Raw genomic sequence first — 54,810 nt, 5'->3', positions numbered from 1 at the left:
CTGATCCCGACCGCAAGCGGCTGGCAGTTCAGCCTCAACGCCGGCTCAGGCAGCGCCGCCACCTACGACACTGTCACCGGCGGCACCGTCCACCTCGGCGCATGGACGCACCTGACCGCCACCTACGACAAAACCGTCAAGGTCATGAACCTCTATGCGGACGACGTGTTCGTCGCCACCGGCAGCCACACCGCCCCGAGCGCCGGCGCCACCGGCCCCTTCATCGTCGGCGCCAACAAGAACGGGGGCTCGTCCCCGACCAGCTTCTACACCGGCCACCTCTCCGACGTAGAAACCTGGGCCGGCGCCGCGATTCCCCCCACCCAGCCGTTCTCACCTGCCTCCTACCACCAGGCCATCACGCCCACCCGCATTCTGGACACCCGCTCCACCAGCGGTCTGGCCAACACCAGCGGGATCACCGCAGGCACCGCCACCGTTGCCGCCGACTCCGTCACCACTCTGAAGATCGCTGGTGACAGCGTCACGTCGACCGCCGGTACCACCATCCCCGTCCCGTCCTCGGTCACCGCCGTCGCCATCGACACCACCGCCGTCAATCAGACCGTCAGCGGCTACGTCACCGCCTATGCCGACAGCCTTCAGCGCCCCGTCACCTCCTCCACCAACTTCACCGCAAACAGCGCCACCACCGGCTACCAGATCGTCCCGGTCGGCACCGACGGCAGGATCGACCTCTTCACCCATGGCAGCACCGTCGCCCTGGTCGTCGACATGACCGGATACTTCACCAGCGACTCAGCCCGCCCCGGCAACCAGACCTACACCCCGCTGGCCACCGCAACCCGCGCCCTGGACACCCGCTCCAGCCGTGCCAACACCAACCTCGCCTCAACCGGCACCGTCCCTGCCAACACCCCCTTCACACTGACGATCAACGGTGTCGCCGGTGTCCCCGCCAACGCAACGGCCATCGCGATCAACCTCACCACCGCGGACGCCACAGGCAACGGCTACCTGCAGGCTTACGCCACCGGGGCCGCCCCTGCGGCGGCCACAAGCCTCACGTACGACACATCCAGCGCGCTGGCCTCCATGGCAGCCGATACCCCCATCGGCACAGGCGGCACCATCACCATCTACAACCACGGCAATGCCACTGCCGTCCTCGTCGACATCGTCGGCTATTACACCAACGCAACCACAGGCCAGACCTACCACCCCGTCAGCCCCACCCGACTGGTCGACACCCGAAACGGCACCGGTGGAAACGCCAACCCCATCGGAGCCTCGGGCATCTATACCCTCACCCAGGCGAACGTCCAGCAGATCACCACCGCCACAACCCCCACGCTGGCCACGATGCTCACCGAAGCCACCGCAACCGGCACCGGTTTCGCCGTCGCCTACCCCACCGACGCGGCAGTCCCCCCCACCTCCAACCTCGACTGGGTCACCGGAGCGATCAACGCCAACCTCGCGCTGACTCCCACCAACGCCGCCAGCGAAATCGACATCAAGAACCACAGCGACGGCGACCTCGACCTCGTCATCGACTGCAGCGGCTACTTCTCCCAATAACCACAAGGCATCGAAGTCAGTCCGTGCACACTGCTAGACGTGGACGCACACCCCACACCCCACACCGAAGCTGGCCGGCCCGAGACACCGGGCCGGCCGGTTCTAGCAGGTCCGGCTCCGCTGGGCCTACCACGGAAGTCGCGTTGTCGTATCATGATCTTGAGTGATACGTCGCGAGATCCCCACCGCTGAAGCCGGTCCCGAGTACAACCGGATGGAGTGTGGTGTACCGGGTTTGGTCTCGTCGTCGCAGCCTTCGCCGTGGTCATCCCGTCGTTGCCCGGCGGGGATAGCGTTACCGGAGCAAACTACTGCGGCAACGTTCGATTGTCAGATGCCGCCAGATGAGGAAGACCGGAGGAGAGTCGTCTCGTGAAGCGTCGGCCCAGCTCACCGGGGACCACATGGGAACCACACGTGGTGCGCGTTGGTGAGCGATCGCCGTGTAACTACACGTAACGCTCGGCGGATTGGTCCCTAATGGCGGGGATATCCCCTTGGTCTTCGTGACTGGGGGTCAAGGGGCCGCAGGTTCAAATCCTGTCGTCCCGACGGTGCTCAGAAGCCCTCTGGGAGTATCCCAGAGGGCTTCCTACATCAACGGCTGACATCAACGCGGCCGTCAGACGACCGCTGGCACCCCTGCCGTCCCGTCGTCGCCCTCCTCTCCGTCGTCCAGCGACAGCGCGTCGTCCATGCGGGTCGCGGCGGCTTTGAGCGTTGAGTCCATCACGTGCGCGTAGGTGTCAAGGGCGCGGCAGCATCGACCTCCTGGAAGTAAGCGAGGTCCGGCCACCGGCCGAGGTAGCAACCGCTTTGAACCTCGGCGAAACTGGCATGGCGGTTCTCCGCCGACAACTGCTCTCCTACGACGGGGAGCCGGCGGAACTGGTCAAGTCCTACTACCCTGCGGAGATCGCTCGCGGAACAGCTTTGGCCGAGCCGCGGAAGATTCGCGGTGGCACCCCCGCGCTGCTGGCGAAGATGGGCTTCCCGCCGGTCCAGGCGGTAGATCGTGTCTCCGCCCGAGTTCCTACCCAGGAGCAGTATGAGGCCCTGGACCTCCCGAGTGATCTACCAATCCTGCGGACCCTCAGGGTGGTCTACAGCATCGGTGAGCGCGCGATCGAGGCGACGGCGATGGCGAAGGCAGGGCACCTGTACGAACTGCAATACGAGTTCGTTTAGGTACGTCCAGTCAGCCATTAGCGCAGCTTGGGACCGGCCTGCATGTCCGCCAGTTGACTGACGTGGAGGTGTTCGCATCGAAGGTCCAGCCTGGTTTTTGCTTAAGGCCGTTGACCAGCGAGAAGGGTGTAATCCGGAGCATGCGCTATTCGAATCCGCTCTCGCAGCGGCCCGCCTGGCAGAGCCGTATATAGAGCTGCTCGCCGCAAGTTCACATCTGCTGGCCGCGGGCAGGACCTCAGATGCTCCGGACAACAACCCTGGGTAATTAGATAAAAATGCTACCGCTGTCTAATCGGCCTCGTTGCCTTCTACTTGCCGTGTTAGCTCTCGCAACCTTTCATCTATGACAGAAGCTGTCATCTCGACGGATTGCAACGCTTCCTGGGCTGCGAGGTATTCCTCGTGTGCGCTTGGATCACCCTCCTTGGCGCGCTGGTAGGCTTCGACAAGCGAGGACTGTAGCCGCTCTCTTTCTTGCTGGGAAAGTATTTGGGTTCTGAAAAGAGTCTCAATTTCTGCTTGAACTGCAGAACTTCTTACCTTCATGCCTGATAGATCTGCGTTGTCCGATCCTGAGTGACGGAAGGGGCCATGATGACGATCGCGACGACGTACTATTAAGAGGGCAGAGCGTGCTTCTTCCAGACTGGCGCTATCTGGAAATTCGATTAGATAATCAATTTTCGTCTCACCTACAATATTATCTCGCATGCAAGTCAGTGAATTAGAAAGCAATTCGCGGCGAATGAATTCCTTGCCCAGGAGCACTCGCAAGTCGTGCCTGTCGCGCGGAGTAGTTTCCTTGGGTGAGAGGAATTTCTCGACCCTAGCGAGCTCCGCGGTGCATGCGTCGATCCGCTCGGTGAGCTCCTCGATGAGTTGAGGATATAGATATTTTGTAACCTTGAGACGGCGAGCAGTATGGGGGGCCTTAGTTCGAAGACTCTCCGCCTGAGCTACGGTGGATGGGCTCACTGAAGCCCCGAGTTCAGCCTTCGCGCTCTTCAGGAACAAACCTAGTTGGGTGATCAACAGGTCAGTACCAGCCCTTCTCTTCATCTCCAGTACCAACTCGGGGCGAGCGCCAACGATGAGTCCAGCTTCTCTGCGGACCCAGTCCTCTTTTGCGTCGTTAGTGACCATGAGTACTGGTATGTTTCTACTTTTGGACTCGCGAACCATCTGTTCCCATATGAAGAAATCGCCGTGTGCGTTCTCCTTTTTTCCCGCGTCGCGATAGCCCGGCGGTGTCTTGGATTCTACGCGGCTTTCGAACTCTCTTAGTAGCGACTCTATTTACTCTGCGCTGAATGGATCACCTGTTTTTCCATCAAGCAATTGGGCGAGGGCGGACAGAATAGGGTCAGCATTGACAACCTTCTCCAGGGTAAGATCAAATTTTTCCTCATGTGTCTTTATCTTCTCTGGGACATCTTTTATGGACGCTTCGACGGGGCTAATGAGCTGATCTTTTTCGGAGCTCGATAGTGAACATCGATTGGCAAAATTTCGGATCTCTGTGATTATCTTTGCCTTGTGGTCGGATATCGCCTTGGGGACTTCATTGTAAAGGCTGATGTGCTCCTTTATTGCGTCGATTCTCCGCTGGTAGTACTCGCCAACTACTTGATTTGGGACCCAAAGGCGTCCTTGGATTTCCGATAGAAAATTAAATAGTTCAGCGCGTGCGACTGGAGTGAATCGGTAAAGCCCTAGTAGGATGTTGGTGTCGAGGACAATAAGTGAATTCTTTATTGCCTCTCGGTAGTCGCTGGCCGGTCGCCGCCAATGCCCGGGGAAAGATGATAAGAAAGTTGAGGTCATTTGATATTCCTGTTTTGTTGGACCTAAGGGAACAGCATGGTATCCACCCAGTGTGTGATCTGGGTGCAATCGCGAAGATTGGTGACGACAGGACACTGTTGATGCTGGTGGGTAAGCAACGTTGCTCCCGTCTTGGTGCGAAGTTAGTCGGCGTCTACGGCGACCGCATGCGTGGGCCGGGCTAGGGAAGGCAACAGGCACAATCGCCGGGGCACTCCCGGGCCGTGCGATGGTGCGCTGGCCTCCACTGGCGTCGGCCACCGGCGACCGCCGCAAGTCACGCCGGAGTCAGTGGAGAGCCGGGTGGGTGGGGGAGCCGGCGGCCAACGTCTGCGCGACAAGTCGCGGCTCGACATCAGTGGTCGACATCAACAGTGGCGTACACAGGTCGACGGACATGGACCGCTGCCGGGCTGTGAGCCGTTGCGCAGTACGGCTAGCGGGTTTCCGATGGTCAGCGCCCGCGCCTGGGGGTCAAGGGGTCGCAGGTTCAAATCCTGTCGTCCCGACGGTGCAAAAGAGCCCGCTGGACTGGCATAAAGCCAGGTCAGCGGGCTCTTCAGTCTTTCCGGGGGATGATGTTCGTCTGATGTCGTGTCAGTACCCAGGGGTCACGCAGGGACGATAACTCAAGAAAACCCGCAGGTCAGAGTGCATTTTTCCAGGGACCAAGATCACGGCTTCTGCCCATGGTTTGTGGCATCTCTACAATCTGCGCAGAGTTGCCGACAACGCAGCCGACGGCACCGGAGGCAGGCGCACGCCGGTCAGGTGGGTGCTGAGGGATTGGCCGGCGCGGACGACGGAGTGCAGGTCGGGGTGGAGGTAGCGCTGGTGGTGTGCAGGGAGCCGTGTCCGGCGATCAACCGCAGGACGTGCAGGGGGACCCCGGTGTCGGCCATCCAGGTCAGGCCGGTGTGGCGCAGGTCGTGGCGACGCAGGTGCTCGTAGCCGAGTGACTTCACGACGTCGTCCCAGTGGGTGGCGTCGCGCAGGACGGCGGTGGTGATCCTGTGCCGCTCGAAAATACGATTCAGTCTTGTGAGCTGCGGTGATGCTGGGTGGTCAGGCAGCGTGGTGGTACTGGTTGAGTAGACCGTTGCAGACGGGTTGTCGCCGGATCCGCTGTGCTTTGAGGTTGGTGACGTTGGCCGGGGTGGGTGGTTCGGTGCTGTCTGGCGGTAGTTGGTGCCGGGATTGGTGGGGGCGGTGCTGGCTGTAGTGCTTGAGGTAGGCGGTGAGCACTGCGTGGGCGTGGGCTTCGTTGTAGATGAGGGTCCGGTCGAGGGTCTCGCGGCGTAGTGTGCCGATGACTCGTTCGCAGATCGCGTTTGCTTTCGGTGCCCGGGGTGGGCTGAGGAGGATCTTTACGCCGTCTGCCGTGAAGACGACGTCGAAGGACCGGGTGTACTTCGAGTCTCGGTCGCGGAGCAGGAAGCGTAGTGAGGTCATCCGGCGCCCCAGCGTCATGGTGAGGTTCCTGGCCTGTTGCGTGGTCCATTCGGCGGTGGGGTGGGTGGTGACGCCGGCGAGGTGGAGGTGCCGGGTGCTGTGCTCGATGAAGACCAGGGCGTACAGGCGTTTGAGGGTGACGGTGTCGAGATGCAGGAAGTCGGCAGCGATGATGCCGTGGGCCTGGGTGGTGAGGAATTGGCGCCAGGTCGGATCGGATCGCTGTGGGGCGGGGTCGATGCCGGCGGCGTGCAGGATCTCCCAGACTGTGGAGGGGGCGATCGGGAAGCCGAGGCGGGCGAGTTCGCCCTGTATGCGGCGGTGACCCCAGCTGCTGTTCTCGCGGGCCAAGCGCAGGATGAGCTGCTTGACCGTCGGCGCGGTGGAGGGGCGACCGGGGCGACGATGGTGCTGGGCGAATGTCCATTTCCGTTTGACGAGATCCCGGTGCCAGCGCAGCAGGGTGGTCGGCGTGACCGCGAAGACCTCCCGCCATCGCCCGCGGGGACCAATCGCGAGAGCGCGGCCAGCCAGATCCGGTCGGCTGGCTCGTAGCGGACCCGCGCGATCTGACGGCGCAGCACCGCGTTCTCGTGCCGGAGCGCCAGCACCTCCGCGTCCTTGGCCACGCGGCTGCGCAGCACGGCAACGGGCATCATGACCAGGTTCCTGGCCAGCGCGGTGACGATCGACAGGACCATCGAGGCATCGTCCCAGATCCTGTACGGACTCTGCCTGGCAGGAAGAGCTTGCAGGTCACGCCCAGAATCGTTTTTCCGAGCGGGACAGGTTTCTGCACCTACCAGCCCGTTGTCCGCGGCGACCGCTGTCCGTGGAACCTGGACTGCCACAACTGCGACAAGTTCGTCATGTCCGGAGCCGATCTCCTCTACTGGCGACGCAAAGCCGAGCAGTGGGCCTCTCTTGCCGAACACGCTCCCGATGACCGAACGGCGGACTACCTGCACTCCGTCTTCGAACCCACAGCGCGTGCCATCAAGGGTCTGGAGAGTGCGCTGGCCGGCCTCGGCCTGCTCGGCGCCGCGCTCGCCATGGACCTCCGTCGCCCCCAGGACTACTACGACCGCCAGTGGACGCTTGCCTTCCGCGCTCGCGACCTTGCCGAACTCGACAGCGAGGCAACCGACGTCCTCGAGGAATCCGCGTGACAACCTCAGCACAACGCACCGCCCAGGCCCTCGACGCCCGTCGGCAGAAGGCCGCCGCCAGCCTGGTTCGGATCCAGACCACGGTCGACGAACTCGCTGCCCGTGGCGGCCCGATCACCATGGCCGCTGTCGCACGCCAGGCCGCCGTGTCCCGCACATTCCCTCTACGAGCACTCCGAAGCCCGCCAGCCGGTCGCACGTGCTGCAGCGCGTGCTCGCGGACTTCGGGCTGACGCCGACGAAGCCCAGCGCCAAGCGATCGAGGCTTCGTGGCGGGAACGCGCGCTCAACACCGAGGAAGCCCTCAAGGCAGCCCACGCGGAGATCATCAACCAACGAGATCGCATTGCTGAACTCTTGGGTCAGATCGCCGAGCTGCAACAGGATTGGACGGATGCCGATGTCGTGCGCATCACGACCGCCAACGTTGCCCTCAGCCGCGAAGTCACCGCGCTGACCAGCATCAACGAACGTCTCAACAAACGCCTTACGGCTGCCCGAGACAACGCCCGCTTCGCCGATCGGCGCATCGCCGCGCTGGAAGCCGGCATCGCCGAGGAACTCGTCGCGCCACCAACTGACAACTGACAACTGACAACTGACAACTGACAACGGTTGAGCAGACACTCGGACCTTCACGCTGCTGCGGCGCATGAGCATTGTAGGGATCGCGATTTCGCGGACACGGCCCTCTCGGAGCTCGCGCTGTCCGCGCGAAATGAGCACTGCTACGGCCTCGTGATCATGGGCAGATGCCTGCCGCCTGGGGAGAAGGTGGTCGCTTTCGGCAGATGAATCGGCCAGCTGGCGATGGGGGGTGGGGGGATCGTGTCGTGCTCCGAAGTCGGGTGCGGGGGTACACCAATGATCGCGACGATCGCCGGTTTCCCTAACCGGCGATCGTCGCTTATGTTGCGCCGCGCTCCTTGGGGCGATGGCCCTGATTGCGCCTGGTGAGCACGGGTCAGAGGCTGGCGCGGCCGTGACTGAAGTAACCGCGGAACGCTATGTCGGACTTCGCCACGCTGCGTTCGCCGACCAGGTGGCGGCGGATCCCGGTGGCCAGCGAGGTTTCACCGGCGGTGAAGGTGTAGAAGTGTCCTTCGGGAAGGCGGGCCGTCTTCACCGCGTCCAGGGCGAGGGCGCCGGGTTTTGCGCTGGCGTCGGTGCGGGGCAGCCAGTGGACGATGCTGCCCGCTGGCGCCGTGATGTCGCTGCGGATGTCGTCGGATGAGGGGACTTCCAGGAAGACCTCGGCGGGCAGGTTCGCCGCGGACTGTTCCAGGATGGCGAGGATCGCAGGCAGGGCGCTTTCGTCACCGACCAGGAGTTGCCAGGCGGCGCCGGGGGCGGGCGTGTAGCTGTGTCCCTCGTCGAGGAACGCGACCCTGGTGCCTGGCTCAGCGGTGCGCGCCCATCGGGTGCCCGGGCCGACCGAGCCGGGGCTGTCGTCTGCGTGGAGTGAGATCTCGATGTCGAACGCCGATGCCTCGGGCCGAAAGCGCCGGATCGAGTAGGTCCGCACCCGCGGGCGCTGCTTGCCGGCCTGGAGCGTGAGCTGGAGAATCCACCGCTCGCTGCTGGGCAGGAACACCTCCGTGGCGTCGTCGTTGGGGTCGGCGAAGAACAGACGTCCGGCCTGGTCAAAGCCCGCCCACTCCAGGTGCTGGACGTCCTCGCCGCCGAGCGTGACGGTCATGAAGTGCGGACTGGGCTGCTCGCTTTCCTGCACGGTCAACGACAGCATCCGCCGCTTGCGAGGGCGCTGGATCCGGGAGGCCACCGCTACCTCCACCGGGGACGGGACTTGAGCGTCATCGTGGTCATGCGACCACTGTCGGCGCGGCGCTCTGCGCGAGACCACCGGTAAACTGACGCCTGATGCCGACAGCCCGCCACACTTCACCGCTGCCCGCCGATGCGGACGAGGAGATCCTGCAAGGCGGTGCCTGGCTGCCGCACGGCTTCCAGCTCGATCCCCACAGCCACGTCCAGGGTCAGCTGGTCTACGCCGCCGCCGGCGCCTTAGCCACGGCGACGGAGCGCGGCACCTGGGTCGCCCCGGCGGACCGGATCACCTGGACGCCTCCGCGCTTTGCTCATTCGCACCGCTTCTACGGGCAGACCGACGTGCGGCTGGTGTCCGTCCCGCTGGACCTGTGCGCCGATCTCATCGATCACCCCAGTGTCTTCGCGGTGAGCCCGCTGCTGCGCGAGGCCCTCTTGGCGCTCACCGACGAGCCGGAACGGCGCCCCGGCGCCCACCGGCGCCTGCTCGCTGTGATCGTGGACGAGTTGGCCGACGCCGCCGAGACCTCCCTCCACCTTCCCGAAGCGAGCGACGACCGGCTGCGCGCCGCCACCGACCTGCTGCGCGCGGACCCCGCCCGGCCGTCCACCTTGGCCGAGCTGGGCCGGGCGGTGGGAGCCAGTGAGCGCACGCTCAGCCGCCTGTTCCACGCTGAGCTGAGCATGAGCTTCCACCGCTGGCGGACCACCTTGCGCATCCACCACGCCTTGGCGCACCTGACCGACGGGATGACGGTGACGCAGACCGCGGTCGCGTGCGGATGGTCCAATCCGTCCACCTTCATCGACGCCTTCACCGAGGTCGTCGGCCAGACCCCCGGCCGCTACCAGGCGGGCCTGCGCTTCCACGCGCGCTAGCCCCCACCCGGGCGTTTTGTGCTGGTCAGGTGCACAGTGCGTGATGTCAGAGCCATCTTGGCGGGTTTCCGGTATCGAGCGTCGACTTACCAGTGGTTCACAGTCCGCCGGGTCTTCCACAGTGGACAGCGAGCGAGTGCCGGCCCTTTGACCTCACGGTCGGCGCCGCGACGTGCGCGCTTGGCGCGTACCGGCCACTGCACGGATCATGAAGGGCTCTTACGTATGACTGAGACACACGACGACACGGCCGTCGTCATCATCGGGGCCGGCGTCGCTGGTCTGACTCTCGGCAACTTCCTGCTGCGCAACGGCGTCGACTGCGTCGTGCTGGAGAAGCACCCTCGCGCCTACGTCGAGAAGCGCCAGCGCGCCGGAACGATCGACACCTTCGGGGTGCGCCTCTTCCGTGAATGGGGCCTGGAGGAGGTCCTCGCAGGCGACCCCATCCCGCACAGCGAGGGCGGCTTCTACATCGACGGCCACGCGATGCCGATCGACGTGGACGAGGACAACAACGAGAGCCTGTACTGCCCGCAGCAGGTCCTGGTGCGCAACCTCACCGAGGTCTTCCTCCGCGAGGGCGGCGACCTGCGCTACGAAACCGCAGACGTCACCCTGGAGAACCTCACCCAGGGCCGCCCCGTGGTGCGCTACCGGGACGCCGACGGTGCGGCGCGAACCATCGACTGCGACTTCATCGCCGGCTGCGACGGCTTCCACGGCGTCTCCCGCCGCTCCATCCCCGCCTCCGCGCTGACCGAGTACTCCCACGAGTACGGCTACTCCTGGCTAAGCGTCCTGGCCGCCACCGAGACCAAGCCCTCGGGCATGGCGATCCACGAACGGGGCCTGGCCGGGATGATTCCCCGCGGCCCCAAAGCCAGCCGGATCTACTTGCAGTGCGCGGTCGACGACACCTCCGAGCAGTGGCCGGACGAGCGGGTCTGGAGCGAGCTGGAGGCCCGCTTCGGCACGCCGCCCTCGCGCGGGCAGATCCTGTCCAAGCAGATCGTTCCGCTGCGCAGCGTGGTGTTCGACCCGATGAGCTACGGCAACCTTTACCTCCTGGGTGACGCCGCGCACATCGTGCCGCCGATGAGCGCCAAGGGCATCCACCTCGCTCTGCACGACACCGAGGTCTTCGCCCGCGCAGTGATCCGCCACACCAAGGAGGGCGACTCCGGCCTCCTCGACAGCTACTCGCAGACCTGCCTGCCGCACATCTGGAACTACCAGGCGTTCGCGACGTGGATCACCGACACCATGCACAACGCCGGATTCACCGGATTCGAGGGCGAGTTCAAGAAGCAGATCGCCCGCGCCGAGCTCCAGCGCCAGTTCGCCTCCGAGTCGGCGAACAAACTGTTCAGCGAGCTGACCGCCGGCACCAACTAGGCTCCCGTCGGACGCGGCGGTCTCCGCCCGAGCTCGGCCCCCCCGGCGGGACCGGGCTCGGGCTTACGGGTGGTGCCGGTCGAGCCAGTGCTCGAACATCTCCAGCGGGCTCAGCTTCAGCCCGTCACCTCGGCGATGCACAACCCCGCGGTCGGTCCCGATGGCGGCCAGGCCGGTCCCGATCGCGACGTTGCGCGAGGACTGGGCTGGCTCCGGGCTAGGGCGTGTCTGACAATGATCATGTTGCGGCGGTTCTCTGTGGAGTGGGCTGGCTGCCTGTGGCAGGATCCAGCATGTGATCAGGCAGGATGGCGTCCGGGTCCGCGAGTTCGTACTCGTGGACGGGGTTCGCCCTGCGGACGTTGCGCGCGTTCATCGCGAAGCGCTTCAGGTGCTGCGTTCGAGTATCGACGCATCCCACATCGACGCCTACAGCGGTGACCTCTGGCCGGTCGAAGTCCTGCATTCGTATGAGCGCGCGCTATCGCTGGCTCGGCAGGAGGTCGTGAGCGGTACCCGGTCCAGGCGCTCCGATCCTGGGATGGGGATCGACCTTGATGTCCGAGACGACGGGCACTTCGAGGTGCTGTCGGACTTGGCTCCCTACACAATCCACGCCGAAGGCTGGCGGGACGGCCGTCTGGTCTTCAGCGCCAGCGACTCGGGAACGGCCCTGTGGATTGAGGTCACCCAGGAACAGGAAGCAGCGCTCCTGTCCCGATTGGGTCGGTTGGGGATCCCATCGGGTGTGCTCACCGTGCCGCCACCCGCGCGCTAAGCGCGTGCCGACGCGGGCTCGCGGAGCCAGAGGATCAGCGAGGCGAGGCGGAGTCCGGCCTGGTAGCGGTCCGCGAGCTTGTCGAAGCGGGTCGCCACCGCGCGAAACTGCTTGAGCCGGTTGAAGCACCTCTCGACGACGTTGCGGTGCTTGTACGCGTCCGCGTCGAAGACGGGAGGCCGGCCGCCTCGGGAGGCGCGACGGAGCCGGTTGGCGACCTGGTCAGAGCGTTCAGGGATCGTGACGGCGATGTCGTGGCGCCTGCACCAGGCCCGGATCGCCCTGGAGGAGTACGCCTTGTCGGCCAGGACCCGGTCCGGGCGGGTGCGGGGGCGTCCCCGCCCGGCGCGCGGAATCCGGACGGCATCCAGCACTGCTTCGAACACGGTCGAGTCGTTGACGTTGCCGGCAGTGAGCACGAGCGACAGCGGCAGGCCCCGGCCATCGACCGCGAGATGGACCTTGGTGGTCAGCCCGCCCCGGGACCGGCCGAGGGCCTGCCGTGCCGCCGAGCGTTGCGGATCTTCCAGTTTGTCCGTGCCGGCCTCCCCTTTTACGGGCGCCGGCAGCGTGATGATGGGCGCGGTTGACCGTGGAGTCCACCGAAACGGTCCACTGCACCGCGCCCACCGCGTCGTCCCGCACCTGGACGTGCTCCAGCAGCTTCGCCCACGTCCCGTCCGACTCCCAACGGGCGAACCGCTCGTAGACCGTCTGCCACGGCCCGTACCGCTCGGGCAGATCACGCCACGGCGCACCCGTCCGCAACCGCCACAACACCCCGTTGACCACCTGCCGATGATCCCGCCACGGGCGCCCACACCCGTCCGCACCCGGCAGCAGCGGCTCTATCCGCACCCACGCCGCATCCGTCAACTCACCTCGACCTGTCACAAGATCAATTATCAGACACGACCTAGCGCCGACCCAGTACGGCGGCTACCTTGAATTCGAAGCAGGCGCCTCTGCTCTGCGTGCCTACGAACTGGCCTTGGTCCCCGGGCTGGTACAGACCGAAGAATACGCGGCTGCGGTCATCAGGGATATGCGTCCTGAGTGGTGGACGTAGCACTCTCGGAGAGGGGCGCCTACCCGGGCTGCGACTGCCGATGTGCGAGTACTCCTGCGAGCGGGAGCGTCACCTTCTCCGACCGACGAATCGGGTATCGGAGGGCGTGAGGAAACTCGCCCCGGGCCCGGCCCGCGACATCATCACCGATGAGGTGAGTGACCTCCAGGGCCACGCCGGCCTGGGTTCGATCCTCGCGGTGGTCGGCATCGCGGCGGCGGTGTGGTCGGCCTCGGGATACGTGTCCGCGTTACCGCGGATGCCGCCGAGCCTCGGTCGACCTCAGGGCCGCTCGGGCTGATCCGCGTCGGTCACCGGGAACAGGTCGATGGCACCGACCACGCCCAAAAGGCGACGGACGCTGCTGCTGGGGGCCGCCATGACGATGGTCCCGCCCTGTCCCAGCGCTTCCTGCCGGGCCTGCAGCAGCACTGTGAGGAAGGTGGAGTCGGCGAACGTCACCCCGGCCAGGTCGAGGACCACATCGGGGATGGTGAGCCAGTGCCCGGTCGGTGGCCTCTCGGAGCAGGCCGGCGGTGTCCAGGTCTGCTCCCCCGCACACGGTGACCACACTGGGGGACCCCAGCACACAGGAAACCGACGGCGCTGGCCCGCCCTGCGGAGCGGCATCAGCAAAACGGTCCGCGGGCGCTCCCCAGTTCGAACTGTTGTCGGTCGAGCCTGACACAGTCCTGGCAGGCCGCGCGACGGCGGGGCGGGGATTTAGCCCGATCGGGGGGAGTGGGCAGCTGTGCCGCCGGAAGGAATCGCTTCGAGCCGATACCCGTAACCGCCTGCCCGGTGCGAGACCACACTCGTGCCCGAGTTACCGAGCAGAAGCGGGTACAGGCCCTTGACGGCATTCTCCGGGCGCCCGGTATCGAGGCGGTCGAGCTAGTCGCCCGCGTTCCCCCCACCACCGTCGAGGCTGCTGGACCGCGCTGAACCCAGGGCACCCGGCGGGAGGGGCGGGGGAGGGCTCGACATGTCGGCCTGCCCCCGCCGCTCCCACCACTCGCAACCTTCGAACATCAGCAGGCCGAAGACGAATGTGCCAGCTCCCGCGATCACCAGGCCTCGCGCGTGATAGCCGCTCTGCCAGACGTTCAGAGCATCGATCCACGCGGCCATGACCAGAGCCCTGCCCGCATTGGCAAGACGCATCGTGCCACCCCCCTCGACTCATCATCGGATCGCGCCATGCAGCGGGACCCCCGAGCGATGTTCAATCCGCCGCTCCTGCTCATCGGAAGACAGGCAGGAGAACCCTAGGATGCCCCATGAGACGGCCCGGACGGGCCGAAAGGGCAGCGGCATGTGCCGTAGCCCGGTCCCGGCGTGCCGCGCCGTGCCGGTGGGCCGCCGACCGTAGCCTGGTCCCGGCGCCGGTGGGCCGATACGCGGACGCGACCCCGGGCAGGCCCTCACGACAGGACGTCCCATGGCACCCCGTACGCACTGGCTGTTAGGCGATCAGTTCGGACGGCACCTCCTCGACCCACAGCACGCGGGCCCCGACCGGGACGCGCCGGTGGTGATGATCGAGGCGCGTCCGGTTCTGTGCCGGTGGCGCTCTCACCCGGCGAAGGCGCATCTGGTGCTGTCCGCGATGCGGCACCGCTCGGCCGCGCTGGGTGATCGGGTGCGGTACGTGCGTGCCGAGACCTATACGGAGGGGGTGGGCGAGGCGCTGGGTCGCGGCAAGGATCGACTGCTGGTCTCCCGCCCGACATCTCGGGCCGCGCTGGGCCCGGTCGCCTTCCTGGAGCGGGTCGACGTGCCGCCTCCGAAGGGCTTCCTGGTGTCGCACGCCGAATCCGAACGGTGGGTCGACGGGCGCGGTGGCGGGCTGCCAGGCGCCGCGAGCCTGCCGGGGGCACGCATCGGCCGGGAGCGGATCGGTCCGCGCGCGGGCTGTTTCGCCCTCCGCACGGGTCGGGGACCGCTCGATCGCTCCCCAGAGCCCCTATGACGCCCCGCCCCGATGAACCGCCGCAGCCGGACGCGCCCTTCGGCCCTGACGACCTCGCCCCCGCGCCGCCGCCCACCGCCTGCGGCCGTCCCGCCCACCCGCAGCCTGCTGGACATCCGCGAGATCTACGCGGAGCCGCAAGCCGAGGCCTCGGCACGGGGCGCGGAGATCCTGACCCGCTTCCCGCAGTCACGGGTCATCGAGGTCGCCTCGCACTAGCGGATCCCGCCCTGCACGGCAACGAGGGCAACATCGGCCGCTGGGTCAGGGTCAAGACCGAGGTCCTGGTCCTGGGCATGCGCAAATCGTTCACGGTCCGCCCCAATGGCCGCTCCGCCGACTGCATCGCCCCCGGCCTGTCCAACGGCTGCACGATGGCCTGCGCCTACTGCTACGTACCAAGGCGCATGGGATATGCGAACCCGATCACCGTCTTCACCAGCCCCGGCGACGTCATCGCCCACCTCGGCCGCCACATCGCCCGCCAGGGCCGCAAGCAGGAGCCGAACCAGTGCGACCCGCACGCGTGGGTCTACGACATCGGCGAGAACGGCGACTGCTCCGCCGACGCGCTCATCAGCGACAACACCTTCGACCTCATCGCCGCCTTCCGCCACTGGCCCGCCGCCAAGGCGTCCTTCGCGACCCGGCCCTGCTCGCGTACGACCCGCGGGGCCGGACCCGGGTGCGGCTGTCGGTGATGCCGCCGGAGGACTCCCGCCTGCTGGACATCCGCACCAGTGCGATGGCCGACAGGATCGCGGCGGCCGGCGCCCTGCTCGAAGCGGGCTACGAGGTGCACTTCAACCTCTCTCCTGCCGTTCTGCGCCCCGGCTGGGAGTCCGCCTGGGCGGACTTGCTCCGGCAGATAGACGATGTGCTGCCCAGGGCCGTCAAGGCCCAGGCGGCGGCCGAGGTGATCATGCTGACGCACAACGAGGACTTGCACGAGGTCACCTTGGGATGGTACCGGCGAGCCGAGGATGTCCTGTGGCAGCCGTCCGATCAGGAGACCAAACGCTCGCAGAACGGCGCCACCAACCTGCGTTACCGCGCCCCGGTCAAGCGCGCCGCTGTGGCCCGGCTCTACGAACTGATCACCGCACACGCCCCCTGGCTCCGCGTCCGCTACGCCTTCTAGCGTGCGGTGCCGGCGAGCGCCTCGCGGCGATTCCGGTGCCTGAGGCGGCGGCCGCCGGCGGCGTACCACTGGTGGGCCAGGGCGGCGGCGAGTGCGATCTCCACCAGGTCGCCCCCGTAGTACATGAGTTCCGCGGCACGTGCCAGGTCATGGTTGGAGAAGGCTGTTCCCGGCGGTGCGGTGCCGTAGAGGAGCTTGGCCAGTACCGAGTGGGCGGTACCGGCGCCCACCAGGACGGCGGCGCGCAGCGGGAGGCCGTACCAACTGCGGACGGGGTCGAGTTGGCACAGGGCGAGGGTGAACAGCACTCCTGCGGCGAGCAGGTGGACGTGGATGAGGGCGTGCAGCCAGGGCCGGTGCCGGCTTTCAGCGAAGAGGGGCGTGCGGTACAGCAGCCACAGGCCGCCGATGTCGACCACCGCGGCGACCGGCGGGCAGAGCAGCCAGCCGACCGCACGGGAGCGGGACACGGACAGGAGGCGCCGCCGAAGGGTCCCCGCGGGCAGGGCGCGCAGGGCGAGAGTCACGGGGCGGGCCGTGACGAGCAGGACCGGGGCCACCATGGCGACCAGCAGGTGCTCGCCCATGTGGGCGGTGAAGCCGCCGCCCGGCAGGGGCAGAAGCGCCGCCGCGACCAAGGCGGCGCCGGCGGTGAATCCCGCGTCGCGGACCGGGGGCCACCGGTCTCCGCGTCGGCGCAGCCGCCGCGCGGCCATCAGGTAGACGACCGCGACGCCCAAGGACAGGACGGCCGTCGACCAGGCGAAGGCGTCCGGCGCCATGGCGCCGGACATGGGCACGGGCATGGATGTCATCGGCCCGGCGCCCGCCCGGCTGCGGACTCATCTGCCCCGGAGACGTGCAGGCGCCGCGCGGCGACACGGACGAGCAGTGCGCCGATGACGAGGAACACCACCGCCAGGACGTTCCAGGTCCAGTCGTAGGCGACCAGGTCGACCTGGTAGCAAATCTGGTGGAGCCGGAGGATCTTGTGCTGCACCGTCCCGTCGTACAGCTGGAAGAAGCCGGCGCCCAGGAGGATGCCGCCGAGCAGCCCGCGGCCGGTCAGGGCTTGCTGTCGGCGCAGGTCCGCGACCCAGACGAGGGCGTCCTCGACCGATACGCGAAGGGTGTCGAGGCCGGCGTCTGCGGCGTCGGGGACGACCATGCCGCTTTGCACCCCGCTACGCAGGTAGTCCACCACGGCCTGGTTCAGTCGCTCGCCGGGGAGGGCCGCGGGGATCCCCGGCGGGTACGGGGTGAGCATCTCGGCGCAGATCCGGCCGACTGCCTTGTCGGCGGGCACCTGCTCCACCTTGCCGAAGAAGGCGTCGCGGGGGAGATCCGCCTGGTCCAGGCGTAGGTGGCGCGGTTCGGGGATGTCGACGGGCGGCGCGGGCCGAAGTTGACCGGCGTGGGTGACGAGGTCACGCAGGCCGGTCAGGAGGCGTGCGGTGGTGGTCTCGTCGTCGGCGTGGGTGAGCTGGGCGCTGATCCGGCGGTGGTCGGACAGGTGGAAGTTGATGTGGTGGTGCTCGCGTATCCAGTCTGCTGCGTCGTAGCCGTTGACCCTGATCTCGTTCAGGTCGATGAACACCTGGAGGGGGTCCATGTCGAAGGCTCGCCCGGTGGCGCAGAAGTCGTCGCAGTCGTTGACGTGCAGGCCGTCGATACCCTTGGCGGCCGTCCTGAGGTCGCGGGCGAGGGCAGGAGTCTGCTCGTAGAGGTCGTGCCCGTGCTCGACCATCTGGCGGCGCCAGCCGTCGAGGCCGGCATAGATCAGGACGGACGGGCTGGTGGTGCCCAGAACGTCGGCGCGTGAGGCGAGGGTCGCTTTGGTGATCAGGTCGCCCTGGAGGTGGAAGCCCGAGCCCTGTTCCAGGCCGGAGCCCATCTTGTGGACCGAGGTCACGCAGACGTCGGCGCCAACGTCCATGGCCCATGCGGGCAGGTCGGGGTGGAAGGGGAGGTGGGCGCCCCATGCCTCGTTCACGATCAGCGGCAGACCCCGATTATGGCAGGTACCGGCGATGGCAGCGATGTCGGCACAGGTCGGCCTGTTCCAGGACGCCGTGAGAGGAGGTGCGATCGTCCATGCCGGCCACTGCGAGCATGTCGGCATGGAAGAGGGCGTCACCGAGCACGGCGCGCACCCGCGGATCGGCGCCGCGCCCCTGCTTGTGCCCCGGCGGGGTGAAGGGCAGTTGGTGCTGTTCCTGGTAGGCCGACACGGCGTCCAGGACGGGAGCCTTCGAGTGGTCCATGATGGTGCGCTTTTCCTTTCGCGAACATGGCGTGGCGCGGCACTGCTGATCAGCGGCCGGGCGGGACAGCGGGATGGATGCCTTCGGCCCTGTGGCTCTGCTCCGTTCCGTAGGCGCACCTGGACCCGCCTATCGGTGACCCGGGTGTCGAAGACGGGCTGGGCGGCCGTTTGCCGGGCAGGTCACGTTCCACCCGTCCGCCAGGCGGAAACGAGATGGCCGCCCAAGGCGCCGCTGACGGAGACGGTGGTGAGACCAGCGACGGCCAGGGACCGCCCCCGCTAATGTGCCGGCCGGTCAGCCGCCGCGCCGGCGATCCGGCACAGCAGGAGACGGCCACTGTGTTGAGCGCGGCGAGGGCCAGGCCACCTTCGCTGTCCGCCGACTCTCTCGCGGCACGGCGGCGCATCGCAGCGTGCGGTCAGGGCGTGAAGAACACCTTGACCGCTCCGTCCTGCTTCTTCTGGAACATCTCGTACGCCTGAGGGGCCTCGTTCAGCGGCAGCCGGTGGGTGGCGAAGTCGTCGACGCCCAGGGGGTCGGCGTCGGTCAGGAGGGGGAGGAGGTCGTCCACCCATCGCCAGACGTTGGCCTGGCCCATGTGCAGCTGGATCTGCTTGTCGAACATGGTCAGCAGGGGGAGGGGATCGGCGATGCCGCCGTAGACGCCCGACAGGGAGATGGTGCCGCCCCGCCGGACCAGTTCGATGGCGAGGTGAAGGGCGGTCAGGCGGTCGACGCCGGCCCGCTGCATCATTCGCGAGGCCAGCGCGTCCGGCAGCAGGGTGGTCATCTGCTGCATGCCTTCGGCGAGGGGTGCGCCGTGGGCTTCCATGCCGACGGCGTCGATGACCGAGCCGGGGCCGCGGCCGCCGGTGGTCTCGCGTACGGCATCGGTGATCTTGTCGCCGTACTCGGTGAGGTCGAATGTGTGCACCCCGCGCGCCTGAGCGCGGCGCAGGCGCTCCGGGACGATGTCGATGCCGATGACCTTGCCGGCGCCGCGGTGGGCGGCGATGCGGGCGGCCATGTCCCCGATCGGGCCGAGGCCGAGCACGGCCACCGTGCCCTCCGGAGGCACGGCAGCCGCTGCCGTGCCCATGGACCTGTATCGTCTCGCACTGGGAGTGCAGGCCCCGCTCGCACATGAAGCAGGTGCCGCAGGAGACGTTGAACGGGACGACCACCCGGTCGCCCGCCCGTAGCGCCGTGACGTCGAGTCCGACGTCCTCCACGATGCCCATCGGTTCGTGGCCCAGGATGTCACCGGCGTCGAGGAAGGGGCCGAAGACCTCGTACAGGTGCAGGTCGGAGCCGCACAGGCCGGTTGTCGTCACTTTGACGACGATGTCCGTGCGGTCCTGGAGCACCGGGTCCGGGACGGTGTCGACGCGTACGTCGCGCTTGCCGTGCCAGGTCAGTGCCTTCACGATGGCGCCTTCCTTGGAGCGATCGGTCCGGTGGGACGGGGCGCCGCTCCCTTGTGAGCCGCGTGGAGCACTCCAGTGCCGTTCCCCTTCGGGCGCCGGGTGAGCGAGCCCGATGCGTGATGTCCCCCGTGCGGCCCTCAACGAGCGGCGTGCGGGACCCGCCGTCGCTGTGGGGGCCTCACTGATCGGCGCTGGGCACCTTCAGGGGATCGCGGGGCGCGGTCGGCTTAGCGGCGGCGAGCTGCTCTCCCAGGTCGGTCAGGCGGTTGCGCCCCAAGGCAGCCCGGACCTGCGGGAACCACTCCTGTTCCTCCTCCTCGACGTGATGGCGCACGTTCTCGATCAGTACCGTCATCTTGGCGTCGAAGCGCTCGTCGGCCGGATCCATGCCGGCCAGCTCGGACAGCATCCACAGCACCACGTGGTGCTCCTCCACGCTTTCCAGCACGTGGTCTTTCGTCTGGGGGACGGCTTCCCGGGCGGCGGGGTAGAAGACCCGCTCCTCGATCCACGCGTGCACGGTCAGTTCCTCAATGACCTTGTCAGCGATCTTCCGCTTGGTCTTGTAGGCCTTCTCGCCGGCCTGCTCGAACTCCTTGAACAGCTTCTCGACGACCTTGTGGTCGTCCTTCAGCAGCACGATCGCATCCATGGGCGAGGCGCCTTCCTTTCGAGTACGGCAGCCGTTCCCTCCGAGCGAGAGAACGTGCGCGTCACAGGCCGCCGTTGGCATGCCTGCGTTGGCCGCCTTCCCGGGCGCGTACGCGGAACACTTTGCGGGGGACAGGGACATGGACGGCCCCTGCTCCCGAGCGCCGATACACCCTGGGCCGCATATGCGCCAGGGCCGGCGAAGCCGAATCCGTCAGATGTGCCGCGGCGGCTGTTTCTACCCGTTGCCGAGGAACGGCCCGGCTTCCGCGAGCTGGAAGAGCCGGGCCACCGGGGCGCGTGCTTCCACCACCGTGAAGGGGATCGCTTCCAGGTGAGCGCGTGCCCGAGCTCCGAGCAGGACGTTCAGCCCAGAGCAGTCGCAGAACGTCACCGAGCCCAGGTCGATCTCTACGCCGCGGGGACAGTCGGCCAGGGCTTCATCTGCCGCTTTTTGCAGCTGCGGACTGGTCGCAAGGTCGAGCTCCCCCGACACGGTTATCGTTGTCCGGTTCTCCCTCACCGCGGTGAGGGTCCGGAACTGCCCGGCACCGGTCCTTGGTCCCCAAGCCAGGGCGGCACGCCCGTGTCCGCCGCCCTGCGGCAGAGAGCTGGGTCCCTCGTCTACGCGCGCTATGGCAACGGAACCCTAGGATGCACCGAGTACGGGGTGGGGCAACGTATCCCCGGACAGGGGCTGGCGGTGCGGTGTGTGGAGCCAGCTGCGGTATCCGAGCTGTGCGGCTCGCCGGTACGCGTTCCTGTGCTCTGCCATGTATGGCCGGGGGATGTGGCCGAGACTGTCGGCCCGGAGGGGGCTATGGCCGATGGTGACCAGGAGATCACTGACGCCGAGCGCCTGCTCGTGGCAGTCCTCGACGCGCGGCAGATCGCGTCCAAACCGGTCCTGGCCGAGGTGCTCGGCGTGAGCCTGAACACCGTACGCAATGCCCTCGCGACGCGCAGCCGGTCCTTGAGGAGGCGGGCATCGCTCTCCAACCCGCCCCACGACGCTTCAGCTCGGCCGCCGAAATACTCGCCCGCATCGCGAACCTGCCGGACGATCAAGGACAGGCCGGCGACACGCCGATAGCTTGATTCTTTACGGCTGCACCTCATGCGGGCGTCGTTCCGCTACGCGGCCCGCCAGGACTGGGACAAGATCTCGAAGGTACTCAAGCCGATCTACACAGCCCCGACCGCCGATGCCGCCGAAGAGCGGTTCCCGGAATTCAGGGCTGGGCCTCAGCGCAGGATGCTCACCGCGCGGGCGACCACCAGAAGTGAGGTCAGCAGCGCGGCGACGCTCTCCACGCTCATGAGGAGTTTCGCCCGGCTCGACAGCGGCATGGTGTCGGTAGGGCTGAAGGCCGTCGAGTTCGTCACCGAGATGTAGAGGTAGTCCGGCAGGGTCGGCACCCAGTCGCTGGTGGTGCTCGCCCCGTCCGATACCTCTTGGACGGTGTCGCCGTTCTCGTCCTGGGAGAACCGGAAGTCCGCCAGCGGCAGGTCCTCCCGCGGTGCCTGAGTACGGGCGACAGGGCCGCCACGGTCGAGTTCCCAGTAGGCCAGGCCGAAGACGATGATGTTGGTCAGCCATACCTGCAAGGCCGCCAGCAGGAGGGACCGGCCGTCTTTTACCTGGGCGTGGACGAGTTGGTCGAGGAGGAGCCCCAGCGCGGTGAGGTTGCTGACCGCGATGGTCAGGACTAGGGCGAGCGACAGGAAGCGGAAGGCACGGGTCTGCCGGGTCAGCCGTTTGGGGTTGATCGCGATCAAGGGGACGAGCAGCAGGAGTTCCAGCGCGGGCAGGACATACCGGGGGGCGACGAGGAGTGTGTGCGGCAGGGCCACGTAGAGCGCGATCGCGGTGAGCGTCGCTGCGACGGCGGGCATCCGGGCCTCACCGCGCCGCTGGTGGCGGGGGTGACGTATGCGGGCGTCCGCGCGGCTCTTGGCCATGGTCGGGTTTCCTCTCGGTGCTGGCAGCCCGCTGAGGGGCACCGAAGTCTATCTGCGGTGCGAAGGCCCACTCGGCCTTCCGTTCCCCGTGGTCGGGATCCACGGTCCGCAAGAGCCGCGCAGGGACCAGGGCCGGCTGAGGCCCTGACGCGTCGATGCCGCGGCTCGGGCGGTTTGCCCGCGTCTGCCTGGCGTGGAAGCTGCCGCACACCACAGCTGGCCTCCTCACGCCGCTTCCGAGGGGGCGAGCGCACCTACCTGACGACGAAGCGGTGCCAGCGGTTCGGGACATGGGCGGAGGCGCACAATGTCGAGATCGCTTACACCCCGACCAACAGCTCCTGGCTGAACCGGATCGAGGCCCAGTTCACCGCCCTGCGCTACTTCGCTCTCGACGGCACTGACCATGCCAGCCACAAGGAGCACGGGAGCATGATCCGCCGGTACATCATCTGGCGGAACAAGCACGTCGCCGACGAGCGCCTACGCGGAATCGTCACCAGGGCGAGTGCCGCTCGACGCAGCGCCAACTCCGCATCGTGCGCCGCCACCTGTCAGCTACTGAGCACTCCGGTCGTCGAGCCCGGCGATGACTCTGACGTCCGCTTCGGACATGTCCAAGATCCCGGCGATCAGGCGGGCCCGCAGCAAGCTCGGATTGTGTCCGCGGCGGAGCCTGTGGATGGTGGACATCGACAGTCCGGCGGCCCTGGCCGTGTCCCTGACCAAAATCCTGCGCTGGTCCATGAGCAATGCTCAAGACCTGTGGATCGGGCTCGGGAGGGGTGCCTCGCGGAACACGGAGGGCGTACCTTCCCGAGTGATCGATTTCTGGTCATCGAGTAGGCCCGCGTTGCAGCGCGGGTCGGGAAGGCCCGCCCGTGCTGAGCGTAGTCAACGAGGACGGCACCACCCAGACAGGCTCCTTGATGGGCGACATCGTCCGTGAGGGTGCCCGTCGGATGCTCGCCGCGGCTCTGGAAGCCGAGGTCAACCAGTACATAGCTGAGTTGGCGGGCGAACGGGACGAGGCCGGTCGTCGTCTGGCGGTCCGCAACGGCCACCACTGCGAGCGGACGGTGACCACCGCCGCCGGGCCGATTGCGGTGAAGGCGCCGCGGGTGAACGACAAGCGGGTCGACGGCGAGACGGGCGAGCGCAAGCGGTTCTCGTCCAAGATCCTCGCCCCCTGGTGCCGGAAGTCCCCGAAGATCAGCGAGGTCCTGCCCCTGCTCTACCTGCACGGTCTGTCCTCTGGCGACTTCGTGCCCGCGACGGAGCAGTTCCTCGGCTCGGCCGCTGGGCTCTCACCGGCCACGGTGACCCGGCTGACCAAGCAGTGGAGCGACGACCACGCCGCCTTCCAGGACCGGGACCTGTCCGGATCCGACTACGTGTACGTGTGGGCCGACGGCGCCCACCCCAAGATCCGTCTCGGCCAGGCCCGCTCCTGCGTCCTGGTCCTCATGGGCGTGCGCACCGACGGCAGCAAGGAGCTGATCGCGCTCGCCGAGGGCCTGCGCGAGTCGACCGAGCCCTGGGCCGACCTCCTGCGTGACTGCCGCCGGCGTGGCATGCGCGATCCCCAGCTCGTCGTCGGCGACGGAGCCATGTGACTGTTGCGGGCCCTGGCCGAGGTGTTTCCGCAGGCCAGACATCAAAGGTGCTGGGTTCACAAAATCCGGAACGTGGTCAACGCTCTGCCGAAATCGGCCCAGCCCGGCGCGAAGAAGGCCCTGCAGGAGATTTACAACGCCGAGGACCGCGATCACGCCGAGAAGGCGGTGAAGGACTTCTCGTTCTACGACTTCCCGGCCGAGCACTGGGTCCACCTGCGCACGACGAGTCCGATCGAGTCGACCTTCAGCACGGTAAAGCTGCGGACCAAGGTCACCCGCGGCGTCGGCAGCCCGGCCGCGGCCCTGGCGATGGTGTTCAAGCTCGCCGAGTCCGCCCAGGCCCGCTGGCGCGCGATCACCGCACCCCACCTCGTCGCTCTCGTCCGCAACGGCGCCCGGTTCGAACGCGGCGCCGTGGTCGAGCGCGATCGGGAGGCTGCAGCATGAGTGAGCGCAAGCAACGCCCGCTGCTGTTCCTGGACGTCGACAGGCCTCTCCTGCCGTTTGGCGACGGCCCGCAGCGCGAACCGTCGGGCACCGCGGCAGACGCGCACCTGACCCGGCTCGACCCGCACCTCGGGCCTCTCCTCGTGGCACTGCCGTGCGAGCTGGTCTGGGCCACCACCTGGGAAGAAGCGGCGAACATCGACATCGCGCCGCGGCTTGGCCTGCCACCCTTGCCGGTCGTGCACTGGCCGGAAACCTGCGACGCGCATGCACGCGAGGACCAGTGGTTCGGGCTCCACTGGAAGACCCGAACCCTGGCGGCATGGGCGGACGGGCGCCCGTTCGTCTGGGTCGACGACGAGATCACCGAGGCCGATCAGGACTGGGTGTCCACCCACCACCCCACGCCGGCCCTCCTCCACCGCATCGCATCCTCCTGCGGCCTCACCGACGAAGACTTCGCCATCCTCGATCAGTGGCTACGGGCCACTTGAGGCTCCCGCGGTGATCCACAGGAATTGACAATTGCTCCAGGCTGCCACGGCCCGTGCCGTGGCGCTGACCTGCCTCGCGGTCGACGCCGGCGGCACGCTGATCGTCACCTCTCCCGCCGAAGGGGGTCCGGACGAAGCGCGAGCACTGGCCACCGCGGTGGCCGGCCACCTGCCCGCCGCCGCCCCGGGCGCTGTCGGCATCGCACTGCCCACCGGGGTCGTTGTCATCGCGGTGAACCAGGAGGCGCAACGCGGGTTGAGCGCCTGTGGTCTAGGGCGTGTTTTAGAAGTTTCTGCTGTGCTTGGTGGGTCGTGCGGGGAAGTCGCGGGCGGCCATCCAGATGGTCAGGTCGCGAGCGATCTGGTCGATGCTGGTCTTGGTGGCGACGTCGTGTTCGCGGCGGGGGTGTCGCGTCGGACGACCTCGTAGCCGCCTTCGTCCAGGACCGCGACCGACGTGAACCAGGCCGGGTCGTCCTCGTCGGGCTGGATGACGACGAACGTATTGTCCGAGTTGTTGAGGTCGTCGATCAGCATGAACAGCGCGTCCTCGGACGGGTCCTCGATGTGGTCGCCGCTCTCGCTCTCGGCCCGGTAGTACACAGCCCCCATCAGCCCTGTCTCCCCTCAACCCACTGACCTGATCGCGGCCAGAATGACATGCGCGGGTGACACTCCCGGCAGGTCACAGCCATTCGTTGATCGCAGCGATGAGGACGGTTGCTTCGAACCGGACCGCAAGCTTGTCGAACCGGGTGGCCACCGCCCGGTTCCGTTTCAGCCGGTTGATGCCGCACTCGACTGCGTGCCGGGCCTTGTAGTCCTCACGGTCGAAGGCCGGAGGCCGCTCGCCGACCGCGCCCCGGCGCTTGCGGTGACCTGCCTGATCAGCAGGTTCCGGAATCGTGCATCGGATTCCTCGCCGACGCAGATACGCACGGTTCGCGCGCGATGAATACGCCTTGTCGCCACGGACCCGCAACGGACGAACCCGTGGCCGGCCCAGGCCGAGGCGAGGGACCCGGACGGCTTCCAACACGGCTGTGAACTGCGGGCTGTCTCCCCACTGCCCGGCTGTGACCAGCAGCGATAACGGCTTCTGCCCTTGCTCGCAGGCCAGGTGAATCTTCGTGGTCCAGCCTCCGCGTGAGCGGCCCAGGCCGTGATCGTCAGGTTCGGCCCGATGACCGCCCGGCGGTTCCTTCTGGGTCCTACCGTCGCGCCGGGCACCGGCCGCGTGCTGATGGGCGCGGCAGATCGTGGAGTCGACGTTCACCTCCCAGGTGATCAGCCCGGCCGCATCCGCCCGGACCTGCAACCCGGTCAACACCGCAGCCCAGACACCATCGCGCTGCCAGCGACGGAAAAGCCCATAGCCCGTCTGCCACGGACCGTACTCGGGTGGCAGATCCCGCCACGGTGCCCCGGTCCGCACCCGCCATCGGATCCCGTCGATCAACCGCCGCCGGCCCACCGACGGCCTGCCCAGCACCGCGACCGGCAACAACGGCTCCAGCACCGCCCACTGGTCATCTGAAAGATCCCCTCGCCCCACACCGGGATCATCACGGCACGAGGCGAGACACGGACCCCGGTTCTAAAACACGGCCTAGTCAAGCAGCTCCTGAACGGCCGCGGTGGCGGCTCTGCGCAGCTCGCGCATGGAGGCGGTGTGCCCGGCGCCCAGGTGGCTGACACCCTCGCGGAACTCACACGCCTCGAGGGCGGGCGCTGACCAGCGGTTCGGCAGGCACAATCGCGTGGAGCGGGGTGGCGCTGGCGGTCAGGGGGGTCTGATCCGGCTCGCCACCCAGGGGATGCTGCGGCCGGTGGCCGCTGCCAGCTCCCGGAGGGCAGCACCGCTTGCGGCCTGGTCGCACAGCCAGGCGCCGATGTCGTGGGCGCCGACGCGTTCGGCGGCTTTCCGGTCGTTGAGCTGGATGCGGGCGTAGCGGCCGGCGGTGGTGTTCTGGCCGGTGGGCCGGATGCGGATGCCGTGCTCGGCCAGCAGTTGCCGCAGGCGGTTCCGGCCCACGCCCAGGATGCGGGCGGTGTCCTCAATGCTGTTCTGCTGCTCGGTGCAGACGGTGCGCAGCGCGTGCCCGAGGTCGGTGAAGCCGCCTGTTCGCAGGGTGGCGGCCAGCCGGTCCTCGGCGGCCCGGGCCCGTGTACGCCGGCCCGCGGTGAGAGCGTCCTGCCGGACGCGGCGCAACTGCTCCGCGTCGGCTTTGTCCTGTTCGCCGTCCCATCTTCTGCGGACGAGTTCGCCGGAGCGGGCCATCGCCTGGCCTGCAGCGAAGTGGGCCCGGGTTAGGGGCGAAGCGGCGTAGATCGCGATGTGGGCCAGGGACTGCTCCTGCGACAGGGACCGGGCGCTGAGCGGCGCGGTGCGCAGCAAGCCGAACTCCTGGGTTTACTGGGCGGCGCTCATCCAGTGCACGCGTACGTGGGCGCCGAGCGCGCGGAAGGCGCGTCCGCACAGGTGGCAGACGACGGTGTCGGGGGCCTCGTCGCGGATCAGCCGGCCATAGTCCGGGTGACGGGTGCCGCGCGGCGCTTCCTGGCGTCCGTGGGTGGAGGTCATCGCTGCTTCCGGGTCGGGGCGCGGGACGGCGGAGCCGGGCGGTACCGGTGGTGTGGTCAGTGGGGGCAGTGCATCAGCAGGCGGACGGCTCCGGTCCGGCCGGGGGCGGGCAGGTTGCGGGTGGTCTGCCAGCCGCGGGAGCGGTACAGGGCCAGAGCCGGTGCGCCATAGGGGTGGGTGATCAGCCACCGGGGTCCGGGCGGGGTCGCGGCGGTGAGGGCGTCGTGCAGGGCCGCGCCGACGCCGCGCCCGCTGAGGTGGGGGGCGACGGCGAGTTCGCGCAGCTCGAACGGCGGGCGCTCCGATATCGGTGGGTGGCCGGCCAGGGCGGCCAGATGCCGACCGGGCCGCCTCGCCCGATCGAGCGATATGCCCGGTTGGGGCCTCGTGCATGAGTGGTCTCATGACCTCTTCGGAGCAGCGTGAGCCGTATTTGAGTGATCTTTCCGATGCCCGCTGTGCGTTGATGGAACCTACGTTGACGGCCTGGCGGGCCGAGCGGCAGAAGACCTCGCTCAACCTCGGCGGGAAGGTCACCGACCTGCGAGAAGTCATGAACGCGATCCTCTTCCTCAATCGGACCGGGGTCCCCTGGCGCTACCTGCCGAACGCCTTCCCGCTCCACACCACCGTGTTCGGCTACTTCAGCTCCTGGACCGCCGACGGCACCATCGAGAAACTCGGCCTCCGCCTGCACCGGATGGTCCGCGAGCAGGCAGGACGCACCGCCGAACCCACCGCCTGTGTCATCGACGCCCAGAGCGTCAAGACCGCCACCAGCGTGCCCACCGACACCCAGGGCACCGACGCCGGCAAGAAGATCGTCGGCCGAAAAGGTTCTGTCGCTGATCTTGTGATGCGGACGGCGAAGCGCCGGGCCGTCGTGGTTCGCGATCATGCACCGCGTGTTCTCGTGATTTGTTGCAGCAGTTGTTTCCGCACCTGTCCGCGCTTGCCATCGACGAGGTCGAACGCGGTTCTGCCGTGGTGTTGAGGGCTCGGGTGGCTGTGGAGGGCGGCTGGTGCCGGTGCGGACAGTGGTCTGGTCGGGTCCACGGCCGCTATGTCCGTAGCCTTCGAGACGTTGCGGTAGGCGGTGTCGGCGTGATCGTTGAGCTGCAGGTTCGCCGGTTCCGATGCCAGAACCCGGCTTGTCCGGCGGTCATGTTCGCCGAGCAGATCCAGGGCCTGACCAGGCCGCACAGCCGCTTCACCCCGTTGCTGCTCGGACTGCTGGCGCGGATTGGGCTCGCCCTCGCCGGTCGTGCTGGAGCACGGTTGACGGCGGTCTTGGGCGTTGCGACCGGCAGGGACCGGTGGCGGCATTCACGAGCTTGCGGACCGTCGCCTGGTGCAGGCCGAGCTCGCGGCCGATCACCGCCTTGGACAGCCCCTGAGCCCACAACTCGTGGGCTGCCGCGTGCTGGTCTTCGAACCTGGCCACAATCTTCAGCCCAGGGCGGGGCTTGATGATGCCTGGTCGATCCCTACACCGGCGCTGGAACGAGGGCATCCGCAACGCAGCCCAGCTCTTCCGGGAGATCCGGCAGCTCGGCTACCCCGGCGGCGAACTGGCGGTCCAACGGCACCTGCGACGCTACCGGACCAGTCGCGGACACATGCCGGCACCAGGTCCCAAGCCACCGTCGGTCCGCGAGGTCACCGCCTGGATCACCACCCACCCCGACCACCCCGACGGCACAGACGCGGACAAACTCGCCGTCCTACGGTCCCGCAACAAGGATCTCGACAGGCTCACCGGGCACGTCCGGGCCTTCGCGGTGATGCTGACCCACCGCGAAGGCCACCGCCTCGACGAGTGGATCCACACCGCCGAAACCGACGAACTCACCCCGGTCGCGTCGTTCGCCCACAACCTCCGCCGCGACATCGACGCCGTCCGCAACGGGATGACCCTGCCCTACAGTTCCGGCGCAGTCGAAGGCAACATCAACCGCCTCAAGATGCTCAAACGGCAAATGTTCGGACGCGCCAGCCTCGACCTCCTGCGCAAACGCGTCCTCCTGACCCGATGAACCTGTCGCGCGTCAGACTATGTGGCAGGGCTCGTTTCTTGCGGGTCCTGCTGTGTGAAGGAGTCTGATCGTTCATGGTGAGGCCACCGGCGTTGCCGTCGGAGGAGAAGGCCCGGATCGTGCTGTCGATCCTGGCCGGTGAGATAACCGTCGCGGAGGCCGCGCGGCGGGCGAAGGTGTCCGAGCAGTCGATCGGGACCTGGAAGCGCCAGTTCCTGGAGTCCGGCCGGGCCGGGCTGGCGGGCAAGTCTGGCCCCAGCACCCGTGAACAGAAACTCGAAGCGCAGGTGGCTGACTTGACGCAGGCGCTGGGCGAGGCCGCAGTCGAGCTGCGGGTGTGGAAGAAGTCCGCGGAGGGCCGGCTGGGCCCTTCGAGGACCTCGAGTGTGATCCGCGTCGAGGCGGGCATGCCGACCGAGAGGTTGTGCAGGCTGGTCGGCGTGCCCGAGCGTACCTGGCGCCGTCACCAGGCCCGCGCCCGCCACGGCGCCCGGGCCCGGGGACCGTGGCCGCGTCCGGCCCGCGAACGGGTGCGCGAAGCCGCCCGCCGCCACGCGCTCGCGCACCCCGCGTGGGGCCACCGCAAAGTGTGGGCGATGTGCCGCTGGGACGGCCACCGGGTCTCGCAGGCCATGCGGCTGCTTCGCGACGAGCGCCTGCTGTTGGAAGCGAACTGCCAGCGCGAACGCCGACAGGTCGCCGCCCGCCGCAAGGCTGCGTCCGCGACCGAGCCCACGGGGCCGAACCAGGTCTGGCAGCTGGACTTCTCCGAGTTCGAGACCACCGGTGGCGGCACCTGCGGCTGGCCGGCTGCCGGGACTACTGGTCGAAGTACGAGTTGGGCTGGCACATCTCGCCCACCGCGAACCAGCACGATGCGATCGCCGCCATCGAGCTCGCCCTGGCCGAGGCCGAACGGCTGGCCGGGGGGCCCCGCTGGTCGACCTGGCTCCCCGCGATCCGGATGGCACGGTGCAGCCGCTGGCCACGATCGTGACCGACAACGGCGGCCCGTTCCGCTCGTTCCGGTTCGAGGCGTTCATCGCCGCCCACCCAGAACTGCGGCACGTCCGCACCCGGGTCCGAACCCCGGGCCAGAACGGCTCACGCGAACGCGGCTTCGGTTCCCTGAAGTACGAGAAGCTGTTCCCCGAGGAGATCCCCGACGCTCTGGACCTGGTCCGCCACGCCGAGGACTATCGGACCGAGTACAACACCGTCCGCCCTCACGAAGCCCTGACCTGGAACCGGCCCCACGACGTCCACACCGGAGCCGCCGACCCCCTCGTCCCCAACTTTCCCAGCACCAAAATCATGTCAACAACTTGACGCGGGACACGTGCTCCTGGACGGCACACTCCTGCCGATCGACCGCATCGCCGCGGACCGGCCCTTCTACTCCGGAAAACACAAGGAGCACGGCATGAACGTGCAGGTCCTCACCGATCCGTCCGGCCGGCTGCTGTGGGTCTCACCGGCCCTGCCCGGAGCCGTCCACGACATCCGAGCGGCCCGCGAACACGGCATCATCGACGCCCTTGCCCAGGCAGGCATCCCGTGCCGGGCAGACAAGGGCTACCGCGGCGCCGGCGGCACAGTCCGCATCCCGTACTGGGAACGATGGGACACGCTCTCCCCAGGGCAGAAGACAATCAACCGCTCCCACGCAAAGATTCGCGCACTCGTCGAGCAGGCCATGGCGACCCTCAAGAACTGGCGGATCCTGCGCAAAAGGTGCTTCACCACGCGAATCACCGCCCTCGTCCAGGCCGCCCTCACCCTGCATCTGGCCAGCTCAAACCGATGAGCGAAAAGACTCAGCAGCGGGGGACCGCTTGGAGACCATGGCTCTAGAAAAGCCGCAGGTCAGAGGCTATTTTTCTGGGGACCAAGATTAGGTGATTCGGGTGCGGATTGTGCGGTTCCTACACGCGGCGGAGGGTTGCTGAGCGCCCTGGAGCGGGCGCCGGTGGTCCGGGTGTCTTGGTCAGGTGGGGCAGTTCAAGCTCGGCGATCGGGAGATTGGTGGTGTTGGTGGCGAAGCACGTCAGCCGCAGGCCGTCCGCATCGGTGATCCGCAACCGGGCACCGGGGTGCGGTCGTTCCTCGCGGACGATCAGCCGCATCCCCTTCGGCCAGCCGGTCAGGACGTCGCCGGTGAGTCCGGCAGCCCAGGCGCCGTCGCGGATCCCGCCGCCGGTCTCGACCGCCGACGTCCAGGCGGATGCCGGAACCTTCAGCACATGGTTGTAGATCTGCTCGGTGACGGTCATGCCGACGGAGGAGGGCAGCCACCGTCCCCGCTGGGCGAGCCAGGCGACGAAGGTATGGGTGCCGCCGGCGGAGTCGGTGCGGATCAGGGTCCGGCGCCCGCGCCGGTACTCCTTCGGCGGCTGAGCCAGGGCCAGTTGGGTGGCGGTGACGTGGTCGTCCGCCGTGTTCGAGCCCGCGTTACCCGGTCTGAGCAGAGCCGCGACCAGCTCACCGGTACCGCCCGGCCCGTGGTCGACGAACCCCATCAGCGGGTGGTGGCCGCAGGTTCGCTTCCAGGTGGGTGCGGCGTCCTCCTTGTCCGAGTGTGCGATCACCAGCACCCCCGTCGAGGTCCACGGTCACCGCCCCGTCCGCATCCGGCGCCCGCTCGCCGGCCAACTTCCAGACGCGGGCGCGCGCTTTGGCCCGGGCAGCACGGACCGCCGCCAGAGCCTCCTCCTCGGAGGCGGCGAGGGTGTCGATGAGGCGGGAGACCGTCGGGTCGGAGGCCACCGGCCCTGACACAGCCGGCTCCGCCCGCAGCATGCCGGCATCCGCGAGGCAGTCACCGCCCAAGGCGACCGTCAGGGCCACGTCCAGGAGGACCCTGCCCGGATCGTGGACGGCCCTCGGCTGCCGCCACGGCATCAGCGCCGCCGAGATCGCGGTGGCCGAGCCGACCTTGCGTACGGTCTCGACCAGCAGCACGCCCCCCGGCCTGCGAGACCACCGTCCGACCGCCGCTCTCGATGCGGACACGCGGGTACGACCCGATACGCTTCTCCACCACGAGTACCTCATTCCGTGCAGCCAACAAGGCCCTAGAAGGGCCAATCGTTGCAGTTCGGGGGTGCTCTCTGCTTTATTTGATCAAGCCTCGCTGCTCCAACCCGTGAGAGCGCGAGGCTCAACGTGTGCGCCCCGTCGTTCCAGGGCTCCGCACCGCACTGACCGCCTCAGGTGACACGGAAGACCGGCCAGCCGATCTCGGTGCGCCACGCAGCGGGATCGCTCGTGTCTCGGGGGCCGACAACGTAGACCTCCCGCACCGGCCCGGCCACCGACATCGCGTTCTCCACCACCCAGGTCCCGAGTTCGCCGTACGTGACCTCGATGCCGTCGTGCTCGCCGACATGGGTGGTGACCGCAAGTTCCGCGGCCGGCAGACTCACCGGGTGCACGCGTCCGGTGCGAGGTGGCGCAGCGGACGGCAGGTAGACGAGCGCGTGCCCGCGCTCCTGCTCGAAAAGGGCGTTGTCGTAGCTGCCGCCCGGCGGTCCGGTCACGTCGCCCGCGACGGCCGCCTCCAATTCGGCCATCGCGCCTGCGTACCAGGTCTCGATGTCGCGATGCCCGACTACGGCCTCCACCGCCGCAACCGTCCGTGCGGGCTCCGCACGCAGTTCGACGTCGATGGGCGCGGGGTCGGGCCGCAGCAGGCGGCGCAGCGACACGACCGCGGCCCGGGTGCGGTCGAGCGCATCCTCGAGGTGTTGCAGGTGGTCTGCGACCAGCGCCGCCCGGACACCGGGGTCGCGGGTCCGCAGGATCTGCTGCACATCGCTCAGGGGGACGTCGAGCTCGCGGAGCCGGTGGATGACCTGTGCGGTCGGGATTTGATCGACGCTGTAGTAGCGGTAACCGGTGGTCTCGTCCACCACGGCAGGTTCCAGCAGGGCCGCCTCGTGATACCGGCGCAGGGTCCGCACGCTCAAGTGGGTCAGCCGCGAGAACTCGCCAATGGTCAGCATCCCCTCATTCTGAACGTTCCCCCAGGGGGAGAGTCCACGGCTTGACCCTCCCGCGCCGCGAGGTCACACGGTGGGCTCATGACACAGCACACCGATCTTCCGTCCGATCTGCTCCCGACCACCGTGCGCCAGTTCTTCGCGGCGCACATCGCCCGCGACGCCGACACCGCCTCCTCGTTCCTCGCCGAGGATGCGGTGATCGTCGACCAGGGCGAGACCTTCCGCGGCCGGGAGGAGACCCACGCGTTCCTGCAGGACGCCGGGTCCGAGTTCGAATACACGACCGAGCAGATCGGCGCTCACTGCGTCGATGACACCCACTGGGTGCTCACCGTGCGGCTCGAAGGCAGCTTCCCGGGAGGCGTCGCCGAGCTCGACTACCGGTTCGCTCTGAGGGACGACCTCATCGCCGAACTCGTCATCGCCAACCACCCGGCCTGACCGAACCTACGCCACCTCGATCTTCGGGAGATCAAAATGTCTAGTTCAGATCGCGACCGTCTCAACGGTCGCCGGGCGCTGGTCACGGGCGGTTCGAAGGGCTCGGGCAAGGCCGTCGTAGAGAGACTGCGAGAGCTGGGTGCCGACGTGTGGACCACGGCACGCACTATGCCCGACGGCTACGAGCGCCCCGACCGGTTCATCGAGGCGGACACTTCCACGGTGGGCGGTGTAGAGGCTGTGGCGTCCAAGATCTCTGAGGGAGGTGCGCTGGACATCCTGGTGCACGTTGTCGGAGGGTCCTCGACCCCGCCTGGCGGATTCGCTGCAGCGGCCGAGGAGCACTGGCTGGCGGAGCTCAATCTGAACCTCTTGGGGGCTGTCCGACTGGATCGAGCGCTGCTGCCGGCGATGGTGGCGGCGGGATCAGGAGTAGTTGTCCACGTCACGTCGATTCAGCGTCAGATGCCCTTGCACGACGCGACGTTGCCGTACGCGTCAGCGAAGGGTGCCCTGCGTACGTACAGCAAGGGTCTCGCGAACCAACTGGCCCCACGAGGCGTGCGAGTTAACGCCGTCAGCCCCGGGGGGATTCAGACCGGCGCGTATGCAGGCTTCATCGACCAGCTCGCCAAGGGCAACGGACTGACCCGCGAAGAGGCGGAGCAGAGCCTGATGGCTTCCCTCGGAGGGATTCCCCTCGGAAGGTTCGCAACGACGGAAGAGGTCGCGGACCTGGTCGGCTTCCTCGTGTCGGACCGAGCCTCATCCATTGTGGGCGCGGAGTACGTCATCGACGGCGGTACTGTTCGAACCGTCTGAGCCAGGCACCGGTTCCGAGTAGCCACTCGCGAACAGCTCGATCCGGTGGCGGAACCCCCTCCCTCACAAGGACCGCGTGGGTACGATCAGATAGCCTTCTTCACCCGGAGAGCGCCCCTTTCCGTGCAGCCAACAGGACCCTAGAAAAGTCCAATCGCTGCATTTCAGGGGTGCTCTCTGCTTATGTGATCAAGCCTCGGCGCCCCCACTCGTGAAAGCGCGAGGCTCGCCGGGGTCACCCGCGATCAGGCCGTCCTGGCCGCGGGCGGCATCGAGTCGTTCCTCATCGTCGGTGACGTCGCGTTACCGGGCGGAGTGTTCAGCCAGTCGGCGTCCAAGTGCGAGAACCACAGTTTTGAGGGCTTCCGGCTGTTGGATGATGAAGGGCCGGTCCAGCATGGCGAGTGTCCCGGCGACCCACTCGAGGCGTTCAGCCCGCAAAAAAACGTGCAGCCAGTCATGTCCGTCTGCAGCATCGGGAGGAGACGCCGGCGCAACTGACCCGAGGGTTTCCGGAATCCAGCGCCGCACATGGGCCGGATCAGCGCGGATGAGCACGGAGACGTCGTATCGCGAAGGCGCCGCCGACAGTGGTCCCAACACCTGCGCCACGGGGTCGATGTTCGCGGGCGCTTCAAAGGTGCCTGGCAGAAGCCGCAGATCGGCCATCCTGTCCAGGCGGTAGGTACGCTGCGCCTGGCGGTCGGCGTCGAAGCCGGTGAGGTAGAGCAGGCTTTGGTACGCCACGATGCCGTGCGGCTGTACGTGCCGCGTAGCCGAATGCCCCTGACGCGTCCGGTACGCGAACGCCACCAGGTGCTGGTCCCGTGCTGCCTCAGCCAGACCGAGCAGCGTCTGAGCGCCTTCGTCAGTACCAGGACGAGCTTCGGCGTCGTCGTGGTCTTCCGCGCCCGGGCGTGGCTCACCGGTGAAGTCCACCGTCCGGAGTACCGCGTCGATGCGACGGCCTAGCGCGGCAGGCAGTACTCGGCGCACCTTCGCCGTGGCCGTCTCCATCACCAGCGGGGTTACCGGGCCACTGTGCGCATGCCGGGTGACCAGCAACGCCCACACCACGGCAAGGCCTTCCTCGTCGTTCAGCATCAGCGGCGGCATGCGGTAGTGACGGGCCAGACGGTAGCCGCCGTACCGACCGCGAACCCCGTCCACAGGAATGTCTATGTCGCGTAGCTGCTCCACATAGCGACGCACGGTGCGCTGATCGACTCCGAGGTGCTCGGCGAGGTCGGCAACAGTGCGGGTTCCTCCCGTCTGCAACAACTCCAGCAGGGCGAGGACGCGTGCGGTTGGTCGGGGCATAGCTGCGATGATGCGGTATTTCCGGGCGGAGAATGACCTGTATTCCTTCTACGGTGACCACATGACCACCACAGCCGCAGTGCACCTCGCCTCCGTCCGTCTCGTCACCGATGACATTCCGCGGCTCGTCCGCTTCTACAAGGCCCTCACCGGTGCGACCCCGCAGTACCTCACCGAGGATTTCGTCGAACTGGTGACCCCATCGGCCACGGTCGCTGTCAGCGGCTCCGCCCGCGTTGCTTTCATCACCACCAACACGCCCCGTGGGGGTGCGAACAACAGTGCGATCATCGAGTTCCTCGTCGACGACACCAACGCCGTGTACGAGAGGCTGGCGACCGACTTCGGCGAGGATCTTGACGTCGTTCAGCCTCCGACCATGATGCCGTGGGGTAATCTGTCGGCTCTTGTCCGCGACCCCGACGGATCCCTTGTCAACCTCTACACGCCAGTCACACCCGAGGCATGGCAGCTTCAGCGCAACCGGACACCGAAGCCACCGCACGCAGGCCTGTAAAGCGAGCGGTGCAACCGATGCCGGCGGCACGGCGGACCTGACAGGGGCGGGCCGGGCGAGCGTTGCCTGCTGATCGGGTCCGGGTTCTGCGGGTTGCCGCGCGTACCACAGCCGGGATTTCGCCCCAGGGACAGCGCTCGCTCGCACCAGGCAACCGAGCGGCGGTGCACCGAAGGGAGTCGGACGTGTTCGCCAAGGACTCCAGCCTCATTGATCATGCAGAGTGATCTGCATCAGTCCGATCCAGTGGTCGCGCGGTCACTCGACTACGGACTCTTGCCTGAACCAAAACCCTCGATGTGTCCGGACGTGATGCGGCGAGCACTTGTCATGAACCTATAAGATTCGGCCCGTCGTGAGGTTCGCTACACGGGAGCAACGACCCTGTCCTTGCCGAAAACCTCGTCCATGCAGGTCAAGTGGCATAGTGGTACTCGTGGAGGATGCCGCCGAGTCGATCGCGTCTTCGTATATCGAGACAGGCGATCTTGCCTGGATCGGCGATTCGTGGAGGCAGGGGCCCGGCGGTGGGCGTCTTCGAGGTCCATGACCAGGTTCTTGGCCGTCTCGTGTCATCCAGGCCGCGGTGGGATGCGCGGTGGTGCCCGGGATCCGGATGCGCCGGCTGGCGTGCTCGGTCACTGCGAAGACGTACACACCGACAACGACATCAAATTCCTCGATCCTGAGCTGGCGGACGCGCACGCTACGTTCATGGAAAGCCTCCGCCGACTGATCAACGAACTCGACGGCATGCACGACCCGGACAACGGCTCCAGCCCTCCGACCTACGTAGAGGTCCCCCCGGAGTGGAAGCACTCTGACCCCGAGCGATACCAGCAGACGTTGGCCGACCTGTCCGGGGCCCGTGACGCCTTCCTTGAAGCGCGCACCGAACTCATGAACTCGATGAACCGCCGGGGCCTCTTGAGCTGAGCGAGACGCAGACCACGTAGCGATCAAGGCCCGACGACGAGGTGACGGGCACTCCGGTGGCTCTGTTCACGAGAATGGGCTCTGGCTCAACTTCCGGGTTCTGGCGCACCTTTCGTGGTGTCAGCAGTCTTCCGCCACGTACAGCATGCGGTGCCCCGGCTCGGCACGGAATTCGTGAGCCACGCAGCGCCCGGTCGATCCGCTTCCGCCAGGTCCCCTGTAGTCGTTTCTGATCCGGTCCCACAGTGTGGGGCGTTCGGCTTCGGTCGTGGGATGCGGTCTGATGCCGCCCATGTCCGCCCACACCACCTGGGTGGCGGCGTCCTTGATGAGTCGGCGCACGGTGCGGAGGTCGACCCGCCTGCGGTGGAGCACCCAAGCGGTGCCCTGCTCGTCGAGGAGCGTCACAGGGTCGTGCAGGCTGTCGGGATTCGCAGGGAAGAGTTCCATCGTCCCAGCCTTCCACCGAGACTCCCGTGCGTCACTCGACAACGCAGGACCACAGAAGCCGGGTTCTCCGGGCATGACGTGGGGGGCCGAACTGTGCGTGGAGGCTCGCAAGATACTGTCACCGCCATGCCCGATGACGGTCCTATGTGTCGCTGTGTGATCTGCCATGACTACGGCGATCGAGATGAAGCCGATCGCATGGACCTACGGACGGCGCAGCAGGTCCGGGATCACGGCTGGAGCGTGGTGATGGTGCCGGCCGATGACGAAGGGCCCGGCTTTGCCTACACGATCGGACTCTGGCACACACACGAGGTGCCCGAGCTGGCCATGTTCGGCCTGGACGTCGGGACAATGCACGTGCTGCTCAATACCCTCGGACGCGAGGCTGCAGCTGGGGTTGTACTGAAAAGCGGTGAGGAGTACCACGACCTCATCGAGGGGCGGCCGGTTGTCCCGATGACGGCCGATCTTCGCTGGTACCGAGAGTTCTTCGGGCGTGCGATCTCGTTCTACCGGCGGCCCCCGTTTCCTCTCATGCAGGTGGTATGGCCCGACGCCGAGGGCCGGTTTCTCTGGCAGCCGGAGATCCACGAGGGATACGGACAGTCTCAGCCTCGGTTGTGGCTGAAGCCGACCGACCATCCGGAAGGAATCTGGTCCACACTCGCCAGCAGTTGAACGCTGCAGGCGACTCTGCGGATGCCAGGTCAGGCAAGTAGGACCCGCTTGCGTAGGAGGGCGAACACGAGGCTACGCGGCCCAGTCGCAGCCCTGATTCGGCGGTCCTCGTGCACAGCCAGCCGCTCCCGACGGAATGCCTCCAGCTCCATTGCGGTTCCAGCAACCCCGACACCGGTGCCCTCGGTTCGGCAAGCTCGGAGAAACCCGAGCCTGCTCCGGTACCGTTCTGAACGCACGACCCGTGAGTTCGGCTACGAGGCCACTTCGGAAAACTCGAACCCACGGCCTTTCACCTTGACGCGTAGTTCCTCGAGCGCGGCCTGCCCATCGCCGAACGCCTCTTCGGCCTCGCGGCGCTCACGCAACACCTGGTCCCGGCTCTCGATCTTGGTGCGCACCGGCCCGGCCGGCGCCGGTGCGGTCTGCTCCGGGATGTCGGCGGCGGGGGCAGAGGTGTGGGTGCCGGGCGCCAGGACGTGGATGCCGCGGACCGCGTCGCGGCTGCGCGGCTGGCGGTTGGGTTGACCATGGCGAACAGGCGTGCGGTGCTTGTCCGCAGTTGGGTGGCATAGGGGGTGAGTCGGGCAGCAGGTCCAGGCGGCCGCAGTCGACGTCGAACGCCACCGTCGCCAACCGACCGGCGAGTTCCGGCGCGGTCGCGGCGAGGATGTCGCCCCACCGGATGAGGATGTTGCCTCTCACGGACGACGACAAGCCGGTGATCACGGTCGCTGCTCGCGGTGCCCCTCGTGTTGCCGAGAGGTGATGGCGCGGTCGGACTCCATGCCACCGGCCAACAGGTTCGGGCAGGGCCGGACTGTTGCCGCGAACGGCGGCGCAATCATCGGCTAAGAGTGGGATTTCCGATGACGACCTTGCCGAGGCGGCATTCGGAGTCGTTCGGGTCAGTGTCGTTAAAGCTGATACGCAGACGCAGGCCATTGGTGACACCGAGAGGGACTCGTTGGGTTTTGTCGAGTCGGACCTCGTTTTTGTAGAGTGTTCTGCCGTCCAAGGTTATGGTGACCTGGGCTGATTGGTCGGTCGAATTGTCATCTATGCCCAAGACCATGGTGAGCTTCTTCCATTGGTGACCGAGGTTGTACTCGGAGTAGCCACTCGCGTCTTCGCAGTCGAGGAAGCTCAAGTTGCTCTTGATGCTGGACACGAGGGCATTGGCGTAGTGGATGTTGTCCACTGTGCCGTCGCCGACCTCGAAGCTCCTGGTGGCGAGGTTGTCTTTCTCTACAGCGACTGAAGGAAGATCGGTCAGCAACATCGTTGCGGGCTCGGCCGACGTCGGCGTGAGGCTCGGGTAGGGGCTGGGGCTACGGGTGCGGCTGGCCGTAACAGTGGGCGAGGGAGCGGGCTGCTGGTCAGCGGTGTCGTGACTGGGGCTGGGGCTGGTAGTTCGATAGATCAGCCAGCCGCCCAGCAGCAGGACGACCAGGGCGCCGGCCACGATGGTTGTCGCAGTGGCGTGGGGGCGGGTGTTGCGCGATGGCGAGGGCGGCAGGGACCGCTGTCGCGGGGCCCCAACGGTCCAACCGCCGTTGTTCGGGATGGTGGGCGGGCTGCTGGGAGGCGCCGGTATTCGGGACTGTCGCAGCTGTGCGTGGTAGGCGTCCAAGTCGGAGACAACCGTGTCTCTGCGGTGGATCAGTACGCCGCGACGCTGTTGCAGGGTTGCGGCCGTTTCCCGCAGCTGCTGTTCCCGCTCGGGATCAGCTGACGTACCGGCGCTGCTGTCCTGCCGGAGCCTGGTCAGTTCCTCTTCCACGTCCCGCTGCTGTTCGCGGACCTGGGCCAGCTCGGCGGTGAGGGCCTCGCGTTCTACGGTGAGTTCGTACACGCGCAGGAGCTGGCGGTAGTTGTGGGTGCGCCCCCGCTCGTGGGGCTGGTCGCATAACAGCCGGAGCAGCCGGCCGTAGCTGTCGCGGGTGTCCTTAAGGACGTCCGCTGTGACATCGCTCCTGCTGGCGACTTCGGCCAGGAATCCGTCGATGTACTCGAGGTCGGGCACGCGACCATCCGGCTTCTCGTAGACGGAAACCGTGGAGTGGTCCACACCCAGGATGTCGGCGAACTCCCGCTGGCTCTTCTTTGTGGCCTGCCGGAGCATCTTCAGACGCCCAGCCAGTCCCCGACGCTCCCGCATTGCATCCTGCGGCACCTGAACGAACTTCTCATCCGCCAATGTGGTGTCCCCCCTCAACGAAAGACCAAAAGAACCCAGCGATTATCGCGGTCCGAAAAATATTCTGTTGCGCTTCTCCGACAGTCGTGCTGCCCCGAAGACTCCTACCACGGCCGGCACAGTACTGCACCAGATAGCGCACCGTGCGCACCGTCTGGCACGGCACGCCGACCACCCGCACCGGGAGAGTCCCGATGCATCAGGACCAGGGGGTTCGTCATGTCGATCGTCACGCTGCTGATCGTGCTGCTGCTGGTTGTAGTAGCACTCCTGGGCGCTGGAGCGCTCGCCTACCTCGTCCACCAGCACCACGTCCTGGCCGCGCCCGTTGCCACGGCAATGGGAGCCCTGACCGCCATGGTGGCCGTAGTCTCGCTCGTCATGAACGCCGGCAGGTGACCGGGGCCCTCTCCCCGGCAGCCCTGACCTCGACCGCTCGAACTGGGGAGTGCCTGCTCGCCCGCAGACCCGCACTGAGGCAGGCGGTGCTGACCCTGTTGAGGGAGGAGTGGCCGCCGGAACAGATCACCGGGCACCTGCGTCTTCATCACGGTGCTGACCCCGGGGTGCGGATCAGCCACGAGACGATCTACCAGTCGGTCTACACCACCCGATGGAAGCGGATTCCTCCGTTGTCGTCCCTGGCCGTGCCCGGGGGGCTGCGCCGGCCACGTGGTGGAGAAGGCCGCGCCCTACGTCGGGGTCGCTGCGGTGGTCGTGGTCACCGTGGTCGCCGTCAGCGTTTGCACCGGGGAGCCCGCCGGTCTGGCCAGCCCCGCCTGCATCGACGCGGGAGCCACTGCGGTCACCACCGCCTGCGGCGCCATGATGGGCGGCTGCGGCCCGGGAGCCGGCGGCGATCCCACCAGTGGGGAAGCGGACGAAGACGCCGGCGCGGGCAAGCAGGTCGAGTCCGACGGCGCCAAGGCCAAGATCCCGACCGCCGGGAGCAGTTCTTTCGACCTTACGTGCACAAAGAGGCGGCGCCCGCCGACTGGACGCCCAAGGGCCAAGCCGCCAAGGGCGCCTCCCTCGCGCGCGCCACCGTGGTCAACCAGCGGGTCTCACGGCTCGCCTCCAGGTCCTACGTCTCCGGCTACCACACCGAAACCCGTGAGACAGCCGTCGCTTCGTCGGGCCCCGGGTACGAGGGCTGTGAGGGGACCTACTGCGCGGAAGGGAACGTGGTCCACGCGCTGGGCGGTGACTGGACGAAGGTGCGCTCCGGCGTCGCCTACGTCCAGGAGAAGATCCAGGGCACGGACCCGGCGATGTACCAGCCGGCCGTCACACCGGTGTGCTTGGAGTGCAAGTTGGACTATCCGCTGAGCAATTTCGTACCCGGCATCACGAGTGAGCCGGATGGGCCCTGGTCGGAGCCATGATGGATGCGTAGTCGACTATGACGGGCGGGACTCCCCGCCCGCCCGTCCGGCAAATCCGTTCTCGCTTGAGGAGTAGAGGTCCGTGGACCTGGCACGCATGGAATTGGCCCGGCAGGACTGGGACTCGATCACCTGCGGCTGCAAGCAGCCCGCACGCCACCTGGTCGAACTCCTGGAGTCCGCGATCGACGGCCGGCCGGGCGCCCTGCGCGCCCTGGACGGGCATGCCTTCATCCAGTCGATCCTGATGCCCCCCGCGCCCGCCGTCTGCTCGGTGGTCATGGCCATGCTCGTCGATGGGGTCCACCCGTCCCAGAGGGAGGAGGCCATGTGGGCCATCCTCTGGTTCGCCGCCGGCGAGGAGGACGGTGACTCCGTCGACTCGGGCTACTACTGGCGCTGCTTCGAAACGATCCGCGACGGCCTCTGGCTCCTCTACCGGGAGTTCCCTAACCCCGAGGAAAGGGCCCACGCGCATCTCGACGACATCCTCGACATCGTCGAATGGGACGCTCCACGACTCGCCCACTACCGTGCCCGCGGGTGAAGTCATCGCACCCGTGGGGCAGGGCTGTTGCAAAGTCTTTTGATCTTGGATCGGTGCTGGTCGGTCGATGCCCAGGAGGGCCAGCGGGCGGTGGAATGGTTCGTAGGACATCTCGCGGAGTACGGCGGCGATTTTCGTGTGGCCGGCCGCTCGGAGCAGGTGGTTGATGGCATGGCTGCGCAGGGTGGGATTGTCTAACAAACGGCTCTGTCTCTCGGTGGTAACACCTTGTGGCAACGGTTGCTGACGGCGAGGTGCGCAGGCCAGACGGGTATACGGAATTGTCGGGCTGGCTTCTCGTCTTCGGACACGGTGACAACGCCACTGTGAGCTGCGCAATCGAGGCCTGAACGAACGTGACGCGCGGTTACCGCCGAAAGTGAGACAGAGCCGTTCAATTGCCACACCCGAGAAGCGGAGGACAGCGGGTTTTGCGATTTCCGAGGCCGTTATCTGGTGGGGTCGTCGGGGGCTTGGACGTCGGACGGCCGGTTGGCGTCAGGGGGGTGGAGCCCGGTTGGCTGTCCTCCGACGGCGCCATTTGTCAGCTGGACGGGCGTCGAGCTCCAGTTCGTCGGCCCATGACTCCAATGCGGAACGCAGGCGGGTGACGGCTTCGGCGTCGAGGCCGTACTTCATGTAGTCCTCGTCGTCCCAGCGTCTTGACAGGGCAGGCGGCCGGTCGTCATCGCGTCCGCCGGGCTCCGTCGCACCATCGGCTGGAGACGCCGGTCCCGTGTCGCGCTCCGCGCGGCAAGCCAGGCGATGCGGGTCCCCGGGCAGCGGCCGAGACGTTGGGGTGGCCGCGGGCGGCGTACCGCCGCACCGGTCTTGGCTTCCGAGGGGAATGCATCCCGCGCAGCAGGTTCGAATCCTGTTCGATAACCGTGGCTGCTCTGCCCGAAGACCGGCGCGACTTCGGCTGGGAAGCCGCCTCCGAGGAGCTTTTCGAGGACGGTGACGTGCTCATGCTGTTCGACCAGAGCCTGGACGGCATCGAGGACAGCGGCAACGAGTCCAACCAGGCGCTGGGCATGGTCAACCTCGCCCCGGTCGACTGGTTCACCGCGTTCGACGCCGACTTTGCGCGCGACCCCGGGCGAGGCTTCCGCAACCCCTGACCGCGGTAGCCCGCAGGTCGGCGGAGGTCACCGTCCGTTTTCCGCGGAAGTAGTCACCAAAGTGAACGGGGTAGAACTGGCGCGGTGTCGTGGGCGCCGGCCACCGCCTGAGTCGAATGCGTCGTCGCGCCCGCGTCCGGGGGGAGGGCGAACTCCCTGCGCGATGAGGGTAGTTGCGCGGCCAGGCGGTACCGTGTGGTGTTTTGTGGCGATCACAGGGAGATCACGATGCACTACCGGAATCCCCGTTTCGAGCACTGGCCAGTCTACGAGGACATCACTGACACCTACTACCGGCACGGCCGCTTCTTCTACGGCGAGGACGGGGGCGGCCACCTGCGGGTGGGGCGCGTCGTGGCTTTCTACCGGTACCTGCATCCCATCAGCACCTCTGCCGTCGAGCCGGTCGTGCGTTTCGTCGGCACCGGTGGGGTGGAGGGCGAGCACGAGTACGTGTCGCTGGGCGAGGTGACTGAGCGGTGGTGGATCGGCCGGACCGCCGAGGACGTCGAACAAGCGTGGCGGGCGGCGTCCACGACCGGGGAGTGGCCGCAGCCGCAGACCGGCGGGCAGGGACAGCATCGCGCCGCACCCTTCCACGTGGACCCGGCGCACTACCTGCTGTACTACGCGGCTCGGGACGATGACCGGTCCTACCTGGGCCGGGTCGTCGGGTGGGATCCGCCGCTGGATCCCAATGAGCTTCCCACGCCGATCGTGCGCCTCTACCAGCCGGACGGCAGCCTTGACGAGGAGGGCCAGTACGTGGGGCTGGACTTGCCGCACGACGGCTACGTCGCCGGGACGCTGAACGCGGCCCGGGACTACCTCGACAAACAGCAGTAGCAGGTGCCCCACGCCCCGTGGCGCCTTCGTGGCGTGGGGCCGGCTGGCTGCTGGTTCCCGCAGACGTGGCCGAACAGGGCAGGTCGTCGTCCGGGTGCTGCCGCCCGAAGGCGGCCTGCGCGGTCGGCTTCGCCCCCGCTCTGCGGCTTCACCCATGCGTCGGCCGGCTGGCAACGCATCGTGGACCCAGCGATCACTGTTGGAGCGGAGAACCTCAATGAGCACTTACACCGGCCCACTCGTCCCTGGTGCAGTTTCGATGAGCGCCTACGAGGAGCAGGTGTGGCACACGCTCAACGAGCACTGGCAACGCCGCAACAGCCGCCGCGGCCTGCCGAACTGGGCGAGCACCGCGCTCGCTCGTGCCGGTGAGGCCACGGGAACCGCCGCGAGCCGGGTTGCCCACGGGGTGCCCGATGCGGTCAGGGATCCGATACGCCGTGCGGGCGAAGCGGTAGTCAGCACGCCATGCCCGCGGCGCTCGGGGGTGCGACAGCGCTGCTCGAACTGGCCAACGACGCCGCTAGGGAGCTCAACGACCCGAGAAGCGTCGAGAAGCTCGCCCGCAAGCAAGGCTTCGAGCTGACGAGTTCTACCGAAGTGCGGCAGCAGGACCTCAAAGTCTGTGACCGGCTGCTGTCCCGCAGCATGCTCAAGTGGCGGACCTTCGGCGCGGTCGAAGGCGGCGCCGTGGGCATGCTGGCCGGGATCCCCGTCGCCGGAACCCTGGTCGCGATGACAGCGGACATCCTCGTCATCCAGGTACTGAGCACGTCGATCGCCGCGCGCATCGCGTACTCCACGGCTACGACGCCAAAGACCCCTACGAGCAGATCTTCATCCAGCGCCTGGTGCAGCGGTCCTTCGTGGAATAGGCGGCCGAGGCCAAGCCGCTGAGGGAGGCTGAGCTGCCCCGAGTTTCGTAGAGTCCGGTGATCCTGTTTCAGGCGGATTGCGGGGCTGGTTCCTGGCTTCGCCGGTAGTCCTGTTCGTACTCGGCGGGTGGCACGTAGCCGAGTGCGGAGTGGAGGCGTTCTTCGTTGTACCAGGTGATCCACTGGAAGATCGCCCGTTCGGCCTGCTCGACGTCCTTCCAGGGGCCCTGCATTCCGATCAGCTCGGCCTTGAAGAGGCTGTTGAACGCCTCGGCGAGGGCGTTGACGCTCCTATAGTTGTCAACTGGCTGCGGAGGCCGTCCGTGGGGTGGGTCGGAGCGGGTGGTAGACCTCGCGTATGACGTAGCGCCTGAGGCATCGGATGATCTCGCGCTTCGTCTTGCCTTCGGCTGTGCGGCGCGCGACGTAGTCGTCGTGGGCTGGAGGAATCGCATGCGGACGATGACGGTTCGGTAGATCGCCGCGTTGAGCTGGCGGTGGCCGCCGTGGTTGATGCGGTTCCTGCCGTTGGTCACGCCGGAGTCGGCGGGCACGGGAGCGATGCCCGCGAGTTTGGCGAGGGGCGGGTTCGGACTTGATCCGCTCGGGGTTGTCGCCGGTCACGACGAGGATTTCCGCGGCGGTGTCCACGCCGATACCGAAGGGCTCGAGCAGTTGCGGGGCGACTCGCCGGACCAGGTCGCCGATCATCTTCGTCAGCTCCTTGGCCTCGGCGTCCAGGTACTGCCATCGCTTGGCGAGGGTTCGCAGGGTGCAGCGAAGGGCGTCCTCGGGTTCTTCCAGGCGGCGGGGAGGCAGGGCTGCAAGGTGCCGTGCCAGGGTGATCAGTGTCTTGCCGGCGCTCTCCCGGCGCAGGGCGTCGGGAGCGTGGACAAGCATCCCTTCATCGTGACCATCGCCGATGCACGTTGTTCGACGGCCTGGTCGTGGGCGATCTTGAGCTGGCGGATCATCTCGGCTTCGCCGTCGGCGGTCTTAGGCAAGGCGGTGGCGAACCCGGCCAGCACCGCTCGGGCGGCGTTTTCGGCGTCCAGGGTGTCGGACTTGCCGTTCATGCGCCGCAGCCGCCGGTCCGGGCGGCCGGACTCGACGACCTTGTGGCCGGCTCTGCGCAAGAACGAGGTGAGCGTGGCGCCGTAGGAGCCGGTCCCCTCGATCCCGAACGCCAGGACGGTGCCGAACGAGGCGGCCCGGTAGGCCAGTTGCTGGAAGCCGCCGGTGTCGGTGGGGATCGTCAGGGTGGTCAGGATTTTGCTGATGGTGTCCATCACGGCCGCGACGTGTACGTGTCTGTGCGTGTCGGCGCCGATCACGACATGCCCGGATCTGGGCTGCTCGCTGTGCTGCACGGTGTTTCTTCCGGTCGGTAGCGTGATGTTCAAGCTGTCGCCGGTCGGACGGACAGGACTGTCACGGGGACGCTTTGGCGAGTCGGCTCCAGGCTCCTATCAGGTCACGTCCGTCCGGCGGCAGCGCCTGCTGCGTGCCCGGCCGGGCGGTCGACAGACCAACGCCAGGACACCCGTGGGGTCAGTCATAAGCAAGGGTCAGACCGCCTCAGCCGGGGCTACCCGATCCTTGCGGGATCCGGTGCGAAAAGACTGACCGTCGTAGCTGTCAGCGACGGACCCGACGGAGGCGGAGGCACCGATGTCGACGAGCCGGTCGGTATACCGAATCGATACCTATTGTGAGCCCCTGTCGCTGTGATGGACGAGGCCGGGGTTCTTCTTGATCCTCCGCCTCCACAGGGCCATCTCCAGTGCTTCCAGCGGAAGTTGGGTCCGCATGTGGTTCGCGACCTGCCAGCCGACGATCATCCGGGAGTACACGTTAAGGACGAACGCCACGTATGCCTATCCGGACCAGGTGCGGACATAGGTCACGTCGGCGATCGACAGCTGGTCGGGGCGGCTCGCGGTGAAGTCGCGGTCGACCAGATCCGGCGGGTGCTGCGCCGACGGCTCCGGGACCGTGGTGCGGCGCCGCCGGCCGCGGATCACGCCTTCCAGACCGAGCTCGGCCGTCAGCCGCTCGACGGTGCAGCGGGCCACCTCGTGGCCCTTGCGCCCGAGCGCGCGGGTGATCCGGCGGGCCCCGTACGTGCCGCCCGACTCCTCGTCGTGACTGCGGGCGAACTGGTCCGCCGCCGTCGTGAGGAGCTGGGCTGGTCGCAGTCCCGACTCGCCCAGGCCGCGGGCACCGGGCAGGCATTGATCTCCCGCATCGAGCAGGGCCGGGTCAGCCCGACCGTCCAGATGCTGACCCGACTGGCCGATGCGATGCACGCGCAACTCAGCCTTTCCTTCTCTCCCCGCTGAACGGGGACGATCGCACGAGGGACGGCATTCGTCGGGAGTGGGCGGTTCACCCTCGGCCAGGCCTCGGTGACGGCCACGGAAGCCTCCCCGAACTGCGAGGTTGGCGCCTGCGTGCCTGGTCGTATGTGTACGCCGTCGCCGTCCTTGCCTGCGCCGAGATGATCACGAGGCCAGAGCGTCGAGCCCTGCTGATCACACCATACGTGTGCCGTCCAAGCCCGACTCGGGGATCCTGGAGCCACCGGGGTCAGGTGTCCACTGCCGGAGACCGGCCGCCCGGTGCCCGAGACGGGCGGCGTCGCGGCCGCGGAGATGGGCGATGCGCCGGGAGGTGATGCCGGAAGCGCGCAGTGTCAGGGCCTGCTCGGTGTCGACGCCGTGGCAGATGTGCCAGGCGATGTGCATGTAGAGCCTGGGAGCGCCCGGAGAGAGCGCGGGGCTGGTGTCGACCAGGTTGATCAGGGCGCCGACGGTCCAGCTCAGGGCGTGCCCGAAAGCGGTGCTGATGTGCCCTCACTGGCGGCTCTCCCGGTCCCGAAGCCATTGTCCGAACTCGGTGGCGACGATGCGCTCGTCATGCACGTCGGCTGCGTCGTCGGAGGCAAGCCAGACGATGGGCGGGCCCATCACCTCGGGACTGAGGAACCTGTGGCCCTCGGGGGTGACGTCCTGCGGGAGCATTCCGGTGACCGTCGCGCCTCCGGGCAGCAGCAGGTTGACGGTGACGCCCGTACCCCGCAAGTCGGCCGCCATGATGAGGGACAGCGCCTCGCCGCCGGCACGCGACGGCCCGTAGGGAACGAAGCCGGCGCGCCGCATGGTCGAGTGGTTCATCGAGATGTTGACGATGCGGCCACCGCCGGATGCCAGCATCCGTGGCGTGATCTCGCGGGCGACCAGGAAGTAGCCGGTCAGGTTGGTCTCGATCACCGCGCGGAAGCCTTCGGGCGCTACCTCCCAGAAGCCCTGCGGCTGTGTCATGAAGCGCGGGTTGACGGTGCGCATGCCGATGCCGGCGTTGTTCACCAGCATGTCGACGCCGCCGAGCCGCGACCACGCCTCGTCGGCGGCCCTGGTCACCGACGACTCGTCGCGCACGTCCATTTCGATGCCGATCGCCCCCGGCAGCCCCGCGGCGGCGGACTCCGCACGCTCGCCGGACCGCCCAGTCAGCGCGACGGAGGCTCCCGACGCGGCCAGGGCGGAGGCCATGGCGAGTCCGAGTCCACTCGTCCCACCGGTCACCAGCACCTTCATCGGATCACCTCTGTTCTGAGAACCGGCCCGGCCGGGTCAGCGGTCACGCCCACCGCCGCGGTCACGGTCGCCGTTCGTGACAGTGCTCCCTGGCGGCAGGGCTTACCCGTGGACGAAGGCCGTGACTGGAACTGTAGGCACGGGAGCACGCTCGACGTCGAGCCGTGGCCCGTTTTCATTTGAAATGTCCGTTTGACGTATGCCGGACCAGTGTAAAACTGAGGTAGACGCGATCCCGCCGACGGGTCACGCAGAGCGGGCCGATACCGCCCGCCTGACCCGGCCACCCACCCGTTCGCGGCGACAGGTGAACCCGATCCCTGCTCCGCAGAGGGCAGCTCCAGGATGCGAAGCGAGGCGATCGAATGGACCGGATTCCCGAGGTGGCCGTCATAGGAGCCGGCATCGTCGGCCTCTGCACCGCCTACGCGCTGGTCGAGCGCAGCGCGGCCGTGCGGCTTTACGAAAGCGGCGTTCCGGGGCACGGGCAGTCCAGTGGTCAGTCCCGCATCTTCCGCCACGCGCACGACGACGCCCGCCTGGTCGAGTTCACGCGGCAGGGCCGCGCGGTCTGGGACGAGTGGGCCGACAAGCTGGGCGCGGAACTCGTCTCCCAGGACGGGGTGGTCGCTCTGGGCACTCCCGTTCCCGAGAGGCTGCGCATTCTGCAGGATGTCGGCGGGATGCCGGTCAGGGCGGTGGACAGCACGGAGCTTCGCGCCCGTATGCCGCTGCTGGCGGACTACCAGGGGCCCGCGATGCTGGACGAGGGCGGCGGTGCCATCCGTACGCGTACTGCGATCGAGAGTCTGGCCGGCGCGCTGGGCGACCGGGTGGTCACCGAGGAGGTCATCTCGGTGCATCCGACGGACCACGGCACGGTGGAGGTGCTCAGCGCCGCCGGCCGCGAGCAGTACGCAACGGCCGTGGTGTGCGCGGGCCTGCACACAGCGAGGCTGGCGCGCGGCGTGGGCCTTTCGCTTCCCGTTCAGCCGGCCGCCCATGTCCGCCTGACCTTCCAGGTCGGGGGAGCGCCCCCGCAGCGAGTCGCGTGCCTCCAGGACAGCAGCGGCGACTTCGGCGAAGTCGGCGTCTACGCGGCCCCCTACCCCGGCAACAGCCGCTACGCGGTGGGCCTCAGCCAGACCGTACAGGTGCGGGAGGACGGCAGCTTCGCGGACCCCCACGCACTGGTGGCGCTAAACGACCGCGCCCGCGTGTACGTCTCCCGGGCCTTGCCCGGCCTCGACCCCGAACCCGTCGAGTACCTGCACTGCTGGGTGACGAGCCTGCCGTGGAGCGAAGACGGCATGGCGGTCTGGGAGGCCGACGGGATCTTCTTCGCCGCTGGGCACAACCTGTTCAAGCAGGCACCCCGGCTCGGGCGGGCACTGGCCGGCGCGGCCGTGGGCGAGGGGCTCGAGGAGGACCTGCGCCCGGCCGCAGCACTCGGCCGGCCCCGCTGAACGCCCCGACCCCGCTTACGACTCGAGATCGGTGGTTGGCGGTCCTGGTCACCGGTCACATCCAGGAGGCAGCCATGGCGGATCTGCGGACGATCATCCTTCCTTGCGGGGCCGCAGTCGCGGCGCTCGGCCAGGGCACCTGGGGGATGGGGGAGGATTTCGGGCGTCGCGCGGCCGAGGTGTCGGCCCTGCGTGCCGGGCTGGACCTGGGGATGGTCCTTGTCGACACCGCGGAGATGTACGGGGACGGCGCGGCGGAGGAGGTGGTGGCCGAGGCGGTGTCCGGACGGCGGGACGAGGTGTTCCTGGTCAGCAAGGTGCTGCCCTCCCATGCCGGCGCCCGTGGAGTGGCCGGCGCGTGCCGGGGGAGCCTGCGCCGGCTGCGCACGGACCGGATCGATCTGTATCTGCTGCACTGGCGTGGGGCCGTGCCGCTGGAGGAGACGGTCGAGGCGTTCGAGTCCCTGGTACGGGAGGGTGACATCCGCTCCTGGGGGGTGAGCAACCTGGATGTGGCCGATCTCGCGGACCTGCCGCCGGGGGCCGTGCCGCAGACCGATCAGGTGCTGTACAACCTCGGCCGTCGAGGCCCTGAGTACGGTCTGCTGCCCAGGTGCCGTGAGCTGTCGATCCCCCTCATGGCGTACTCGCCGGTCGAGCAGGGCCGTCTGCTGGGTCATCCGGGGCTGCGGGAGGTGGCAGCCGCCCGTGGTGCGACGCCCGCGCAGATCGCGCTGGCCTGGGTCCTGCGGCACGAGGACGTCATCGCGATCCCGAAGGCGTCCTCGCGCGCGCACGTCGAGGACAACCGGGCAGCTCTGGAGGTGGACCTGACCGCCGAGGACCTCGCGGCCCTGGACCGGGCGTTTCCGCCGCCGGAGGGCAAACGGCCGCTGGAGATGCTGTGACACCCCTGCATCGAGCCCGACCGGGCTCCGCCCACGGCCGTCGGCGGCGGTCGGCTTCGGTCAGGCCGCCTGATCGGCCGGGGCCCGGATCGTCACGGCCGTTGGAGCGCGTTGTCCAAGAAGTCGCCCGGTCCGCGCATCGCACGCCGGCCGCCTGCGGACTGCGGTTGCACGTGGGGCGACGCCAAGTGACAGTGAGAGTAGATCCAGCGTGTTCGGCGGGTTGTACGACAAGTTCCCCATGCTCATGAACAAGGGCCTGCCCCCGCTCGAGCCCATCGCCGCCGGTGAGCTCAAGACCGATCACCTCATGACCCACCCAGTGTCCCTCGACGAGGGACCGAAGAGTGACGACATGTTCAAGCACAAGAATGACGGCTGCGTGCGCGCGGTCCTGAGACCGTAGGCCACCTCACCCCGGACAGTCCGGCGAGGAGTTTCCACGGCGCCCAGCGCTCCCACCAGGGCCGGAAGGCGAGTTTCGTGAACCGAGCAAAGGAGAGACCCGAGATGGCAACGCAGGTCAGCAAAGCGGTTCTGGTGCGCCTCGAAGCGCTGCCCGGCAGGGAGGACGACGTCCGCGACTTCCTGAACCAGGGGCTGTCGATCGTCGAGGGGGAGCCCAAGACCGTCAGGTGGTTCGGAATCCGGTTCGGACCCTCGTCGTTCGGGATCTTCGATGCCTTTCCCGACGACGACGGGCGCCAGGTGCATCTGTCGGGTGCGGTCGCGGAAGCGCTCGGTGAGAACACGGGTGTGCTCTTCGAGGAGCCCACGATCGAGCAGCTCGATGTCGTCGTAGAGAAGCAGCCGGCATAGAGCGGGTGCTGCCCGCAGCGCGCGTGGTGGTTTGGCGCGTGCCGGGCATGCCTCAGCGCCTGCCGGGCTTTCGGTGCGTCTCCGGCCATGCATGCCGATTCCCCTTTTGACAGGTAGTGCCGGAGCGGGTGCCGCCGCAGGTGAAGTCACCGCTGCCCTGGCCTGCTACAAGCGCGGTGATCGCTCACGACTGGTAAGCCGGACACGACGGGCGTGCATGGACACTCGCCCGCCTCCACCCCACGGCTGCCCGCCACCGGTGCTTGCCGCGGGTCGGCGACGCGGACGACTCCTCCGACTCCACGCTGGAAACGAACTGGCTGCTGACTTCCGGTTCCTCGACTGGCGGGCGGTCGCGGTCGAGCTGCTCAAGGGGCGCCGGGACAAGGCCAGCATCCGCCAGGCGGTCCGCTGGGAAGCCGGGAGGGGGAGCTCCAGCCTGCGCACCCCTGGCGGCTGGTCCTGGCCGTGGTCGCCTCGCCGTGGCTGCGGCCGGACGCCGGGACCGCGCAGGACCGCCCGTTCTGGCACACTTATGGCCGCGGAAATGCCAAGCACCAGATGATGTCCGGCTGGCCGTACTCGGTCGTCGTCGCCGTGGGGAGCGGCCGTACCTCCTGGTCCGCGCTCCTGGACGAGCTCTGTCTCACGCCCGGCACCGACCTGGCGGCGATCACCGCCCGCCAGGTCCGCGAGGCGGTCGAACGCATCGTCGCGGGGGGCCGGTGGACCGAGGACGCTGGACGCCGGCGACGACGCCCCGCGCATCACCTACCTCCTGTCCGGCCTGCCGGTCGAGGTTCTGGGCCAGACACGGACGGACCGGGTGAGGCGACGCCGCCCTCATCGAGCTGGCCCGACGCATCACCGGCGCCGTCCGCGAAGGCGAGACTGTGTCCCGGCTGCGCGGCGACGAATTTGCCGCTCTTGCCGACGGCCTCGGCATCCGGCAAGCCCAAGACCGGATGACCCACCTGCGCGATGCCGTCGTGCTCCCGGTCATCTTCGAGGGACACGCCTTCCGACTTGAGGTCAGCTTCGGCATACGCTGGGGGAGATGCGGTGTCGATGCCGATGAGACTCTCCGCGTCACCACCGAGGAGATGTACGCCAAGAAGCGAGTCCGCAACCGATGACGGTGTTCGGCCGTGGTTCGGCGGGGGTGGGGGTAGGCCGGGCTTCGGCGTGAGGTGGGTGCCGAGGGTGTTGCCGGCGTTCATGGCGGAGTGGAGGTCGGGGTGGAGGTAGCGCTGGATGGTGTGCAGGGAGCCGTGTCCGGCGATCAACCGCAGGACGTGCAGGGGGATTCCGGCGTCTGCCATCCAGGTCAGGCCGGTGTGGCGCAGGTCGTGGCGGCGCAGGTGCTCATGGCCGAGCTCGCGGACGACGTCGTCCCAGTGGGTGGGGTCGCGCAGGACGGCGGTGGTGATGCGTCCGCCGCGCGGTCCGGTGAACATGCGGGTGTCGGGGCGGCTGCCGGCGGCGCAGCACCTGCATCGGCGGCCGGTGCACCAGGGCTGCCGGGAACGCCCGATCGCTCGGGGCGAACCGCGCCTTCTCCTTGTCGAGTTGACGTTCCAGGGCGGTGACCTGATGGCGCAGGGCGAGGATCTCCGCGTCCTTGTCCCGGTCGCTCATCGGCAGCAGGCGCAGTAGAGCGAGCGCGTTCGTCACTGCGAGGTAGGCCAGTCGCAGCAGCACGATCGACCATCATGCCGGGGCGGTCAGCAGCCGTGCGGGAGTGCCCACTTCGAGCATCCGTACCCGAGCCCCCCGCAGCCCACAAACCGGCTCCCACCCGGGTGGATGAGGTTTTCGGCAGGGGCAGCGTCAGATGCACGGACGTGCAGGCTTCACCCTGCTCCGCCACTGCATCCTCCTCGGATGACAGCATCCTCCGTCACCACCGAAAGTGAGACAGGGCCGTTTATTGGACACTCGCCCCGCACCCGCGCCGGATACCTGCGCAACCCCTCCCGGCACCGCGTCCGGCCCGACCTCGCCCCGGGCGATCTCACCTGAGGTCCGGCAGGCCGCGTCCACGAGGGGCACGGTCCGGAAGTCCACCACCGGCACCGGGACGGTTCCCATCACCCACGAGCCCCCTGGCCAGGCCCCGAACGCGAGGTGCGGATGCAACCTCGCAACCAGGGCGGATGCGGCCGGGGGACTGTGACCGAGGG

General features: G+C 67.7%; 55 protein-coding genes and 15 pseudogenes (1 of these 70 only partly in view). 38 read left to right on the top strand and 32 right to left on the bottom strand.

Going from position 1 to position 54,810, the window contains the following annotated elements:
* On the top strand, positions 1-1,542 hold the 3' portion of the coding sequence (locus V7E46_RS02875; RefSeq protein ID WP_333766907.1) for a LamG-like jellyroll fold domain-containing protein. Its footprint begins 3,111 nt before the window's first position; the window shows 1,542 of its 4,653 coding nt (coding positions 3,112-4,653); its start codon lies off the left edge, out of view; it ends in the stop codon at positions 1,540-1,542.
* Between the two features lie 753 nt (positions 1,543-2,295).
* A pseudogene (locus V7E46_RS02870) lies at positions 2,296-2,730 on the top strand (UTRA domain-containing protein); the annotation flags it as partial.
* 291 nt (positions 2,731-3,021) lie between these two features.
* Here the strand turns inward: V7E46_RS02870 and V7E46_RS02860 are convergent.
* The 3 genes and pseudogenes from V7E46_RS02860 to V7E46_RS02850 form a co-directional block, all read right to left on the bottom strand.
* Positions 3,022-4,557 (bottom strand): annotated as a pseudogene (locus V7E46_RS02860) (PIN domain-containing protein).
* Positions 4,558-5,324: 767 nt separating this feature from the next.
* Positions 5,325-5,522, bottom strand: coding sequence for a tyrosine-type recombinase/integrase (locus V7E46_RS33780; RefSeq protein ID WP_443053956.1), 198 nt, complete (start codon positions 5,520-5,522; stop codon positions 5,325-5,327).
* A gap of 100 nt (positions 5,523-5,622) precedes the next feature.
* Positions 5,623-6,710: pseudogene (locus tag V7E46_RS02850) on the bottom strand (integrase core domain-containing protein).
* 48 nt (positions 6,711-6,758) lie between these two features.
* Here V7E46_RS02850 and V7E46_RS02845 point away from each other — a divergent pair.
* Together V7E46_RS02845 and V7E46_RS02840 are read left to right on the top strand one after the other, a co-directional pair.
* Complete coding sequence (locus V7E46_RS02845; protein WP_333766906.1) at positions 6,759-7,178, top strand: hypothetical protein; 420 nt, start codon at positions 6,759-6,761, stop codon at positions 7,176-7,178.
* A 102-nt stretch (positions 7,179-7,280) separates the two neighbouring features.
* Positions 7,281-7,766, top strand: coding sequence for a hypothetical protein (locus V7E46_RS02840; RefSeq protein WP_333766905.1), 486 nt, complete (start codon positions 7,281-7,283; stop codon positions 7,764-7,766).
* A gap of 376 nt (positions 7,767-8,142) precedes the next feature.
* Here V7E46_RS02840 and V7E46_RS02835 read toward each other — a convergent pair whose 3' ends face one another.
* Entirely contained in the window at positions 8,143-8,961 is an 819-nt protein-coding gene (locus tag V7E46_RS02835) for a siderophore-interacting protein (protein WP_333766904.1), read from the bottom strand.
* Between the two features lie 98 nt (positions 8,962-9,059).
* Here V7E46_RS02835 and V7E46_RS02830 point away from each other — a divergent pair, with 98 nt between their 5' ends.
* The 3 genes from V7E46_RS02830 to V7E46_RS02820 all read left to right on the top strand — a co-directional run bounded on the left by V7E46_RS02830 (position 9,060) and on the right by V7E46_RS02820 (position 12,021).
* Entirely contained in the window at positions 9,060-9,845 is a 786-nt protein-coding gene (locus V7E46_RS02830) for a helix-turn-helix transcriptional regulator (RefSeq protein WP_333766903.1), read from the top strand.
* Between the two features lie 225 nt (positions 9,846-10,070).
* Complete coding sequence (locus tag V7E46_RS02825) at positions 10,071-11,243, top strand: 4-hydroxybenzoate 3-monooxygenase (protein ID WP_333766902.1); 1,173 nt, start codon at positions 10,071-10,073, stop codon at positions 11,241-11,243.
* A 295-nt stretch (positions 11,244-11,538) separates the two neighbouring features.
* Positions 11,539-12,021, top strand: coding sequence for a hypothetical protein (locus V7E46_RS02820; protein ID WP_333766901.1), 483 nt, complete (start codon positions 11,539-11,541; stop codon positions 12,019-12,021).
* Here V7E46_RS02820 and V7E46_RS02815 read toward each other — a convergent pair.
* Positions 12,018-12,915 (bottom strand): IS5 family transposase gene (locus tag V7E46_RS02815; protein ID WP_333766900.1). Its coding sequence is split into 2 segments (ribosomal slippage): positions 12,018-12,567 and positions 12,566-12,915, totalling 900 coding nucleotides; the frame shifts between segments, so codons are not numbered across the junction. The two genes, V7E46_RS02820 and V7E46_RS02815, sit on opposite strands and share 4 nt — an antisense overlap.
* On the opposite strand from V7E46_RS02815, the gene V7E46_RS02810 reads away from it, so the two are divergent.
* Positions 12,872-13,090 (top strand): Scr1 family TA system antitoxin-like transcriptional regulator, encoded by a 219-nt coding sequence (locus V7E46_RS02810; RefSeq protein ID WP_333766911.1) that lies wholly within the window; start codon positions 12,872-12,874, stop codon positions 13,088-13,090. The two genes, V7E46_RS02815 and V7E46_RS02810, sit on opposite strands and share 44 nt — an antisense overlap.
* Positions 13,091-13,196: 106 nt before the next feature.
* Positions 13,197-13,391, top strand: coding sequence for a hypothetical protein (locus V7E46_RS02805; RefSeq protein ID WP_443053954.1), 195 nt, complete (start codon positions 13,197-13,199; stop codon positions 13,389-13,391).
* On the opposite strand, the gene V7E46_RS02800 is transcribed toward V7E46_RS02805, so the two are convergent.
* Positions 13,373-13,573 carry an STAS domain-containing protein gene (locus tag V7E46_RS02800; RefSeq protein WP_333766899.1) on the bottom strand — a complete coding sequence of 67 codons (201 nt, stop codon included), beginning with the start codon at positions 13,571-13,573 and terminating at the stop codon, positions 13,373-13,375. The genes V7E46_RS02805 and V7E46_RS02800 overlap by 19 nt on opposite strands.
* A gap of 958 nt (positions 13,574-14,531) precedes the next feature.
* Here V7E46_RS02800 and V7E46_RS02795 point away from each other — a divergent pair.
* Together V7E46_RS02795 and V7E46_RS02790 are read left to right on the top strand one after the other, a co-directional pair.
* Positions 14,532-15,062 carry a cryptochrome/photolyase family protein gene (locus V7E46_RS02795; protein WP_333766898.1) on the top strand — a complete coding sequence of 177 codons (531 nt, stop codon included), beginning with the start codon at positions 14,532-14,534 and terminating at the stop codon, positions 15,060-15,062.
* Positions 15,059-16,203 (top strand): annotated as a pseudogene (locus V7E46_RS02790) (spore photoproduct lyase family protein). The gene V7E46_RS02795 and the pseudogene V7E46_RS02790 overlap by 4 nt, the downstream one beginning before the upstream one ends.
* Here the strand turns inward: V7E46_RS02790 and V7E46_RS02785 are convergent.
* From V7E46_RS02785 to V7E46_RS02760, 6 genes and pseudogenes are all read right to left on the bottom strand, one after another.
* A complete protein-coding gene (locus V7E46_RS02785) occupies positions 16,200-17,009 on the bottom strand; it encodes a cytochrome c oxidase assembly protein (protein ID WP_333766897.1) in 810 nt (269 codons plus the stop codon). The pseudogene V7E46_RS02790 and the gene V7E46_RS02785 overlap by 4 nt on opposite strands.
* Positions 17,010-17,014: 5 nt before the next feature.
* Positions 17,015-17,248 (bottom strand): annotated as a pseudogene (locus V7E46_RS02780) (DUF2243 domain-containing protein); the annotation flags it as partial.
* A gap of 66 nt (positions 17,249-17,314) precedes the next feature.
* Positions 17,315-18,467: pseudogene (locus V7E46_RS02775) on the bottom strand (aminotransferase class I/II-fold pyridoxal phosphate-dependent enzyme); the annotation flags it as partial.
* A 421-nt stretch (positions 18,468-18,888) separates the two neighbouring features.
* Positions 18,889-19,897 (bottom strand): annotated as a pseudogene (locus V7E46_RS02770) (alcohol dehydrogenase catalytic domain-containing protein).
* A gap of 178 nt (positions 19,898-20,075) precedes the next feature.
* Positions 20,076-20,549 carry a hemerythrin domain-containing protein gene (locus tag V7E46_RS02765; protein WP_333766896.1) on the bottom strand — a complete coding sequence of 158 codons (474 nt, stop codon included), beginning with the start codon at positions 20,547-20,549 and terminating at the stop codon, positions 20,076-20,078.
* Positions 20,550-20,786: 237 nt separating this feature from the next.
* Complete coding sequence (locus V7E46_RS02760) at positions 20,787-21,071, bottom strand: STAS domain-containing protein (RefSeq protein WP_333766895.1); 285 nt, start codon at positions 21,069-21,071, stop codon at positions 20,787-20,789.
* 297 nt (positions 21,072-21,368) lie between these two features.
* Here V7E46_RS02760 and V7E46_RS02755 point away from each other — a divergent pair, with 297 nt between their 5' ends.
* Positions 21,369-21,641, top strand: a complete 273-nt coding sequence (locus V7E46_RS02755; protein ID WP_333766894.1) for a hypothetical protein — start codon at positions 21,369-21,371, stop codon at positions 21,639-21,641.
* A 15-nt stretch (positions 21,642-21,656) separates the two neighbouring features.
* Positions 21,657-21,782, top strand: a pseudogene (locus tag V7E46_RS02750) (transposase); the annotation flags it as partial.
* An 11-nt stretch (positions 21,783-21,793) separates the two neighbouring features.
* On the opposite strand, the gene V7E46_RS02745 reads toward V7E46_RS02750, so the two are convergent.
* Positions 21,794-22,510, bottom strand: a complete 717-nt coding sequence (locus tag V7E46_RS02745) for a hypothetical protein (protein WP_333766893.1) — start codon at positions 22,508-22,510, stop codon at positions 21,794-21,796.
* Positions 22,511-22,765: 255 nt separating this feature from the next.
* Between V7E46_RS02745 and V7E46_RS02740 the strand changes: the two are divergent.
* Positions 22,766-23,026, top strand: a pseudogene (locus V7E46_RS02740) (hypothetical protein); the annotation flags it as partial.
* 42 nt (positions 23,027-23,068) lie between these two features.
* Here the strand turns inward: V7E46_RS02740 and V7E46_RS02735 are convergent.
* A complete protein-coding gene (locus V7E46_RS02735; protein ID WP_333766892.1) occupies positions 23,069-23,257 on the bottom strand; it encodes a helix-turn-helix domain-containing protein in 189 nt (62 codons plus the stop codon).
* 134 nt (positions 23,258-23,391) lie between these two features.
* On the opposite strand from V7E46_RS02735, the pseudogene V7E46_RS02730 reads away from it, so the two are divergent.
* A pseudogene (locus tag V7E46_RS02730) lies at positions 23,392-24,576 on the top strand (IS256 family transposase).
* On the top strand, positions 24,573-25,070 hold the full coding sequence (locus V7E46_RS02725) for an HAD domain-containing protein (RefSeq protein WP_333766891.1): 498 nt from the start codon (positions 24,573-24,575) through the stop codon (positions 25,068-25,070). Before V7E46_RS02730 ends, V7E46_RS02725 begins: the two are co-directional and overlap by 4 nt.
* A gap of 283 nt (positions 25,071-25,353) precedes the next feature.
* Here V7E46_RS02725 and V7E46_RS02720 read toward each other — a convergent pair.
* From V7E46_RS02720 to V7E46_RS02700, 5 genes and pseudogenes are all read right to left on the bottom strand, one after another.
* Positions 25,354-25,682: pseudogene (locus V7E46_RS02720) on the bottom strand (hypothetical protein).
* 73 nt (positions 25,683-25,755) lie between these two features.
* Positions 25,756-26,625 carry an IS5 family transposase gene (locus V7E46_RS02715; RefSeq protein ID WP_333766890.1) on the bottom strand — a complete coding sequence of 290 codons (870 nt, stop codon included), beginning with the start codon at positions 26,623-26,625 and terminating at the stop codon, positions 25,756-25,758.
* A 228-nt stretch (positions 26,626-26,853) separates the two neighbouring features.
* Positions 26,854-27,468: a hypothetical protein gene (locus V7E46_RS02710; RefSeq protein WP_333766889.1), complete on the bottom strand. Its 615-nt coding sequence runs from the start codon at positions 27,466-27,468 to the stop codon at positions 26,854-26,856.
* A 15-nt stretch (positions 27,469-27,483) separates the two neighbouring features.
* On the bottom strand, positions 27,484-27,654 hold the full coding sequence (locus V7E46_RS02705; RefSeq protein ID WP_333766888.1) for a hypothetical protein: 171 nt from the start codon (positions 27,652-27,654) through the stop codon (positions 27,484-27,486).
* 56 nt (positions 27,655-27,710) lie between these two features.
* Positions 27,711-27,962 (bottom strand): GNAT family N-acetyltransferase, encoded by a 252-nt coding sequence (locus V7E46_RS02700; protein ID WP_333766910.1) that lies wholly within the window; start codon positions 27,960-27,962, stop codon positions 27,711-27,713.
* A 95-nt stretch (positions 27,963-28,057) separates the two neighbouring features.
* Between V7E46_RS02700 and V7E46_RS02695 the strand changes: the two are divergent.
* From V7E46_RS02695 to V7E46_RS02675, 6 genes and pseudogenes are all read left to right on the top strand, one after another.
* Positions 28,058-28,498 (top strand): annotated as a pseudogene (locus tag V7E46_RS02695) (transposase); the annotation flags it as partial.
* Between the two features lie 140 nt (positions 28,499-28,638).
* Positions 28,639-29,124 (top strand): transposase family protein, encoded by a 486-nt coding sequence (locus V7E46_RS33775; RefSeq protein WP_443053961.1) that lies wholly within the window; start codon positions 28,639-28,641, stop codon positions 29,122-29,124.
* Entirely contained in the window at positions 29,124-29,690 is a 567-nt protein-coding gene (locus V7E46_RS02690; RefSeq protein ID WP_333766887.1) for a transposase, read from the top strand. Before V7E46_RS33775 ends, V7E46_RS02690 begins: the two co-directional genes overlap by 1 nt.
* A gap of 74 nt (positions 29,691-29,764) precedes the next feature.
* Positions 29,765-29,983: pseudogene (locus V7E46_RS02685) on the top strand (transposase); the annotation flags it as partial.
* 679 nt (positions 29,984-30,662) lie between these two features.
* Entirely contained in the window at positions 30,663-31,019 is a 357-nt protein-coding gene (locus V7E46_RS02680) for an integrase core domain-containing protein (protein WP_333766886.1), read from the top strand.
* A gap of 10 nt (positions 31,020-31,029) precedes the next feature.
* A pseudogene (locus V7E46_RS02675) lies at positions 31,030-31,497 on the top strand (transposase family protein); the annotation flags it as partial.
* 121 nt (positions 31,498-31,618) lie between these two features.
* Here V7E46_RS02675 and V7E46_RS02670 read toward each other — a convergent pair.
* A pseudogene (locus V7E46_RS02670) lies at positions 31,619-32,730 on the bottom strand (IS1380 family transposase); the annotation flags it as partial.
* Positions 32,731-32,899: 169 nt separating this feature from the next.
* Positions 32,900-33,694 carry a MerR family transcriptional regulator gene (locus V7E46_RS02665; protein ID WP_333766885.1) on the bottom strand — a complete coding sequence of 265 codons (795 nt, stop codon included), beginning with the start codon at positions 33,692-33,694 and terminating at the stop codon, positions 32,900-32,902.
* 78 nt (positions 33,695-33,772) lie between these two features.
* Here V7E46_RS02665 and V7E46_RS02660 point away from each other — a divergent pair, with 78 nt between their 5' ends.
* Together V7E46_RS02660 and V7E46_RS02655 are read left to right on the top strand one after the other, a co-directional pair.
* Complete coding sequence (locus V7E46_RS02660) at positions 33,773-34,135, top strand: nuclear transport factor 2 family protein (protein WP_333766884.1); 363 nt, start codon at positions 33,773-33,775, stop codon at positions 34,133-34,135.
* 36 nt (positions 34,136-34,171) lie between these two features.
* Complete coding sequence (locus V7E46_RS02655; RefSeq protein WP_333766883.1) at positions 34,172-34,957, top strand: SDR family oxidoreductase; 786 nt, start codon at positions 34,172-34,174, stop codon at positions 34,955-34,957.
* A gap of 303 nt (positions 34,958-35,260) precedes the next feature.
* On the opposite strand, the gene V7E46_RS02650 is transcribed toward V7E46_RS02655, so the two are convergent.
* On the bottom strand, positions 35,261-36,277 hold the full coding sequence (locus V7E46_RS02650) for a helix-turn-helix transcriptional regulator (RefSeq protein WP_333766882.1): 1,017 nt from the start codon (positions 36,275-36,277) through the stop codon (positions 35,261-35,263).
* A 61-nt stretch (positions 36,278-36,338) separates the two neighbouring features.
* Between V7E46_RS02650 and V7E46_RS02645 the strand changes: the two genes are divergently transcribed.
* Positions 36,339-36,794 (top strand): VOC family protein, encoded by a 456-nt coding sequence (locus V7E46_RS02645; RefSeq protein ID WP_333766881.1) that lies wholly within the window; start codon positions 36,339-36,341, stop codon positions 36,792-36,794.
* A 546-nt stretch (positions 36,795-37,340) separates the two neighbouring features.
* Positions 37,341-37,730: a hypothetical protein gene (locus tag V7E46_RS02640; protein WP_333766880.1), complete on the top strand. Its 390-nt coding sequence runs from the start codon at positions 37,341-37,343 to the stop codon at positions 37,728-37,730.
* Positions 37,731-37,850: 120 nt separating this feature from the next.
* Here V7E46_RS02640 and V7E46_RS02635 read toward each other — a convergent pair whose 3' ends face one another.
* Complete coding sequence (locus tag V7E46_RS02635; protein ID WP_333766879.1) at positions 37,851-38,180, bottom strand: hypothetical protein; 330 nt, start codon at positions 38,178-38,180, stop codon at positions 37,851-37,853.
* 126 nt (positions 38,181-38,306) lie between these two features.
* Between V7E46_RS02635 and V7E46_RS02630 the strand changes: the two genes are divergently transcribed.
* Complete coding sequence (locus tag V7E46_RS02630) at positions 38,307-38,861, top strand: DUF4262 domain-containing protein (RefSeq protein ID WP_333766878.1); 555 nt, start codon at positions 38,307-38,309, stop codon at positions 38,859-38,861.
* Positions 38,862-39,115: 254 nt separating this feature from the next.
* On the opposite strand, the gene V7E46_RS02625 is transcribed toward V7E46_RS02630, so the two are convergent.
* Both V7E46_RS02625 and V7E46_RS02620 read right to left on the bottom strand, forming a co-directional pair.
* Positions 39,116-39,262 carry a hypothetical protein gene (locus tag V7E46_RS02625; protein ID WP_333766877.1) on the bottom strand — a complete coding sequence of 49 codons (147 nt, stop codon included), beginning with the start codon at positions 39,260-39,262 and terminating at the stop codon, positions 39,116-39,118.
* A gap of 443 nt (positions 39,263-39,705) precedes the next feature.
* The gene (locus V7E46_RS02620) at positions 39,706-41,061 is read right to left on the bottom strand and encodes an NPCBM/NEW2 domain-containing protein (RefSeq protein WP_333766876.1); all 1,356 of its coding nucleotides are present in this window, start codon (positions 41,059-41,061) and stop codon (positions 39,706-39,708) included.
* A 219-nt stretch (positions 41,062-41,280) separates the two neighbouring features.
* On the opposite strand from V7E46_RS02620, the gene V7E46_RS02615 reads away from it, so the two are divergent.
* From V7E46_RS02615 to V7E46_RS02590, 6 genes are all read left to right on the top strand, one after another.
* Positions 41,281-41,460 (top strand): hypothetical protein, encoded by a 180-nt coding sequence (locus tag V7E46_RS02615; RefSeq protein ID WP_333766875.1) that lies wholly within the window; start codon positions 41,281-41,283, stop codon positions 41,458-41,460.
* Positions 41,461-42,029: 569 nt separating this feature from the next.
* Positions 42,030-42,446, top strand: coding sequence for a hypothetical protein (locus tag V7E46_RS02610; RefSeq protein ID WP_333766874.1), 417 nt, complete (start codon positions 42,030-42,032; stop codon positions 42,444-42,446).
* A gap of 82 nt (positions 42,447-42,528) precedes the next feature.
* The gene (locus V7E46_RS02605; RefSeq protein ID WP_333766873.1) at positions 42,529-42,993 is read left to right on the top strand and encodes a hypothetical protein; all 465 of its coding nucleotides are present in this window, start codon (positions 42,529-42,531) and stop codon (positions 42,991-42,993) included.
* An 887-nt stretch (positions 42,994-43,880) separates the two neighbouring features.
* Positions 43,881-44,114 (top strand): hypothetical protein, encoded by a 234-nt coding sequence (locus tag V7E46_RS02600; RefSeq protein WP_333766872.1) that lies wholly within the window; start codon positions 43,881-43,883, stop codon positions 44,112-44,114.
* A 228-nt stretch (positions 44,115-44,342) separates the two neighbouring features.
* Positions 44,343-44,960: a hypothetical protein gene (locus V7E46_RS02595; RefSeq protein ID WP_333766871.1), complete on the top strand. Its 618-nt coding sequence runs from the start codon at positions 44,343-44,345 to the stop codon at positions 44,958-44,960.
* Positions 44,961-45,428: 468 nt separating this feature from the next.
* Positions 45,429-45,857 (top strand): hypothetical protein, encoded by a 429-nt coding sequence (locus tag V7E46_RS02590; protein ID WP_333766870.1) that lies wholly within the window; start codon positions 45,429-45,431, stop codon positions 45,855-45,857.
* A 46-nt stretch (positions 45,858-45,903) separates the two neighbouring features.
* Here V7E46_RS02590 and V7E46_RS33770 read toward each other — a convergent pair whose 3' ends face one another.
* The 4 genes from V7E46_RS33770 to V7E46_RS02565 all read right to left on the bottom strand — a co-directional run bounded on the left by V7E46_RS33770 (position 45,904) and on the right by V7E46_RS02565 (position 48,033).
* Positions 45,904-46,371 (bottom strand): integrase core domain-containing protein, encoded by a 468-nt coding sequence (locus V7E46_RS33770; protein ID WP_443053960.1) that lies wholly within the window; start codon positions 46,369-46,371, stop codon positions 45,904-45,906.
* A 309-nt stretch (positions 46,372-46,680) separates the two neighbouring features.
* Positions 46,681-47,169 carry an IS110 family transposase gene (locus tag V7E46_RS02575; RefSeq protein WP_333766869.1) on the bottom strand — a complete coding sequence of 163 codons (489 nt, stop codon included), beginning with the start codon at positions 47,167-47,169 and terminating at the stop codon, positions 46,681-46,683.
* Between the two features lie 372 nt (positions 47,170-47,541).
* Positions 47,542-47,706: a DDE-type integrase/transposase/recombinase gene (locus V7E46_RS02570; protein WP_333766868.1), complete on the bottom strand. Its 165-nt coding sequence runs from the start codon at positions 47,704-47,706 to the stop codon at positions 47,542-47,544.
* A gap of 6 nt (positions 47,707-47,712) precedes the next feature.
* A complete protein-coding gene (locus V7E46_RS02565) occupies positions 47,713-48,033 on the bottom strand; it encodes an IS3 family transposase (protein ID WP_443053959.1) in 321 nt (106 codons plus the stop codon).
* Here V7E46_RS02565 and V7E46_RS33765 point away from each other — a divergent pair.
* Complete coding sequence (locus tag V7E46_RS33765; RefSeq protein ID WP_443053958.1) at positions 47,914-48,177, top strand: helix-turn-helix domain-containing protein; 264 nt, start codon at positions 47,914-47,916, stop codon at positions 48,175-48,177. The genes V7E46_RS02565 and V7E46_RS33765 overlap by 120 nt on opposite strands.
* Positions 48,178-48,369: 192 nt before the next feature.
* Here the strand turns inward: V7E46_RS33765 and V7E46_RS02560 are convergent, their stop codons facing one another.
* A complete protein-coding gene (locus tag V7E46_RS02560) occupies positions 48,370-48,582 on the bottom strand; it encodes a hypothetical protein (RefSeq protein WP_333766867.1) in 213 nt (70 codons plus the stop codon).
* 108 nt (positions 48,583-48,690) lie between these two features.
* Positions 48,691-49,434, bottom strand: coding sequence for an SDR family NAD(P)-dependent oxidoreductase (locus tag V7E46_RS02555; protein ID WP_333766866.1), 744 nt, complete (start codon positions 49,432-49,434; stop codon positions 48,691-48,693).
* Between the two features lie 365 nt (positions 49,435-49,799).
* Here V7E46_RS02555 and V7E46_RS02550 point away from each other — a divergent pair, with 365 nt between their 5' ends.
* The 4 genes from V7E46_RS02550 (at position 49,800) to V7E46_RS02535 (ending at position 52,627) form a co-directional block, all read left to right on the top strand.
* Positions 49,800-50,900 carry an NAD(P)/FAD-dependent oxidoreductase gene (locus V7E46_RS02550; RefSeq protein WP_333766865.1) on the top strand — a complete coding sequence of 367 codons (1,101 nt, stop codon included), beginning with the start codon at positions 49,800-49,802 and terminating at the stop codon, positions 50,898-50,900.
* 74 nt (positions 50,901-50,974) lie between these two features.
* Positions 50,975-51,808 (top strand): aldo/keto reductase, encoded by an 834-nt coding sequence (locus V7E46_RS02545; protein ID WP_333766864.1) that lies wholly within the window; start codon positions 50,975-50,977, stop codon positions 51,806-51,808.
* A gap of 241 nt (positions 51,809-52,049) precedes the next feature.
* Positions 52,050-52,214 (top strand): hypothetical protein, encoded by a 165-nt coding sequence (locus V7E46_RS02540; protein ID WP_333766863.1) that lies wholly within the window; start codon positions 52,050-52,052, stop codon positions 52,212-52,214.
* A gap of 104 nt (positions 52,215-52,318) precedes the next feature.
* A complete protein-coding gene (locus V7E46_RS02535; protein WP_333766862.1) occupies positions 52,319-52,627 on the top strand; it encodes a putative quinol monooxygenase in 309 nt (102 codons plus the stop codon).
* Between the two features lie 767 nt (positions 52,628-53,394).
* On the opposite strand, the gene V7E46_RS33760 is transcribed toward V7E46_RS02535, so the two are convergent.
* A complete protein-coding gene (locus V7E46_RS33760) occupies positions 53,395-54,084 on the bottom strand; it encodes a tyrosine-type recombinase/integrase (RefSeq protein WP_443053951.1) in 690 nt (229 codons plus the stop codon).
* Positions 54,085-54,810: the final 726 nt, after the last annotated feature.

This window comes from Streptomyces sp. IBSBF 2435 (assembly GCF_036815005.1).
Taxonomy (GTDB): Bacteria; Actinomycetota; Actinomycetes; order Streptomycetales; family Streptomycetaceae; genus Actinacidiphila.
The sequence above is the reverse complement of the archived record's forward strand: the minus strand, read 5'-3'. Positions and strand labels throughout refer to the sequence as shown.

What these genes read in the sequence shown, in the direction of transcription:
- V7E46_RS02830 (WP_333766903.1), top strand. Translation starts at nt 9,060, where the DNA reads ATGCCGACAGCCCGCCACACTTCACCGCTGCCCGCCGATGCGGACGAG.
- V7E46_RS02825 (WP_333766902.1), top strand. Translation starts at nt 10,071, where the DNA reads ATGACTGAGACACACGACGACACGGCCGTCGTCATCATCGGGGCCGGC.
- V7E46_RS02795 (WP_333766898.1), top strand. Translation starts at nt 14,532, where the DNA reads ATGGCACCCCGTACGCACTGGCTGTTAGGCGATCAGTTCGGACGGCAC.
- V7E46_RS02785 (WP_333766897.1), bottom strand. Translation starts at nt 17,009, where the DNA reads ATGCCCGTGCCCATGTCCGGCGCCATGGCGCCGGACGCCTTCGCCTGG.
- V7E46_RS02765 (WP_333766896.1), bottom strand. Translation starts at nt 20,549, where the DNA reads ATGGATGCGATCGTGCTGCTGAAGGACGACCACAAGGTCGTCGAGAAG.
- V7E46_RS02755 (WP_333766894.1), top strand. Translation starts at nt 21,369, where the DNA reads ATGGCCGATGGTGACCAGGAGATCACTGACGCCGAGCGCCTGCTCGTG.
- V7E46_RS02745 (WP_333766893.1), bottom strand. Translation starts at nt 22,510, where the DNA reads ATGGCCAAGAGCCGCGCGGACGCCCGCATACGTCACCCCCGCCACCAG.
- V7E46_RS02735 (WP_333766892.1), bottom strand. Translation starts at nt 23,257, where the DNA reads ATGGACCAGCGCAGGATTTTGGTCAGGGACACGGCCAGGGCCGCCGGA.
- V7E46_RS02725 (WP_333766891.1), top strand. Translation starts at nt 24,573, where the DNA reads ATGAGTGAGCGCAAGCAACGCCCGCTGCTGTTCCTGGACGTCGACAGG.
- V7E46_RS02705 (WP_333766888.1), bottom strand. Translation starts at nt 27,654, where the DNA reads ATGACCTCCACCCACGGACGCCAGGAAGCGCCGCGCGGCACCCGTCAC.
- V7E46_RS02690 (WP_333766887.1), top strand. Translation starts at nt 29,124, where the DNA reads ATGATGCCTGGTCGATCCCTACACCGGCGCTGGAACGAGGGCATCCGC.
- V7E46_RS02665 (WP_333766885.1), bottom strand. Translation starts at nt 33,694, where the DNA reads ATGCTGACCATTGGCGAGTTCTCGCGGCTGACCCACTTGAGCGTGCGG.
- V7E46_RS02660 (WP_333766884.1), top strand. Translation starts at nt 33,773, where the DNA reads ATGACACAGCACACCGATCTTCCGTCCGATCTGCTCCCGACCACCGTG.
- V7E46_RS02655 (WP_333766883.1), top strand. Translation starts at nt 34,172, where the DNA reads ATGTCTAGTTCAGATCGCGACCGTCTCAACGGTCGCCGGGCGCTGGTC.
- V7E46_RS02650 (WP_333766882.1), bottom strand. Translation starts at nt 36,277, where the DNA reads ATGCCCCGACCAACCGCACGCGTCCTCGCCCTGCTGGAGTTGTTGCAG.
- V7E46_RS02645 (WP_333766881.1), top strand. Translation starts at nt 36,339, where the DNA reads ATGACCACCACAGCCGCAGTGCACCTCGCCTCCGTCCGTCTCGTCACC.
- V7E46_RS02640 (WP_333766880.1), top strand. Translation starts at nt 37,341, where the DNA reads ATGACCAGGTTCTTGGCCGTCTCGTGTCATCCAGGCCGCGGTGGGATG.
- V7E46_RS02635 (WP_333766879.1), bottom strand. Translation starts at nt 38,180, where the DNA reads ATGGAACTCTTCCCTGCGAATCCCGACAGCCTGCACGACCCTGTGACG.
- V7E46_RS02630 (WP_333766878.1), top strand. Translation starts at nt 38,307, where the DNA reads ATGCCCGATGACGGTCCTATGTGTCGCTGTGTGATCTGCCATGACTAC.
- V7E46_RS02615 (WP_333766875.1), top strand. Translation starts at nt 41,281, where the DNA reads ATGTCGATCGTCACGCTGCTGATCGTGCTGCTGCTGGTTGTAGTAGCA.
- V7E46_RS02595 (WP_333766871.1), top strand. Translation starts at nt 44,343, where the DNA reads ATGCACTACCGGAATCCCCGTTTCGAGCACTGGCCAGTCTACGAGGAC.
- V7E46_RS02590 (WP_333766870.1), top strand. Translation starts at nt 45,429, where the DNA reads ATGCCCGCGGCGCTCGGGGGTGCGACAGCGCTGCTCGAACTGGCCAAC.
- V7E46_RS02560 (WP_333766867.1), bottom strand. Translation starts at nt 48,582, where the DNA reads ATGCACATCGCCTGGCACATCTGCCACGGCGTCGACACCGAGCAGGCC.
- V7E46_RS02555 (WP_333766866.1), bottom strand. Translation starts at nt 49,434, where the DNA reads ATGAAGGTGCTGGTGACCGGTGGGACGAGTGGACTCGGACTCGCCATG.
- V7E46_RS02550 (WP_333766865.1), top strand. Translation starts at nt 49,800, where the DNA reads ATGGACCGGATTCCCGAGGTGGCCGTCATAGGAGCCGGCATCGTCGGC.
- V7E46_RS02545 (WP_333766864.1), top strand. Translation starts at nt 50,975, where the DNA reads ATGGCGGATCTGCGGACGATCATCCTTCCTTGCGGGGCCGCAGTCGCG.
- V7E46_RS02540 (WP_333766863.1), top strand. Translation starts at nt 52,050, where the DNA reads ATGCTCATGAACAAGGGCCTGCCCCCGCTCGAGCCCATCGCCGCCGGT.
- V7E46_RS02535 (WP_333766862.1), top strand. Translation starts at nt 52,319, where the DNA reads ATGGCAACGCAGGTCAGCAAAGCGGTTCTGGTGCGCCTCGAAGCGCTG.
- V7E46_RS33760 (WP_443053951.1), bottom strand. Translation starts at nt 54,084, where the DNA reads ATGTTCACCGGACCGCGCGGCGGACGCATCACCACCGCCGTCCTGCGC.